A 56,719-nucleotide genomic window follows, 5' to 3' on the forward strand; every position below is an offset into this window, starting at 1 on the left:
GATACGTAATAAAGAGAAAATATAAAAAGCTGACTGTAAGAGTCAGCTTTCATTATAATTCCTGTATCCCATTTTTTGTTCCAATTATCGCCCTACTAGTCATATTAACAAACAATCCGGTTTCAACTACACCAGTAATCATTTTTAATTCAGTGTGTAAATGGGCAGGATTAGATATATGATTAGGGAATATACAATCTATAATTATGTTATTGTTATCGGTTATAAATGTATCGTTATTTTTCAAACGTAACGTCGTTTGGCATCCTAAAGACTGAATTTTACTTTCTGTTTGTTTCCATGAAAAAGGTATAATTTCAACAGGTAATGGGAAAGTACCTAAGCGTGTCACAACTTTTGATTCATCAGCGATAATTATAAGTTCTTTCGAGGAGGAGGCTACAATTTTCTCTCGTAGTAATGCACCACCGCCGCCTTTAATAAGCTGTAAATTAGGATCAATTTCATCAGCTCCATCAATTGTAAGATCAAGACTTTGTACGTCGTTTAACGAAATCAATGGGATATTTAATTGTTGTGCTAATGCCTCTGTTTCCTTTGATGTCGGTACAGCTTGAAATGATAACCCTTCTTTTACACGATCACCTAATTTTTGAATCGTCCAATATACAGTTGAACCTGTGCCAAGCCCAACTGTCATTCCATCTTTTACAAAGTTTGCAGCATATTCACCTGCGAGTTGTTTTAGATTCATCGCTTTATTCCGCCGGACGTGGTCCAGCATCAAGACCTGAATTCTCAACTGTAAGTACCGGACGAACGACTAAATCTTTATGTACACGCATTTGACAAGATAATCGTAAATGATCCTCAATCCCTTTTTCCGTCATCGCATTTTTTTCATACGCACTCGCTTCACAAAAATCACCCGCTATAATTTCTACTCTACAAGTTGTGCAACGTGCTTTTCCGCCGCAACGATGGAGTATGTTTACACCGTTGTCTTCAATCGCTAATACTAATTTTGTGCCTTCTTTTACATCAAAAGTTCCTGCACCTTCAATTGTTAATTTTGGCAAAATTGTTCCTCCTCACGTAAAATTGTACATAACATATTTATGACCGCGAATTCTTGAACATAAACATAATTTTTTTATATGCCCCGTAACTTTTTTATTTGTTGAATCGTTAATTAAGTAAGCGCTGAAAAGGAGTGGTTATTTTGTGCACAAAAGTAACTCATATTTTAAAAAATCATATCGATATGAATCATTCAAATATAAACTTTTTAATTGAGCAATATGGAGAATTGAAAAGGTACTGTACATTTTTAACGAAAAACAAATGGGACGGCGAAGATCTTGCCCAAGAAACAGTTTGTAAAGTTCTTCAAAAATATGGTGATAAAGATATTTGTATGACGCTTGTATATAAAATAGCTAGAAATCGTTGGTTAGATCAAATAAAGTCAAAATCAGTTCATGAAAAAATAAGAGATCAAATTACTTTTGAAGAACCACATGAAAAAATTGCGGATTTGCATGAAATGGTAGGGAAAGTATTATTTTCATTAAATGTACAGCAATCCACAATTTTATTATTAAAGGATGTTTTTCAATATAGTATCGCTGATATTGCCAAAGTATGTTCCGTATCGGAAGGGGCAGTGAAAGCTTCTTTATTTCGGAGTAGAAATAGGCTGAAAACTGTAAGTGAAGAAGGGATTGAGATAGTCGAATTCACAGATGATATTGAAGTTGTAGTAACGTCTATTCGTGAAGAAAGGCCGGAATTATTAACCAAACTTCTTCCGACAATTGATTTTACTAAGTTACCATCTAAACAGCCAGTCTTATTATTTAATGCGAAAAACCCTTCTTCCTACAGTTGTATGCTTTGCGCGGCATAACAATTATTGGAGGGATTTAAAATGAATGCAATTCCATATGTAGTAGAACAAACGAAATTAGGAGAACGTTCCTATGATATATATTCAAGGTTATTAAAAGACCGAATTATTATAATCGGTTCAGAGATTAATGATCAGGTTGCGAGCAGCGTAGTAGCGCAATTATTATTTTTAGAAGCGGAAGACGCAGAGAAAGATATATTCCTGTATATTAATAGTCCTGGCGGCTCAACGACAGCGGGATTTGCAATATTAGATACAATGAATCTTATTAAACCGGATGTGCAAACGCTTTGTATGGGCTTAGCAGCATCATTTGGTGCCCTTTTACTATTAGCTGGCGCAAAAGGAAAAAGATTTGCGCTTCCTAATAGTGAAATCATGATTCATCAGCCACTTGGCGGTGTAAAAGGGCAAGCAACAGAAATCGAAATTACAGCAAAAAGAATATTGAAATTAAAGCATGACATTAATCAAATTATTGCTGACAGAACAGGACAGCCAATCGAAAAAATAGCACATGATACGGAAAGAGATTATTTTATGACAGCAGAGGAAGCTAAAGAATATGGGATTGTTGATGGGGTCGTTGAGAAAAAATAACATAAAACAGGCTAGAGAATATGCTAATTCTCTAGCCTGTTTTTTAATCTTTAATCCATTCATCAACTAACGATTGATTCTTTTTAATCCAATTTCGAGCAGCTTCTTCTGGATCTTTCGTTTTATTTAACATGACCATTAATGTACCAAGCTGTTCATCGTTCATTTTCCATTTATCAAAGTATTTCACGATATCCGGATGATCTTTTTCGAAACCTTTACGAACAGAGTAATAAATGTCATCTTTTTCACCATATACTTTCTTAGGGTCTTTTAAATATTTTAAGTCAAATTCTGAAAAGCCCCAATGCGGATTCCAAAGCGTAACAGCGATTGGTTTCTTCTTCGTAAATGCTTTCTTTAGTTCACTCATCATCGCCGCTTCAGAAGATTGGACAAGTTTTAGTTTAATATCATATTCCTTCATTGCTTTATTCGTTAAATTCATAAGACTACTACCGGGTTCGATACCGACAATTTTGTTATCTAGTTCATCTTTATGAGCATTTAAATCCTCGATACTATTTATGCTTTTCATATAAGAAGGTACGACAAGGCCAAGTCCAGTACCTTCATACCATTTTGATTTTAAGACAATATCATCTTTATAACGATCGTTTAGCGGTTTATCCGTAACGGGTAGCCATACTTCTAAATTAGCATCAACATCACCACGAGCGACACCAGTCCAAATTGCCGCTTTTTCTAAATACATGAGTTCAACTTTGTAGCCTTTTTGTTCTAATAAAACTTTCCACATGTTTGCTGTTGCAATGTTTTCTTTCCAACTTGTTACACCAAGTTTAATTTTTCCTTTCGAATTTGCATTTGTTGCATTACATGAAGTGAAAATCATAGTAATAAATAATGCAAGGCATATAAGCCATATTTTCTTTCTCATTGAAAACCTCCTAAGGAACGTTTGCCTTTTTAAATAAATGTATAAGTAAGCATTCTTATTATGAACGGAAACGAGAATTTTAAAGAAATCTTATGAATGTCATTTTTATGTAATATTTCTTTGTAAAATCGCAACACTATGTGAATAGATGGGTAGAAAAGGAGTAGTGACATGGATAATACAAAGGTGCGTGTTGAAAACGTAACAAAAGTATTTGGGAAACACCCGCAAAGAGCCCTTTCCTTATTAAAAGAGGGAAAAAGTAAATCGGATATTTTAAAAGAGACAGGAATGAACGTTGGTGTGAAAAAGGCAACGTTCGAAGTATATACGGGAGAAATTTTCGTTATTATGGGTTTGTCTGGTAGCGGGAAATCTACGTTAGTTCGTATGTTAAACCAATTAATTAAACCAACCGCGGGTCATATATACATAGATGGTGAAGACATCGCAACGATGGGGAAAGAAGAGTTGCGAAGAGTGAGAAGAACGAAGATGAGCATGGTATTTCAAAAGTTCGCTTTATTTCCTCATCGTACAGTGATACAAAACGTTGCGTACGGGTTAGAAATTCAGGGAGTTTCAGTTGAGGAACGAGAGAAAAAAGCGTTGGAATCTTTGAAGTTAGTTGGATTAGACCATCATAAAGATAATTATCCAAGTCAACTTAGTGGTGGAATGCAGCAACGCGTTGGAATCGCAAGGGCACTAACGAATGACCCAGATGTTTTATTGATGGATGAGTCATTTAGTGCGTTAGATCCACTTATTCGAAAAGAAATGCAAGATGAGCTATTAGAACTTCAAGATAAAATGGAGAAAACAATCATATTTATTACACATGATTTGGATGAAGCTCTTCGAATTGGTGATCGAATTGCATTAATGAAGGATGGAGAGGTTGTCCAAATTGGAACACCGGAGGAGATTATGATGAGCCCTGCCAATGAATTTGTAGAGAAATTCGTGGCGGATGTGAATTTAGGAAAAGTAATTACAGCGGAATCTATATTAAAACGACCGGAGACATTACTAATTGATCGCGGACCACGTGTGGCACTTCAAATTATGAGGAACGCCGGGGTTTCTACTGTTTATGTAGTTAATAAAAAGTATGAGTTTTTAGGTATATTAACTGCGGATGATGCAAGTAAAGCAGTTCAAAAACAGTGGCCGATTGCTGATTTATTACTTAACGATATTCCGCACGTATATTTAGATACTTTATTAGAGGAAACGTATGCAAAAATGGCGGAGATGAAATATCCGTTACCAGTAATCGATGAGAAAAAAAGGCTAAGAGGAATTATTAAACGTGAAAGTGTCATTCAAGCTCTTGCAGGTAATATTGAGGAAGAGGTGAAAGACGATGAATAGTATACCACGTATTCCTTTAGGGGAATGGGTCGACTCATTTGTTGCAAGTTTATATGAGCACTTTGAAGGCTTATTCCGAGGATTCTCTTATATTATCGGCGGATTCGTTGATTTACTCACTAATTTTTTAACAATAATACCAGCCATATTCATGATTATCATCCTTTGTTTCCTCATTTGGTACACAACGAGAAAAGTATCTTTAGTCATTTTTACACTGATCGGGTTATTATTTATTTTAAATATTAACTACTGGGCACAAACGATGCAGACATTAGCTCTCGTACTTACATCTGTTATTATTTCAATCATTGTAGGTATCCCAATCGGTATTTTAGCTTCGCAAAATGAACGGTTTTCAAAATTTTTAAAACCGACATTAGATTTTATGCAAACAATGCCGGCTTTCGTATATCTTATTCCCGCGATTACATTTTTCGGAGTAGGTGTAGTACCGGGGATTATTGCATCAGTAATCTTTGCAATGCCGCCAACAATTCGTTTTACTGATTTAGGAATTAGACAAGTTCCAGAAGATTTAATTGAAGCAGCGGATGCATTTGGCTCAACCGCATCACAAAAATTATTTAAAGTACAATTACCACTCGCAACTGGAACGATCATGGCTGGTGTGAATCAAAGCATTATGCTTTCTTTATCGATGGTAGTAACAGCATCACTTGTAGGAGCACCAGGTCTTGGAGTTGATGTATACCGCTCTGTAACACAAGTTAATATCGGAATGGGATTTGAAGCCGGACTAGCTATTGTTGTCATTGCGATTATATTAGACCGCATTACACAAGGATTTCATCAAAAAAGAAGATAACAAAAAAACACACTTTATTATACAAAGTGTGTTTTTTTGTTTAAATAAGATTACATACGAACAATAACAGAACCGCCAGCTGGCGCACAAACTTGGTTTTGTTGTTATTTCATTGATTTAATTCTTCGATGAATAACGATATGTTTATTTAATAGCGACTTGAAAATCTCTTCTTAAGAAGAGGATTATATGGTGGAAAAGTATAAGTAATAAAGTACATTTTTTGGAAATTATTAAGTGGAATAGCGAATATATTAGAAGACAGCGACGTCATGTAAATGGATATTATTAGGGGAGAAATGATGGGAGGAGATGCAATTTGGCTAAAAATATAAAAAGAAATGATGCCTTGGCAATAGGCGTCGGTATAGGGGTTGTAATCGGTGTATTCCAAGGTTATTTTACAAATAATTTAGTAATCGGAATTGTGATTGGGATTGTAATTGGGATTGCGTTTTTGAAAAAATAATGAGGTCTAAATTCATTTCAAAAATTGGTGCATAAAAAGAATGAATTTTCGGAATATAAATCCTATTTTTCCTTTTTTTATGATATTATATATGGAAAGGATGGTGATGAATATGTCAACAAACGATCAAGAAGAACTAAACTGTTTTATTTGTGAAAAACATAAAGGAAATATTATAGTTCCAGGTCGAGCTATTTACGAAGATGAACTCGTTTACGTTGGACATGTCCACTGGGATAGTGAAGAAACATACTTGGGTTATGTAATGATAGATATAAAAAGGCATGTATCTGGCCTTGCTGAATTAACAGATGAAGAAGCGAAAGCGTTCGGACTTATAACAAGTAGAGTAAGTAAAGCCCTAAAAGAAAGTGAAGGTGCAGAACATATTTACACTTTTGTTTCAGGGAATGGTGTACCACATATGCATATGCATATCATACCGCGTTATGCAAATACACCAAAAGAGTTTTGGTCACCGACTGAAGTAGCGAAATGGACTGGTGCACCATATGGTGACGCAGCGAAAATCAAAAAAATATGCGAAAGAATACGAGAGTATATGGTGAGTGAATATGCATACAAAAAATAGTAGACAACATTCATGGGTTGGAAGTAGAGACATGTGTTTAAACGAAATTTCGGTAAAGCAATATGGTGACATCGTGCTTGGTACATATGGTGGTAATATAAGCGCCGGAGCAAAAAAGAATGAAGACGGTGCTTTAGTTTGGTCAAATAGTGATTGGGAATTTGCGGTTATATTAGACGGACATAATAGTGCAGAAAGTGTTGATTTAGTAGTAAATACAATTGAAAAAGAGTATGAAAATATAAAAACAATTATGAAAGAACCAATTGAAACTGTGTTTCGATCTTTTGAAAATCATATACTTACAATTTTTCAGTCCTCTTCATTTAAGGAAAAGTGTCAAAAAATTAAAGGTGAAACAGCTTGCTTACTATGTGTAAGAAAAGAAAATTATATATGGTGGCTATCTATTGGAGACTGTTTAGTGTATGTATTTCATGAAGAGTTACATAAATTAGGACAATATGCATTAAATCAACGTCATTTTTACGAATGGATTGGTAATATAAATACTTTTGATTTACCTGTTCCTTGTTATTCAACAGGCATTCGTGAGTTACGTACTGGCAACAATCGAATTGTAATGGTGACAGATGGGGTATTAGAATGTGGGGAACGTCATTATGAAACACCATTAAATCTGTATAATGATATGAACGGAAGTAGCGTAGAGCTTAAAGAAAATGTTCAGAATGTGTTAAAACATATTCATCATCAATTAGGACGTGATAGTGCGACCGTTATTTGTTGGGATGTCGGAAATAAAGAATATACTACGTATCCAAGTGATCAACCGGAGAAAATCCAGACGATAAGGTAAAGAAGGCGATCTCTCAGTTGCATGTGAAAGTCATTGTATTAGTTTTATGGATCATATTCTTATTTTTCCTAGAAAACATAGTGAGAAAAAAGCTAAATATACCGAAACAAAAAGGATGGAATAATAAATATGTAAATAAGCTGCATAAATGGGAAAACAGGACTATTATTTTTTCTTATATAGTGGTTATAATTATCTGCTCTTCTCTATCGAATCCCCTATACATGGGATTTCTACCTTTTCTGTTTTTAATTACGTTGTATAGTTTCGAATCATATATGGAATGGAAATATGATCGAGAATCAAGGGAGTTTTTGATGTCCTTAGGCGGAGCTGTATCACTATTGATAACAGGGATAATTCTATATTTCCTTATTTAATATGTATTGATTACAACACTATGGCAACATCATATAATGAGCAATTATAAGGAGAGAAGAAATGAAAAGTCCTTGATTACGCGCTGAAGTAATGATTTTAAATGAAGATCATTCTAAAGTACTTGTACAATGTGAGCTAAGTGAAACATTTTATCGTTTTCCAGGAGGCTCTATTGAATCTAGTGAAACAGCAAAAGAAGCAATAATACGAGAATTAATGGAAGAATACGATTTGAAGATTGATGTCCAAGAGCTAGCCGTTATAAATGAGCATATTTTCGAGTGGAACAACAAAAAAGGACATCATTGTACATTAATACATTGGGCAACGGTTGAAGAGATAATTACAAATGAAATAAGGCATAAAGAACATGAAGATATTATATTAAATTGGAAAAGTCTAGACGAATTAAAGGAGAAACCAACGTATCCTGAAGGAATTGTAAGCTATTTAGAAGAGGATAACCGTAATATAGTTCACTTTATTACTAAAGATAAATAAAGTAATAGGAGGGATAGCAATGGGTATTTCTACAATTTTGCTTATTATTATTGGACTTGGTATCGGTGGTTACTTTATAGAACAGTTTTTAAGAAGAAAATTAAATATGGAGAAAAGAGGCTTTTTTGGATATAAGCATGTGAATAGTTTACATGTAAAATTAGAAATAGGGCTTATTATTATTTATGTAATAAGTAGTTGTTATTATATGTTTAAATTTGAGAACGCTAAAATGACTTATGTCATGTTCACTTATTTAGGGATATCATGGACTTTAAGAGCATGGATGGAATGGAAATATGATAGAAAATCAAAAGAATATATACTTTCAATAATGGGAATGGTTTCTTTTATATTGATGCTCTCGATACTATTTCATTTCGTTCCACTTGCAACGTAAAACTTTAATAATGGAATGTAAGAGATATAAGGGGATGGGTTAGTTTGGATTTAGACTTAATTTTAAAATGGGCTCAAGAAAAATGTACGGAACAATCACTTCTAATAATAGGTATTGATGGCTGTGGCGGTGCAGGTAAAAGTACGTTAGCTAATAAAATAAAAAGTAATTTTTCAACTGTAACGATTGTTCATATGGATGATTTTTATTTACCATCTACAAAGATTGTAAATGAAAATCCTACGAATAAATCGATTGGTGCAGATTTTGACTGGAAACGCCTTTTACAAGAAGTTTTAGATCCGATTAGTAATGGTGTTGAAGGATGCTATAAACGTTACGATTGGGAAACCGATTCTTTAGTGGAATCTCATATTGTCCCTGCAAATGGCATTGTTATTATAGAAGGTGTATATGCAACACGTCAGGAGCTAGCGGGAATGTACGATTTGAAAATATGGGTGAATTGTCCTCGTGAAACACGGATAAAAAGAGGAATTGCTAGAGATGGAGAAGCTGCACGTGATATGTGGGAAAACAATTGGATGGTTGCTGAAGATATGTATGTAGACAGTCATAAGCCACATGAATTTGCAGATTTTATTATTGATGGTACAAATAATGAAATAACTAATAAATAAGAAACCATTACTGCAAAATGGTTTCTTATTCAATTTAAACATTTAATTTCGCTAATACGGATTTAATGAAATTTGTTTTATCCTCTGCATATTGATGTTTATCATTAGGATTAGCTTGTGAAAGTTGAATCTTCAACTGTTCATATTGTATACGAGAAGTTTTATTTTCTAATAAGTAATCTCTGAATTGTAATTGTTCTATTAAATATGTATTCCCTTGTTCATACATATGAATTTGATGAGTTCTTGGCTCACCTTTATTAAAATAATATCTTTCGGGTAATACATCCGTTCTATATTTATAATTTAATAGTTCTAACTTTTGAATACATTTTAAACCGTCTTTATAATCTTCTAGTTCGATTGCAATATCAATAATTGGTTTTGCACTTAAATGTGGAATAGCAGTACTACCAATGTGGTGTATCGCTAAAATATGTTCGCCAATTTGTTTCTCAATGAATTGTTTTTCTTTCATAAACTCCAATTCCCATTCCACAGTCCACGGAACTAAAAATACTTTCCCGTACGGTAAACCTAGCATTTGTTTAGCACCTCTTTCAAAATGGTTTTTAATAAAGGGAATTACATCTTCTTAAAACTTCTCAAAACAAGGTATTCCCACAATCTCCAAGGAAGAATCTTCTTTGCTAAGATCATAAATTTTACACCTTTTCCAATTGGGTATCGTAATGTTGTGCGCTTAGCTTCAGCAATATCAACGATTTTTTTAGCAACATCTATTGGATTACCAAATGTATCACTGCCGCTATTAATATGTTTTTGTATTTTGTCCATATATTCTTTGTAAGGAGAAGTAGTATCAGATTGGTTTGTAGCTAGTTGTTTACCAACTTCCCATATATTCGTGTTATAAGAACCAGGTTCCACTAAAGCAACATCTATTCCAAAAGGTTTTACTTCTAAACGAAGGGATTCACTCCATCCTTCTAATGCATATTTTGAAGAAACGTAAGGAGATAGACCAGGGAATCCAACTTGACCACTGATGCTGCTTATATTAATGATTTTCCCACTTTTTTGTACTCTCATATAAGGTAAAACAAGCTGAGTGATTGAAATAGCGCCAAAAAGGTTCGTTTCAAATTGTTTACGGTATTTCTCTACTGGAATTTCTTCAACAAATCCTCCAGTCGCATATCCTGCATTATTAACAAGAAGGTTTACTCTGTTTATTTCTTTTAAAAATAATTGGAAATTATGTATAGAGTTTTGATCGGTTACATCTAATTGTTGAATTTTTATGTTTTGTTGTAAGTTGAGTTGAGTAGCTTGAGATATTAAATCTTCTTGTTTATTAAGGTTTCGCATTGTAGCAATGACTAAATAGTCTTTTTTTGCAAGCTCAAGTGTTGTTAATAGACCGAAGCCACTTGAAGCCCCGGTTATAACTGCGATTTTTTTATTCATTTTTTGCTCGCTTTCTTTTTCTTTTATCATAACGAGTTATGATAAGAAAATCTATTATTCTTACATTCGTTTTGAGAGCATTACCCGTTAATTCTATATTCTATGAGATTTTTAAAAGAGGACATTATACGGAATCAGCGTATATAGAGAAGTGAGTATGAATACGTTTATGAAATGAGGGAAGAATAATGGCCCATGTGAAGGATGTATTAGCAGATCAGTTATTAGCGAATGCGAACGATCCTAGTTGGTATATTCCGTTTTCAGATGCAGTGAAAGATCTATCTGAGAGAGAAGCTTTCTGGAAACCGAATGAAGAGAGTAATAGTATAGCTGAAATTGTACAACATTTACTGTATTGGAATTCAACGTGGCAAACTAGGTACAAAGAATCGAATGTGAATGCCGTGCCCGCTATTGGTGATAATAACAAAAGTTTTATGCTTTCAAATAATCAAACATTCGATGAGTTAAGAGAAAAACTACTAGAGAAACTGTTACAATGGCAAAAGCTTATCAATGAAGAGAAGGTTGAATGTGATGTAGTTGGATTTCCGGTAAGTGCGAAGTGGTGGGAAGTGCTAGCAAATGTAACGACTCATAATGCTTATCATATTGGGCAAATTATTTACATCCGGAAGTTACAGAAGAGTTTTGATAATGAATAAGATAATAATTCTCAAATTAGGTGAACAAAAGTGGACAAAACGAGACTAATGTCTCATTTTGTTCACTTTTTTATTTTCAACATAAAGAGAAAACCTATTAAATCAAGGATTAGAATGTGGCATAGTACTTGCAATATAAAAGATGAACAAGAAAATAGGAGGGCTGGACATGTTAAAAACAACTGAAAGTAAAGGGAATGAAATTACGAAAGAACAAGCTCGTTGGATGTATAAAAAAATGTTAGAGATTCGTAAGTTTGAAGATAAGGTACATGAATTGTTCGCTCAAGGCGTGCTACCAGGTTTCGTCCATTTATACGCAGGTGAAGAAGCGGTAGCAGTTGGTGTATGTGCCCACTTAACGGATAGTGACAGTATTACAAGTACGCATAGAGGACATGGACACTGTATCGCAAAAGGTTGTGATTTAAACGGTATGATGGCTGAACTTTTTGGGAAAGCGACAGGGTTATGTAAAGGTAAAGGCGGCTCCATGCATATTGCCGATTTAGATAAAGGAATGCTTGGTGCAAATGGCATTGTAGGTGGTGGTTTCCCACTTGCTTGCGGTTCGGCATTAACAGCTAAATATAAAGGAACGAAAGATGTAAGTGTTTGTTTCTTCGGTGACGGAGCAAATAATGAAGGAACATTCCATGAAGGGGTGAATTTAGCGGCGATTTGGAAGTTACCAGTTATTTTTATTGCAGAAAATAACGGTTACGGTGAAGCAACGACATTTGAATATGCTTCAAGTTGTGATTCTATTGCAGATCGTGCGAAAGCTTATAACATTCCGGGTGTTCAAGTAGATGGAAAGGATCTTCTAGCTGTATATAAAGCTGCTGAAGAAGCAGTAGAACGTGCACGTAATGGTGGTGGTCCAACCATAATTGAATGTATGACATATCGTAATTACGGTCATTTCGAAGGTGAAGCACAAACGTATAAAACTTCAGAAGAAAAAGAAGAACATTTAAACGAAAAAGATGCAATTGTAAATTTCCGTAAGCATTTAATTCATGAAGCTTTATTAACTGAGTCTGAACTTGTGGAAATGGAAAAGGCAGTAGATGAGGCAGTACAAAGATCAATTGAATTTAGTGAAAATAGTCCCTATCCAGAGGGTGAAGAATTATTAAAAGATGTATATGTTTCTTATAAATAAGAGGAGGGTGAAAAATAATGACTAGAACAGTAAGTATGTCAACTGCAATTAATGAAGCGATGAAAATCTCAATGCGACGTGATGAAAATGTAATTTTAATCGGAGAAGACGTTGCAGGTGGTGCACAAGTTGATCATTTGCAAGATGATGAAGCATGGGGCGGTGTACTTGGCGTGACGAAAGGGCTAGTACAAGAATTTGGCCGAAATCGTATTTTAGATACGCCAATTTCAGAAGCGGGTTACATGGGAGCTGCAATGGCAGCGGCGGCAACTGGTTTACGTCCGATAGCTGAATTGATGTTTAATGACTTTATCGGTAGTTGTCTTGATCAAGTATTAAACCAAGGTGCAAAGTTCCGCTATATGTTCGGTGGTAAAGCGAAAGTGCCAGTTACGGTACGTACGATGCATGGTGCTGGATTTAGCGCAGCAGCTCAGCATTCACAAAGTTTATACGCATTATTTACGAGCATACCAGGTATTAAAGTAGTCGTTCCTTCTACGCCATATGACGCAAAAGGCTTATTATTAGCGGCAATTGAAGATGATGACCCAGTAATCTTTTTTGAAGATAAAACACTTTACAATATGAAAGGCGAAGTACCAGAAGGGTATTATACAATTCCTTTAGGTAAAGCAGATATTAAACGTGAAGGTTCTGATGTAACAATCGTCGCAATTGGAAAACAAGTTCATACAGCACTTGCAGCCGCTGAGCAATTATCGAAAAAAGGACTTGAAGTAGAAGTAATTGATCCACGTTCTTTATCACCGCTTGATGAAGATACTATTTTAGCATCTGTGGAAAAAACAAATCGCTTGATTGTTATTGATGAAGCGAACCCAAGATGTAGTATCGCAACAGATATTGCGGCAATTGTAGCGGATAAAGGATTCGATTTGTTAGATGCACCTATTAAACGAATTACAGCACCACATACACCAGTTCCGTTCTCACCACCACTTGAAAAGTTGTATTTGCCAACGCCAGAAAAAGTAATTGAAACTGTATCAGAAATGATCGGAGACCAATCGTTATTACATGTGTAATGAAACGATGAGAAGGGAGAGAGAAACATGGCTGTAGAAGTTGTAATGCCGAAATTAGGTATGGCGATGAAAGAAGGTATTATTACGAGCTGGAATATTAAAGCAGGCGATAATGTATCAAAAGGTGAACTAATTGCTAGTATTAACTCGGAAAAAATCGAAACTGAAATAGAAGCACCAGCTGATGGAACTGTTCTTGATATAGCTGTAAGTGAAGATGAGGGAGTTCCACCTGGCACTGTAATTTGCTATATCGGTAAACCGAACGAAAAAGTAGAAGTCAATGAAAGTATAAATGTTGTAGCAGAAAAAACATCTAATCCAGAACCTAAAAAGGTCCAACATCCAGAACCTTATGTGATAGATGTAACGAAGCAAAGGGTTAAAATATCTCCAGTAGCGAACAAAATTGCAAAAACTGAAAATCTGGATATTAAATCATTACTTGGTACCGGTCCAGGTGGAAGAATTACAAAGGTAGATGTATTAAAGGCGCTTGAAGAAAGAGTAGCAATTCCAGAAGTACTTGAACAAGAAGAAAGTAAGGGAATTCCTGTTACTGGTATGCGGAAAGCAATCGCAAACCGTATGCATGCAAGCTTACAAAATAGTGCGCAATTAACATTAACGATGAAAGTAGATGTTACAGATTTAGTTGCTTTACATAAAGAAATAGCGGAAGTTGTACAAAAACGATATGATAACAAACTAACTATTACAGATTTCGTTTCTCGTGCAGTTGTATTAGCGCTTGGAGAGCATAAAGAAATGAATAGCGCTTATATGGATGATACTATTCATCAATTTGAACATGTTCATTTAGGTATGGCAGTTGCATTAGAAAAAGGATTAGTCGTTCCAGCTATTCGCTTTGCTAATAATCTATCTTTAGTAGAGTTATCTAAACAAATTAAAAACGTTGCACAAAAAGCAAGAGAAGGTAGTTTAAGTAGTGATGATATGCAAGGTACAACCTTTACAATTAGTAATTTAGGTAGCTTTGGGATTGAATATTTTACGCCAGTATTAAATACGCCGGAAACTGGTATTTTAGGTGTAGGTGCAATTGAGCATGTTCCAGTATATAAAGGAAAGAAAATAAAAAAAGGCAGTATGTTACCTTTAAGTTTAACATTCGATCATCGTGTATTAGATGGCGCACCAGCAGCTGCATTTTTACGCACAATTAAACGTTATTTAGAAGAACCTGTAACAATTCTTTTATAAAGAGAAGGTGGGAGAATGAGTAAACTAGTCGTTATTGGAGGCGGACCTGCTGGCTATGTAGCGGCAATTACCGCGGCTCAAAATGGAAAAGATGTCATTCTTATTGATGAAGCGGATCTTGGCGGGACTTGTTTAAATGTTGGGTGCATGCCTACGAAATCATTGTTAGAAAGTGCAGAAGTGCATGACATTGTGAGAAAAGCGAATCATTATGGAGTTACACTTAACACTGGAAGTATATCAATCGATTGGAAGCACATGCAGGCGAGGAAATCACAAATCGTATCGCAGCTCGTCCAAGGAATTCAATATTTAATGAAGAAAAACAAAATTAAAGTAATAAAGGGGAAAGCGAAATTCGAAACGGATCACCGTGTGCGAGTTACATACGGTGATAAAGAAGATGTAGTAGATGGAGAACAGTTCATTATAGCGGCAGGTTCAGAACCGACTGCATTACCCTTTGCTCCATTTGACGGAAAGTGGATTTTAAATAGCAGCCATGCAATGTCCATAGACCATATACCAAAATCATTATTAATCGTTGGCGGTGGTGTAATAGGCTGCGAGTTTGCAAGTGTTTATAGTCGTCTTGGAACAAAAGTTACGATTGTTGAAATGGCATCGCAATTATTACCAGGTGAAGATGAAGATATCGCACATATTTTAAGAGGGAAGCTAGAAAATGATGGCGTAGAAATATATACAGGAGCAGCTTTAAAAGGATTAAATAATGATAAGAAGCAGGCCTCATTTGAATATGAAGGAAGTATTCAAGAAGTTAATCCAGAATTTGTTCTCGTTTCTGTCGGCCGAAAACCACGTGTACAACAATTAGATTTAGAAAAAGCAGGCATTAAATATTCAAATAAAGGAATTTCTGCGAATGAACATATGCAAACAAATGTATCACATATTTACGCAGCAGGTGATGTGATTGGTGGAATCCAGCTTGCTCACGTTGCTTTCCATGAAGGAACTACGGCAGCATTACACGCGAGTGGAGAAGATGTAAAAGTAAACTACCATGCTGTACCTCGCTGTATTTATACAGCTCCAGAAATTGCTAGTGTCGGTTTAACAGAAAAAGATGCAAGAGAGCAGTACGGTGATATTTTTATCGGAGAGTTTCCTTTTTCCGCAAACGGAAAAGCGCTTATTATTGGCGAACAAACGGGTAAAGTAAAAGTTATTGTGGAACCAAAATATCAAGAAATTGTAGGGATTTCTATTATTGGTCCACGTGCAACTGAACTGATTGGACAAGGAACTGTAATGATTCATACAGAAGTTACCGCTGATATTATGAGAGATTATATTGCGGCACACCCAACTTTATCTGAAGCAATTCATGAAGCGCTATTGCAAGCGGTAGGACATGCTGTACATGCTTAAATGGAAATATGATAAACCACTATTCTCTTAATGAAAGAGAGAATAGTGGTTTGAATTTTTATAGAAGAAATTAAATATCTTATTACTATTTAATTTCAATAGCTGAAGTTTTATCGTTCCATTCAGCAGATAAATTAGCAGTTTTACCATACCAATCAGCGTGTTTAAATATAACACCTTTTCCTAATCCTTGTGTAGAAGTATGCTCCCAAAGTGTCGTTGAATAACTTGCAGAAGGTGACGCCGTACTTACAGAAGAAATTCTATCGTTCCAGCTAGATGGTAAGTTTTTAAAGCCACTGCTCCAGTAAATGTATTGTCCACCTTTATTTATATGTTCATAAAAATCTGTACTACCAGCGCCGCTACCTAAAGGATTAATTTTATTTTTAAGTGCTTTTTTATCCTTTTCAATATAAGCATCCAATGTTTCTCTACTAGTAAAACCGTAAGCTAACCAATCTCCATTTTCATTTTGCTCTGGTAATACCATAGTAATTTGGATGTCTTTCTTATCCTGATCACTTAATTTTGTAAGTGAATTAACATTCTGTTCATCCACTTTTAAATAATCAAAAGACTTAATTGTGTTACTTTTTTCTTCAGCACTTGCTACTCCTAGTCCTCCAGTTAATGCAAATCCCGCTACTAATGTACCTGCTACTAATTTCTTCAACATATAACCATCCCTTTTTGTTTAGATTTTTGTACAGGTGAATCTTTGTACTAGTAAAATGTATTCTAATTATCAACTATTGTAAATATTCTGAAGTTTTAGAAATAAAAGGCGGAATATTTACATTTTTGCATTTTTTCTTTAGAAAAAATAGTTATTGGAATGATATAATAAATAGATATATCGCTTTTGTTGGATGTTAAAATGTTTTAGGGGGAAAGTCTTTGAAGTATTTTAATAAAGATTGGTATAAAGAAATGCAAGTGTCTGGATTTTTAATTTTCTCAGAAACAGTAGAAGAATGGGAAGAGATGTTGCGTAAGAGCGAAAAGATAGGAATGGATTATAAGCAAAGTTTAAGAGAAGACGTGGAAGAAAAGAAAGAAGATTTATTAAAGTTTTTACCTAATTCATTACATCCATACATTCATAACAATACAATGAATTCAGAATACCCATCGGAAAAATTAAAGAAACTTATGTTTGATTGGACAGAAGATTATGAAAAAAGAATGAATGATTTAGAACAAGCGTATCTAGATAATTATAATACTATAAAAGAAAAGCTCGCGCAGAATGTCGTTCAACTAAATGAATACTCACTACATGACAGTGTAGTCAAATCAGTAGAGAGAAGATCAAAAGATGTGCTAATTATTACTTTAGATTGCAGTGGTACTTTCAGTGAATTTGATAAACTGCAAGTAACTTTTACAGGCGTAACGAAATGTTCTATTCCGGAAAATTTTGAAGGTGCTTGGTGGTTATGTCATGAAATAGATCTTGCAGGAGATGGTTTCGAACTAGGAGTTTTATTTGATTGTCCATTTATAGAAGTAAAGATTTGCGCAGCCGATGTATTACTTGAAGAGAGATAATTTTGCATGGAGTATTACAAATGTTTGACAAGATACAGAAATAAAGTTATTGTAGATATATGAAGTCTACAATAGGAGCTGTACTATGAAATATTCTAAAGCTACAAATTATGCTCTTCATACAATGCTTTTTCTGGCAAAGGCAACACCAAATAAGTTAGTTAGCGTTCACCAATTAGCAGAAATGCAAAATGTTTCATCAACGTACTTGTCTAAAATACTAACTAAGTTAACAAAGGAAGGGATGATACATTCATCATCTGGTCCAAAAGGTGGATATTCGCTTAGTCATAATTGGGAAGATATTTCATTTTTAGATATTATACATGCAATTGAAGGTAAAACATCATTATTTGAATGTTGTTTACATGAAAAACCTGGATGTTTAATTAATGAAGCAATGCTCGCAGCAGAAGAGAAAATGGAAGATGAGTTACGAAATCAAAAAATCGTAGATCTTGCGAAAAAAATAAAAGTGGATTTTTAATCCGCTTTTATTTTTAAATTAATTAAGGATAAAAAGACTCTTTAATATCTTTAATTATAGTTAAATTAATTCATGGAGGATATTTACTTATGGAATGTATAGACTGTGCAGTAATAGGAGCAGGGCCTGCTGGACTTAATGCAAGTTTAGTTTTAGGAAGAGCTCGTAAACAAATAGCGTTATTTGATAACAAAACGAATAGGAATCGTGTTACACAAAATTCTCACGGATTTATTACGCGTGACGGGATTAAACCTGAAGAGTTTAAGGAAATAGGCTTCAATGAATTGATGAAGTATCCATCGGTTCATTATTATGAAAAAACAGTTGTAATGATAACGAAACAATCCACTGGTTTATTTGAGCTTGAAACAAAAGATCACACAAAATATTTAGCGGAAAGGGTTTTATTAGCGACGGGTATACAGGAAGAATTCCCATCTATTCCTAATGTACGGGAATACTATGGAAAAAGCTTATTTAGCTGTCCGTATTGTGATGGCTGGGAATTAAAAAATCAACCGCTCATTATTATTTCTGAAAACGAAGATTATACGATGCATATGACAAAATTAGTTTATAACTGGTCTACCGATTTAGTGATCGCAACAAATGGTAACGAGCTCAGTCAAACTATTATGGATGAACTGTCTAATAAAAATATAACTGTAATTACAGAACCTATACGTGCACTACAAGGGGAAAGAGGTTATTTAAATGAAGTAGAGTTTTATTCCGGTTTACGCATTGAAAGAGCTGGAGGATTTATAGTACCTACTTTCTTTAGACCAAATCAATTTATAGAACAGCTTGGTTGTGAACCACAAAGTAATGGAACTTTTGTAATTGATGATTTTGGACGTACTTCAGAAAAAAATATTTACTTAGCAGGGGAAACAATGACTCAAGGGCCATCCTCATTAATTATTGCTGCATCACATGGGAATAAAGCAGCAATAGCCATTAATAGTGATATTACGGAAGAGCGGTTCTAACTAGAAAATGATATGTAGAAGGGGATAAGAAAATGAATAATTTTTGGAATGATCGATATAAATCAGATGAATATTTTTATGGGAAAGAACCTAATGCATTTATTAAAGAACAAGCATTTCGTTTAACAAATCACAATAAAGTAATAGCTTTCGCAGAGGGAGAAGGTAGAAATGCTGTATTTCTAGCAAGACAAGGACATACAGTGACAGCTATTGATTATTCGGAAGATGGATTAGAAAAGACAAAAAAATTGGCAGAGAAGCATAACGTAGATGTACACACAAAAAAAGTAGATTTATTAGCTGATAGTTTGCCAGTAAATGAATATGATGTGGCAATTATGGTATTTGGACATTTTCATAATGATCATAAAAAAATGGTATTAGATAAAATGATACAAACGATAAAGCCTGGTGGATTAATAATGTTTGAAGTTTACTCAAAAAAACAAATAAATTACGGTACTGGTGGGCCAAAAGATATTGAGATGCTGTATGATCCAATTGATATCCTTACTTGGTGTGAAAAACATAAGGTAATTCATTTCTTTAATGGGGAGCAAGAGCGAGTTGAAGGGAAAGGACACACTGGTTTAGCTAATGTAATTCAAGTTGTTATTAGCAAATAAATGTAAATGTTAACGAAAATTAAATGCATGAATGTAAAAAGACCAATCATTTAAGACTGGTCTTTTTATTTGGATACTAAATTATCAAGCTTCCAATATGTATCGGTTAACGGTGCAGATTTGCTATCTATGAATAAATACATATTATTTAAATCTTTTGGTGAAGTTTTCATATTAAATTGAATGTCGGTAGTTAAAGAAAACTCAGATGGAACCTTTTTAGCATTTTCATTTTGTATAAATTCACCTTCGTATTTTTCACCCGTCTTTTCATCTTTTATGAAATATTTTATTTCAGAAAGATCTATCGTTTGTCCGTCAATACGAGCGTTATTTATTGTAACGCGAGCTGTGAGACGCCACTCTTTGTCTATTTTTTCGAATTTGGCATTTTCAACAGTTGCTCTATAGTATTCGTTTTTAAATATTTCCCCATAGTGCATTGCATTCTTTTCAAGAGCGCTCTTTTCTTGTTTTGGTGCAGTATTCCCATTACATCCTGCCATTAGTCCTGTAAATAATAATGCTGTACAAGTTACTTTCATTATAGATTTCATAGTATTTCCTTTCTGCGTTAAAAAGTAAAACATAGGAATAATTTTACATCAATAGGAAGGTAAATGGAAGTATATTTGTGGAATATGCAAATATACATTTATTTCATTGTCCAGTTAACGGAATAGAAAGAGGGAAAAAGCTGAATAAAACGGAGTGAATAAGAATTGAAAATATTGTAAAACGGAAGAAACATGCATATAATTAAAATAAGGATGAGATTTCAGAATTTTCAATAATGGCGGTGGGCACATGTTTACTGAAGAGCGTAGAGAGAAAATTTTAGAGTTACTTAAGAAAGATGGAAGAGTAATCGCAAAGGATCTTGCGGAAAGTTTCGATATGTCTATCGATTCTATAAGAAGAGATTTGTCTATTATGGAGAAAGATGGCTTGTTAAAAAGAACGCATGGAGGTGCAATTGAACTTGCTAGAGTAAGGAATTTACCTGCCGAACGATTTGAGCGTTATAGTAATGGTTCTATATATGACAACGCAATTGCAAAAATCGCAGCTTCTTATATACAAGAAGGAGATTCTGTTTATATTGGTGGGGCTTCTATTCATTATGCCATGTTAAAATATTTACCTGAAACATCATTTACAGTTATTACGAATGCTTTAGAAATCGCTAGTACGTTACGGGATTATAAGAATGTAGATACGTACTTAATTGGTGGAAAGGTGAAACCATCAGGGAATATGACAGATACACTTGCCTCAGAATTGATAAGTCGATTCTCAATTGATCTGTATTTTTCTACAGGTGGTGGCATTTCATTGAATGGTATAAGTACTGCAACGCCGGAAGTTGCTTATTTTGGAAAAACAGTAAGTAATATTGCTAGAATGAATATTTGTTTAGCTACCCATAATAAACTCGGAATAGACTGCTTTATAAATGGAGGATCACTGAAAGAAATTGACCTTATAATAACAGATGAAGAGGCTAGTAAAGAAACGATTCAAGAATTTGAGAAACAAGGTATAGAAATTGTAATAGCGTCAATAGACAGCAAATAAAAGGAGTTTGAAATGATTATAAAAGGACAAGATTTTTATATAAATGAATTAACTTATACAATTCGTTCTGCAGCTGAAACAGATGCAGAGCAGTTATCGGAAATTAGAGTTCAGATCGATGGAGAAACTGAAAATATGGATAGAGAAGCTGGAGAGGGATTTATAGATAAGATAGGGTTTCAAAAATTAATAAAAACAGATAGTGAAGAGACAAAGAATTTGTTTTTAGTTGCAGAAGTGCACAATCGAATCGTTGGATTTTCAAGATGTGAAGGGTCAAATCTGAAGAAATTATCTCATAAAGTAGAATTTGGCGTTTGTATTTTAAAAGAGTTTTGGGGATATGGAATAGGTAAGAGCCTTTTGCAACAATCTATTCATTGGGCTGATGAGAATGAGATTAAAAAGATATCATTACAAGTATTAGAGACAAACGAAAAAGCCATGCAACTTTATAAAAAATTAGGTTTTGAAGTAGAAGGAATTTTGAAAAATGATAAAAGGCTGTCAGATGAGCAGTATTATAATACGGTTGTAATGGGAAGGTGTATTTGAGTCTGTTCATAAAAGAGGTGGAAATGTATGTTTTATAGAAGAAAGTACTATATAGTAAAAAATGAATTTATTAAAATATTTAATGATCATTTCAATAACACGAACTTACCTAATCAGGTAAAGTATGGATCTAGGCTAATAGGACGCTGGATGAAAGATAATAAGAATGGTACGACTGAAGTGTTTGCCATATGGGAATATGATAGTTATGAACAGTATAAAGAAATAGAATCAAAAATTAGAAGTGACGAGAAACATATTAGAAGAATACATGAATGGTATGAAAAAAATGGCGGGAAAGAGTATGTTTTACAGGAGTACATAGTAGAGATGAAAAATGAAGAGTTAATATGTACTGTAAAGTGGTAGAGAGGTGAGGGATAATGGGAATGAAAACAAAATTATATTTTAGTGTAGCATCTACTAGTTTATTTACAATAGCCGTGATTGTTTTCTTTATAAACGGTAATCCACAAAAGTGGTTTTGGTTATGTATTTTCTTTGCTTCCATTATACAAAATATAGTGCTACTAAAAAAGAATAAAGAAGTGCATTAAGATATTCAAATTATTAACATATTTGTGTCGTCTTTCTAGTTTTATTGAAAACGCTTTTATTCAGTTTTATAATAAAAGTATGTTTTTACAGATCTCCAAAACAATGAATAGGGAGATGATACAATGTTAGCTTCACCGTTTTACTTACATACATGGAAAAAGTTTGTTGATGAAGGAGTCCTTGATTCGAATCGTATAAACGAAAGAATTTTAGAATCATGGCATCGATGTAAACAAGCAAATGTGAATCCTCATATGAATAAAGGTCAGAAAATTTTGTCTTCTAATTTTTTTCAAGATCAAAAGAAAAAGAGTGAAATCTTCCTAGATATAGCAATACCTCAAATACAAAATATGAGAAAAACCATTGATGACCTGCAAATGATGGCATTATTAATTGATCCAGACGGTTACGTTCTATCGTTAAGTGGAAATCAACAAACGTTGAAACGAGCGAAACATATTAATTTCATTGAAGGTGTGAAATGGACGGAAGCAGCTGTTGGTACAAATGCGATAGGAACAGCGTTACAGATTGAAGAGGCTATTATGATAAGTGGTACAGAGCACTATTCTGTCGCATCTCATAGCTGGAGCTGTGCGGCCGCTCCTATTCATAATGATGACGGGAAATTAATTGGTGTTCTAGATTTCTCCTGTCCAATTGAGTTTTCACATCCATATATGCTCGGTATGGTAACTTCGCTTGCACATGCGATTGAACGTGAATGTAGTATTCGGGTACATCAAAATGAGTTACACTTAATCCATCGTTTTTTAGATGTAATTGACAGTGATGAACAAGTTGTAATTTGTAATCATCGTGATGTTATCGTTTCTGCAAGCAAGAGTGTTCGGGAACGAGTATGCAATTGGTCACGAATGAAACTTGAAGATTTAATGCAATATGGATTGAAAACTAAATTAGAAGTTCCAGTATACAGTAATGATAGAATGATTGGGAAATGTATTTATGTAAAGGAAAATAAACAAGAAAAATTATTTTCAACTTCCCCATTTATAAATGGAATCACTTTCCCTGGAGTAATTGGGACAAGTAGTGCATTTCAACATACTTTAGAAGAAATTAAGCTTGTATCACCAACTGACGCAAGTGTATATGTTTGTGGTGAAACAGGTGTAGGGAAAGAATATGTAGCGAGAGCGATTCATGAAAATAGTCCAAGAAAAAATGGTCCTTTTATAGCTGTTAACTGCGGTTCATTACCGAAAGAATTAATGGAAAGTGAATTGTTCGGTTATGCTGAAGGATCGTTTACAGGTGCACGGCGCCAAGGATATAAAGGGAAATTCGAACAAGCAGACGGAGGGACAATATTTTTAGATGAAATTGGTGAAGTGCCTCCAGAGATGCAAGTAGCATTATTGCGAGTTATACAAGAACGAACAGTAACCCCAATTGGCAGTTCAAAAGAGGTGCCGGTAAATATTCGTATTATTACTGCGACACATAAAGATTTACTGCGATTAGTTGAAGAAGGAAAGTTCCGTCAAGATTTATATTATCGTTTACATGTGTATCCGCTATATGTTCCATCGTTAATAGAAAGAAAAGAGGATATTCCGTACTTCATACAACATTTTTGTGAACGGAAGAATTGGAATGTTGCATTTCCAAAGAGCATTTGTAATCAATTTTCACAACATACGTGGCCCGGAAATATTCGAGAATTATTAAATGTATTAGAACGCATTTACATTTTGTCGCAAGGACGGGAAATATGCGAAAAACAAATCTCTTTTTTATTACAAACAATGATGGGAAATCAACATCAACTTGCATTGCAAGCAGAAAATAAAACAGAGAACACATTGAATTTCCGCGAAAAAATACAGCGTGATAGCATGATTGAAGCGCTAGAAAAGACGAATGGAAATGTTTCCTTGGCTGCAAAACTTTTAGATGTACCTCGAAGTACATTTTATAAACGAATGCAAAAATATAAGTTATAAAGTAGATTTTTGTAATCTACTTTTTCTTTGTGGGCTCATGTTCTGTCGGAATGTGCGCTTACCGGGGAAATAATAGAATAGTTAGAAATTAATTTCCGGAAGGAGAGCTTATGTGAAATATATTGAAATTGGTTTCGGAAATAGGTGGTTCGTTCGAACAGAAACTGAAAATAAAGATGGAACTGAATTTGAGGAACGAGGAATTATAAAACCTATTTATTTTGAGTCTTTATATGTACGAATGTGGTTTCGGAAAACGTGTTTAATTTTTGATACGAAAGAAGGGTTTAAAAAGGTTAAGAAGAGGAGGATTGAATATAAATTTATAGTTGGAATTGTAAGTAGACTGGATAAAGAAAAAGTGGGCTAACATGCGTAGTTATATTGACCAGGAAATTCTTTTGACTTATATCAAATTCATGAAAAGCACTTTTTATAAATATAAATTGTTAATAAAAACCGCTAAGGAAACTTAGCGGTTTCTTTTTAAAAAGGAGGGATTTGCGTATGAATAGGATCGTAACTGTTTTACTTGCAATTATTATAATGGGGTATTCCATTTATAGTTGGAATGATACTTCGAAACAGAGTGTACTAATTTTACAAACGCTTTTAGGGTTTCTGTTAGTTAGTTTAGGGGTGCAAAATTTAAAAAATAACGAAAAAGAAAAAAGAAGTATAGGGAGTGCTCTACTACTCGTGGCTTTGTTTTTAATTGTTGTATCTTTAATAAAATATTTTGTATGAATAAGTTTTTAAATTAATAAAAAATGATTATTTATTGAATCCCCCTCACAATAAAAAGTTAAAATTCTACTTGTATTTCACTATATAAAATATGGCATAATGATTGAGTCAAAATAGAAATGGATAGGGTATTTGAGAGGGGCAGTATAATGAGTTTTGCAATTGAAATAGTAATAAAAGCACCAATGGATGTTGTATGTGACTATATAATAGAAGATGAAAAAATAAAAGAATGGAATACGTTTATAATAGAAAATCGCTACCCTTCAAATATGGATAAAGAAAATCTACGTGTAGGAGATAAATATATTACTGTTCAAAAAGTCGGTAAGAAAATATTGGAGGCAGAAGTAGAAATTCTTGAATACGATGCACCCCATATTATTTCACTAGGTAGTGAAATGAAGCAAGGTTATTCAGCAATGACTTATATGTTAGAAGAAGATGAGGAAGGTACAGCACTAACATTAATTTCAGAATATGAACCTAGTAATTTTTATTATAAAATCATGTATAAGTTAACAGGCTGGATTTCACGAGGTTTAGCAATGGAACAAATGGAGCGTCTAGCAGAATGTGTAGAAACTGCTTATCATAAAGAAGTTTAATATTAAAAATATATTAAGGTAAAAGCGTTACTCAATTCTGTGAGTAACGCTTTTACTGTTTGAAGATTTTTCATTGAAAATCTCAATAGCTCTTTCATATATTTCTTTATCAACACAAAATCTTTCTGTTATCCAATAATTAAGTTCAGAAGATGTAATGATTTGTTCTCTTTTCCTACCTTGGAAATATCGTTTTAAAACATTATCATTAATAGAAGTTGGAATGCCGTCGATATAACCGAAAATCTGAATTTTCTTTAATACAGGAGATGTATGCCAATCGTTAGACTTTGTAATGAGTTCTTTCATACTTGATAAATGTATTGGCTCTGTATGTAAGATTTTTGCTGGACCTGGATTTCTAGCAAGTTTAATCCTATTATTTGAGACTTCATAAGTAAAAGTTTCTCTTACATTATTTACTTGAAATGATTCATAAAGTGGGTAAGCTTGGAATAAAGGTGCACAATAACCAACATCAACATATTAAGGTTGGTCTAAGTTAACCAGTAAGCATAAATGTCCGGGATCCATATACATATAATGAACATCAAAACCAAGATTTGATAATAACCAATGGAAGGAAAATAATTGCCTGTTTCATTACCTTTTTCCCAGTCAATTATTTTAGTAAGAGTTTCCCATTTTATTTTTTCTTGATGAGCTTTAATAAGCTCATTTAAAAATTTTAAGCTAGTAGGCTGTTTTGTCGTATCTAAAAATGATAGAAAGCTATTTACTAGTTGTACTTGGTTCATTTTCTTATCCTTTCTATATAGAAATTGTTACTGGTATTATTATACAATAGGTGTCGGAAAATACAGTTATTTATTAATGGAGTGGGAGAGAATTATATGTCGATGTCGCTATATTATAAAAAAATCCGTGAGCAATTAGGCCATGAACTAATTCTAATACCGAGTGTAGCTGCAGTTATTAAAAATGAGCAGGGAGAAATCTTATTTCAATATCCTGGAGGAGAATACTGGAGCTTGCCAGCTGGAGCAATTGAACCTGGAGAAACTCCAGAAAAATCGGTAGTTCGGGAAGTGTGGGAAGAAACGGGTTTGAAAGTGCAAGTAAAAAAACAAAAAGGCGTATTTGGAGGGGAAGAGTTCCGTCATACATATCCGAATGGCGATCAAGTAGAATACATTGTTGTTGTGTTTGAGTGTGAAGTTATCAGTGGTAAGCTGAAGTCAATAGATGGTGAATCCTTAAAACTACAATATTTCTCTTTATCTGAAAAGCCACCATTATCGTTACCGTACCCAGATAAAATATTTTTATAGATGTAAAGTAGCACACCTTATTCATTGAAGGTGTGCTATTTATATAATCCCGTCGTATACATTTCCGTCAATGTATGTACTATCTCTTCTAACACTAATTTCTTATCATTTTGCACAATCGTCCAAAGAAACATCTCATTCATAGCGAACCAAGCACGCGCTACAATTTCTTTATTTAATTCAGTTTGTGCTAATCCACTTTTTTGAGAGTACGTAATATCCTGCGCAATACTGCTTATAAATCGACCTCGAATCTCATCCCATTTTTGACGTATCTCTTTTGATAACCCGATCGCTTCTTCTACAACTTGTAAAATAGCTCGTTCTTTCTCTGCTAGTTGTAGGAATGCTCTTACTTGGTTTTGAATCATATTATGTGCTTCTTCTTTTGTTTGAGGAGAAAAGGAGCGCTCAGCGATATTATAAAATTGATTCATGACATCTTCCATTAAAACGATAAGGAGATCATCTTTGTTTTTAAAGTATACATATGCTGTTCCATAACCAGTTTCTGCATGTTTAATAATTTGGGTGATTGTCGTTTTTTGAAATCCGTTATGTATAAAAGTCGTATAACCAGAGTGTAAAAGTTTTTTCTTTGTTTCTAAGGAGCGGTGTTTTCTTGATGAAAGAGTAGTGTTTTTCAAAGAATCACCTCTTTATACTGAAATATCTGAAAATATAACTGTATTGTAAAAGAAATTCATATATAAAGTCAACTGACATAATATCATTGACGTTATATCAACTGAGGTGATATATTTCAATTAGTTAGAATAAAAAGAAAATTAAAAGAAGGTGACACCATGTATAAAGAACCATTTCAACCAACTTATGAGTATGCGCTTGAATGTGATAAACATGATGAACTGAAAGATTTTCAAACTGAATTTTATAAAAAAGAAGGAACAATATATTTAGATGGTAATTCATTAGGACTGCTTTCAAAAAGAGCAGAAAAATCGTTACTTACTTTACTAGATTCATGGAGAGAATATGGCATTGATGGGTGGACAGAAGGAGAGCATCCGTGGTTTTTCCTTTCGGAGAAATTAGGTGAATTGACAGCACCTCTTATTGGAGCTTTACCAGAAGAAACTATTGTAACCGGTTCCACCACAACGAATATTCATCAAGTAATCGCAACTTTCTATGAGCCGAAAGGAATACGCACAAAAATTCTTGCGGATGAGTTAACATTCCCATCAGATATATATGCACTTCAAAGTCAAATTCGTATAAAAGGGTTAGAGCCAGATAAGCATTTAGTACGAGTGAAGAGCCGAGATGGTAGAACACTTTCTGAAGATGATATTATTCATGCAATGACAGATGATATCGCTTTAATTTTATTACCTTCTGTACTATATAGAAGTGGCCAAATTCTTGATATGAAACGTTTAACAGCGGAAGCACATAAGCGTGGTATTCATATCGGATTCGATTTATGTCACTCAATTGGTTCTATTCCGCATCATTTCAAAGAATGGGATGTTGATTTCGCTATTTGGTGTAATTATAAATACTTAAACGCAGGACCTGGTGGTGTTGCCGGCCTTTATGTAAATAAAAAGCATTTTAATAGACTTCCAGGATTGTCTGGCTGGTTTAGTTCTAGAAAAGATAAGCAGTTTGATATGGAACATACATTAACAGCTGCTGATCATGCAGGTTCGTATCAAATTGGAACACCGCACGTATTAAGTACTGCACCTTTAATCGGTTCTCTTGAAATATTTAAAGATGCTGGTATAGAACGTTTACGTGAAAAATCCTTACATATTACAAGATACATGCTTGATTTAATTCAGCATGAATTAAAAAATTTCGGATTTACAATTGGAAATCCATTAGAGGATGAAAAACGAGGTGGACATATTTATTTAGAGCATGCAGAAGCAGCACGCATATGTAAAGCGTTAAAAGCGAATGGGGTTATTCCTGATTTCAGAGCACCTAATGGAGTAAGACTTGCGCCAGTCGCTTTATATAACACATACGAAGAAGTATGGAAATCTGTACAAATCTTAAAGAAAATTATGAAAGATGAAGAATATAAGCAATTTGAAAATAAGCGAGAGGTTGTGGCATAAGTATGAAAGCATCAGAGTGGATTGATATTTCACAACCGCTAAATAATGATATTGCCACTTGGCCAGGGGATACACCGTTCTCATATGAAGTATCATGGTCAAAAGAAGAGAGTGGTTCAGTAAATGTCGGAAAGTTAACGATGAGTGTTCATACTGGTACTCATATTGATGCACCGTTTCATTTTGATAATGACGGAAAGAAAGTATTAGATTTAGATATTCAAGTTTATGTTGGACCTACGCGAATCATTGACGTTTCTAATCTTGAAAGCATTGGGAAAAAGGAATTAGAAAACTTTCATTTAGAAGGCGTAGAACGCTTGTTGTTACGCACATCTTCACATGGTAAAGCTAATGAATTCCCGGATGTAATCCCGCATTTACGTGCGGATATAGCACCGTTTCTTTCAGAGAAAGGTATACGTTTAATCGGGGTGGATGTACCATCAGTTGATCCATTAGATGATAAAGAATTAGATGCGCATCATCAATTGTTTAAAAATGGAATACACATTTTAGAAAATGTCGTACTAGATCATGTAGTAGACGGTGATTATGAATTGATCGCATTACCACTTGCCTTAACAGATGCAGACGGAAGTCCAGTTCGAGCAGTGATTAGACCAATATAAGTAGAAATATATAAAAGGGGCGTTTGGTTAATATGAAAGAAAACGAAAAGGTAATTATGGAAAAAGGGATTCATACGGACTTTAAGGAGAATATGACGTATGGGGAATATTTACAATTAGATAGTTTACTATCTTCTCAAAAGAGATTATCAGACCACCATGATGAAATGTTGTTCATCGTTATTCACCAAGCAAGTGAACTTTGGATGAAGCTTATTTTACATGAGTTAAACGCAGCAATTGACTCGATTAAACAAGATAAATTACAACCAGCTTTTAAAATGTTAGCACGTGTATCAAAAATTCAGTCTCAAATTATTCAATCCTGGGATATTCTTGCGACATTAACACCATCTGAGTACATTGAGTTTCGTGACTCGCTCGGTCAAGCTTCAGGTTTTCAATCGTATCAATATCGTATGATTGAGTATGCGCTTGGTTATAAAACGCCGCATGCATTAAAAATTTATGAAAAAGATCCAGAATTACACGCTCGACTTCATACAGCGCTACATGCACCAAGTTTGTATGATGTCGCAATTCAAGCACTTGTAAAAGAAGGATTCCCTATTCATAAAGATGTGTTGAATCGTGATATTACGCAGCCTTATGAAGAAGATGCAACTGTGGAAGCAGCTTGGATAGAAGTGTATGCGGACGTGAAGAAATATTGGAATTTATATCAGCTTGCTGAAAAATTAATCGATATTGAAGATTGGTTACAACAATGGCGTTTCCGTCATATGAAAACGGTAGAACGTATTATTGGACATAAAATGGGAACAGGTGGATCTTCTGGTGTATCCTATTTAAAACGAGTACTTGATCAACAGTTCTTCCCAGAGCTTTGGAATGTTCGTACGAAATTATAAAAATAAACCTGTCAGTTCATTATGGCTGACAGGTTTATTTTTATTTGAGCACAATTATGTTTAAAATGAAGGAACAAGATATAATAAATGGAGTAACTATTTAAATGGAGGTAAAGTTTTTGGATTTCAAGCAACTAGAAAATAAATTCGAAAAGAAAAAAGTGAATACATTTCTTGTTTATCAAAAAGGGGAATTAACAACTGAGTATTATAAAACACCTGAATGTGCAAATAACTTATATAAAATAAATTCGATTACAAAAAGTATTGTATCTATATTAATAGGTATTGCCCTTGATAAGGGCTATATAAATGATATACATACACCGATTACAGAGTGGATTGAAAATGTACCTAGGGAAAAACATGATTTAACGCTTTATCACTTATTAACAATGACTACTGGTGAGGGCTGGAAAGAGTTTGGGAATGGGGTAGTATTCCCCAATGACTTTGTAGAATCAGAGAACTGGGTACAGTACATATTAGAAAAGCCAATAATTGAAGAACCTGCTACAAAAATGAATTATAATTCAGGTTCTTCTCATTTACTGAGCCATATTATTCAAGAAGCTACTGGAATGTCGACAGAGCGGTTTGCAAAGAAATATTTATTTAATCCATTAGAAATTAACGAATACGAGTGGCAACAAGACCCGCAGGGGATATATGTCGGCGGCTTTGGTATGAAAATGAAATCTACCGATTTATTAAAGTTAGGGAAATTATGTTTACAAAATGGATATTGGAACGGGAACGAAATTGTGTCAGCGAAATGGTTAGAAGAGTCAAGTAGGGCGCAATTTGAAACATATGAACATGTCGGCGCATATGGATATCACTGGTGGGTATTACATAACGAAAGATTTCACATACCGTATTGTATATATTTCGCTATGGGATACGGCGGACAATACATCGTTATCATTCCTCAGTTAGAAGTAGTAGCTATTATAAGTAGTCATATGCCAAAACGTGGGCTCGTTCCGTTAAAACTATTTATTGAGCATGTACAGGGAAATTCCAATTATATATAAGAAAAGGAAGGAATGTATGAGGGATGAAAAAACTTTATCTTTATTAGACTATGTTTAAGTCTTCTAGCATGTAGCGCCATTATTACGCAATTCATAATTAGGGCACAAGTGAAACCGTTCAATCCAGTTAACTTTTTTAGTTTCTTTACGATTGAAAGTAACATTTTAGTTGCATCTATTCTCCTTTTAAGCAGTATCGAAACAGCTACATTTGGTCGCTCAGAACAGTTTAGTATACTTCGTGGTGCGGCAACGGTATACATACTTACGACAGGACTCGTTTATTTTTTGTTACTAAGAGGGTTAGAAGAGTCACTTCAAACCGCAATACCATGGGTAAATACTGTACTACATTATATCATGCCGATTGCAATGCTTTTAGATTGGATTTTAAATCCACCTATTAAGAAAATCACTTGGAAACAAGCTGCAAGTTGGCTCTTATTCCCGTGTTTTTACGTTGTATATAGCTTAATACGTGGCCCAATCGTGAATTGGTATCCATATCCGTTTTTAGATCCGAGAATAGGTGGGTATGGTAAAGTACTTTTATACAGTATAGGGATAGCTGTTGTAATTGGAGCTATTTGTATATTGGTAAGATTTTTAGGGAATCGAAACTTTAGGAAAGAATTTTAGAAATGCAAGGAACCCCACTGTTTTCATTTTTAACAGTGGGGTTTTCATTTTATCCCGCATTAACGGGCAGCCCGATTGGTGAGGGCTGATTAAAGTTTCACTTTATCTACTCGTCTTCTGAAATGACATCTTTATAAATTTCTCCGTCTTCGTTTCAAATTCTACATCAACAAAAACACCGTATTCTTTTCCGTTCTCACGTAGCCATAATTTGAATTTTTCAACTGTAATTTGAACGGTTTTTGGTTTTCTACCTATATGAAGATAATCAATAATCTCAGCTTTCGGGTATTGTTCTTTCGTTTTTTCTACAGCAAGTTTCCCCCATTTGGCATATGGCGGCTGCGCATGAACAATTGATGAGCCGGTATATATATTTGTACATATTGTTATGAACAAAATGACGAGTGTGACACGCTTAAACAATTTCTTCATGATGAACTCCTTTTATCCTTTTTGTATATTGTTTACATATTTTTTCACCGATATTAGTTTGGATTTTTTTGTCTTCTTTACATAAAAGCGAGGCTTTTACAAAACATAACCAAGAAATCATTTCCGTAATTAAGGAGGGAAAATTATGCGTCAAAAAGCTATTTTTAAAATAGCAGTTTTACTTGCGTTTATAGGACTATCTTTGATGGTTAGTAGTATACAACTAAAAAATGTAGAAGCCTTTTCTAATCAAGTCATTCAAAGAGGAGCATCTGGCGAAGATGTCATTGAACTGCAATCTCGTTTGAAATATAACGGATTTTATACGGGAAAAGTGGATGGTGTTTTCGGATGGGGTACATACTGGGCACTTCGAAATTTTCAAGAGAAATTCGGATTACCTGTTGATGGCTTAGCTGGAGCTAAAACGAAGCAAATGCTCGTGAAAGCAACGAAGTATGACAAGTCAACTGCTAATAAAGGGACGACAACGAATAAAGGAAATAGTGGTGGTACTGCGCAAGAGAATAAACCACCTCAAAATAAAGGGACAAATGTTCCAAATGGTTATTCTCAAAATGACATACAGCTTATGGCTAACGCAGTATATGGAGAATCTCGTGGTGAGCCGTACTTAGGACAAGTTGCAGTAGCTGCGGTTATTTTGAATCGCGTTACAAGTGCCTCGTTCCCTAATACAGTTTCAGGTGTAATCTTTGAGCCAAGAGCATTCACAGCGGTAGCAGACGGACAAATATATTTAACGCCAAATGAAACAGCGAAAAAAGCTGTGCTAGACGCAATTAATGGATGGGATCCAACAGGAAACGCATTGTATTATTTCAATCCAGATACCGCAACAAGTAAATGGATTTGGACTCGTCCACAAATTAAAAAAATCGGTAAACATATTTTTTGTAAATAGAGCGGAGGTGGAACTATGTTACGAGGTATTATCATTGTATTATTAACAGTCGGCGTAGTCGGAACAGGATACTGGGGCTATAAAGAACATCAAGAGAAAAATGCAGTATTAATTCGAGCGGAAAATAGTTATCAACGTGCGTTTCATGATTTAGCATATGAGGTTGATTTATTGCACGATAAAATTGGAACAACGCTCGCGATGAATTCACGTGCATCTTTATCGCCTGCATTAGCAGATGTATGGAGATTAACATCTGAAGCTCGTTCGGATGTAGGGCAACTTCCTTTAACATTAATGCCTTTTAATAAAACGGAAGAATTTTTAGCGAATATTGGTGATTTTAGTTACCGTGCAGCCATTCGTGATTTAGAAAAAGAGCCGTTAAATGATCAAGAATATAAAACGTTGCAAACTTTATACTCAAATGCAGGAAATATACAAGATGAACTAAGAAAAGTACAACATCTTGTTTTGAAAAATAATTTACGCTGGATGGATGTTGAGATGGCACTCGCATCCAATCGTGACCCTGCAGACAATACAATTATCGATGGACTAAAAACAGTAGAAAAAAACGTAACATCGTATTCATCTACAAACTTTGGACCGACCTTTACAAGTGCGCAAAAAAATAAAAAAGGCGGATTTGAAGCAGAAGGAAAAGCGATTTCAAAAGATGAAGCGGCGAAAATCGCAAAATCATTTTTAAATTTAAAAGGAAATGAAAAAGTAGAAGTTGAGAAAAGCGGAAAAGGTGCAAAAGAATCTTTCTATAGTGTGAAAATTAAAGATGAAGCAACGAATAATGAGTTTTATATGGATATTACCGGAAAAGGCGGATACCCAATTTGGGTTATGAATAATCGAGAAATTAAAGAACAGAAAATTAGTTTAAACGATGCAGGAAGTAAAGGTTTGAAATTTTTAAAGGACCATAAGTTTCATAATATGGAGCTTTATGATAGTTCACAATATGATAATGTTGGTGTATTTACGTATGTAGTAAATGAGAATGATGTACGAATTTATCCAGAAGCAATCCAAATGAAAATTGCCTTAGATGACGGTTCTATCGTTGGATTCTCCGCAAAAGAATACTTAGCGTCACATCAAAAACGAACGGTTCCATCTGCAAAGCTAACTGCAGCAGAAGCGAGAAAGAAAATCAATCCAGATGTTAAAGTTATGGAAGAACGCAAAGCTGTCGTAGTAAATGATTTGCATAATGAAGTACTTTGCTATGAATTTGTAGGTACGTTAGGGAAAGATACGTACCAAATTTTCATTAATGCAAATAGCGGGGCAGAAGAAAAAGTGAAGAAAATGCAAGCTGTTGAAAAAATTTATGATTAAACTCTAAAAGTAAAGTGGTGAGAATAATGAAAATTCTAATATATATATTGATGCTTTGCTTGTTTATAACTGGATGCAGTATTGGAAAAAAAGATAATCCAAACGAAAAGCCAGAACAAAAAAATGTTTCGACGAAAAATGTTAATTATACGAACAAATCAAATAAGCCAAATGAAAAAGCAGCGGACCATTTAGCATCTTTAGCCGCGAGTGTGCCAGGAGTGAATGATGCGACAGCTGTAGTAGTCGGCAAATATGCAATTGTAGGTATAGACGTAAAAGCAAAACTTGATCGAACTCGTGTTGAATCAATTAAATACTCTGTTGCAGAAAGTTTAAAAAATGACCCTGACGGTGCTAATGCAGTCGTTGTAGCAGATGTTGATACGTATGAACGCCTCAAACAAATTGGAAAGCAAATTAAAAAAGGTAAAACAGGTGAAGGTATACTAGATGAATTAGCGGCTATTGTGGGCCGAGTAATGCCACAAGTTCCAAATGATATGATAGAAAATAGAGAAACGAATCCAATTAAAGATAATGATAAACAATTACCAAAAGATGAAGAACAAGAGTTAAGAAAAGAACAGGATGATCAATCAAATAATCATTTGAATAAATGAAATTAGCCTCGTACTTAATTGTACGAGGTTTTTGAATATAATATTAAATATTCAGTTTATTTTTAAGGGAATATATGGTTTAATTATGATGGGAGGGACAACTGTTATGATGAAAAAAAGCGCATGTATATTGTTTAGTTTATGCTTAGGTTTCAGTATGACAGCGTGTGAACAGAGAAAAGAAGTGAAAAATCAAACAGCAACTTCTTCTACTGTGATGGAAAGGCAACAGAAAGAGTCTATCAATATAAATCATTTCTCGAACATAAATGAAGGAATGAGTTATACAGAAGTGAAAGATTTAATTGGTTTTGAAGGGGATTTACTTATAGAAGAAGGGGTAGAGCATTCTACACAAATTAAACAAATTTTTGCTTGGAAAGGAAACGATCCAAATTCATTTGTTGAAATTACCTTTTTAGATGGAAAAGTGCATTCAAAAGCACAGCAAGGTATAAGTTAATAAGCTAAAAAATGGGAGAGTTTAGCATGAACATACACACAGGGGAAATTCAATTAGTTCCGTATAAGGAGAAATATAAAGAAGTTATACAAACATTTACTTTACCAAGTGAACAAGTTCAGTTTACATCAGATCCAAGCACATTACTGGAGAAAGCAAAAAGTGATCGTACAAAAAATGTGATTGTTATTTTAGATTACAATGGGGTACCAGTGGGTCTTTTCGCATTGCAAACGGGAGATAGAGTAAAGGAGTTCACAGATAATGAGGATGCTTTACTTTTAACGTCATTTTCTATTAATCACAATAGACAAAGAAAGGGATACGCTAAAAAGTCATTGTTATTATTAAAAGAGTTTGTAAAACGTTATTTTCCAATAAAAAATGAAGTTGTACTTGCTGTGAATGAAAGAAATATTCCTGCACAAAATTTATATGCAAAAGTCGGCTTCCAAGATAAAGGTTTTAGAAGAATGGGACCAATTGGCCAACAAATAATAATGCATTTACCTATAATGAAATAATGAGATAGAAAACTTACTCTTGAATATTCATGTAGTAGGTTTTTTTATTTTAACAATATATAATATATGTATATAAAATGAAACAGAAATGAAGGATATAAAAAATGAAACAAGATAGAAAATGGAATATCGTTGGAGGAAGAGTGATTAAAACTGGGATTGCAGTTTTTCTTACAGTGTTAGTTTGTAATTTTTTTAACCTCCCAACTATTTTTGCTGTAATAACAGCAATTGTTACAATTGAACCAACTGCAACAGACTCAATAAAAAAAGGACTTATACGCTTTCCGGCCTCAACAATTGGATCTGCATATGCCATGACTTTCACATTTTTCCTAGGTCATCAAGCAATTTCTTATGCATTAGCTGCGATGTTTACGATCGTTACATGTCAAAAACTAAGGTTACACGCGGGAACTTTAGTCGCAACTTTAACTGCTGTAGCTATGATTCCAATTACGGCAGATCATTATTTTACTGCATTTTTAATTCGTTTAGCTACTACATCTACTGGTATTATAGTATCTACTTTAGTGAATTTTTTCATTTTTCCTCCCCACTACACGAAAACGATTTTTGGATGTACAGAGGATCTATTTGCTAAAACAGCAAATATTATAGAAGAATGGATTACTGCATTAGTTGCAGGAAGAGGTATGAAAAAGGAGACTGCTCAGGATCTATCTAAATTGACTTTATTATTGCATAAGGCGATACAATTTGTTCAATATGAGCAGAAAGATTGGAAATATCATCAACATACAAAGAAGGAAATGAGAAATTTTTTAACTATGCAGAAGCAACTTCATATATTACAGCAAATCATTTACCATATAGATAATTTAGCTCGAGTGTCAATTGAGACTTGTGACTGGTCACAAAGGGAAAAGGAAATATTACAACAAACAATTCATTCTATAATTGCTATATTGAGAAACCGTTGTAATGAAATTAATGAGGAACATTTTAAACTTATTGCTGAATTAGACAAGCAATTTTGGAGTTATAAAAATGATTTAAAAGATTATAAACCAAATCATTATCATCACCATTTTTCAAGTGAATCTATTATTTTATTTGAGATATTATCTATTCATGATATGTTAGAAGAATTAAAACAAATATCCGAGAAATATGAGTAGGAAAATCGATTCAATTGATAAGTTCATTTTATTGTGGGGGAATAATATGACAATTTATATTGCATTACTAAGAGGAATCAATGTTGGTGGACATAAAGTAATTAAAATGGCTGATTTAAAACGAGTGTTTGAATCAATAGGGTTAAAACAAGTGAAAACATATATTCAAAGCGGTAATATCGTGTTCGAATCTGAAGAAGATATTAATTTTCTAAAGGAACGAATACAATCTCAAATTAAAAATGTTTTTAGTTTTGATGTTCTAGTCATGTTAAGAACAAATGAGGGATTTATAAATATTATAAAAGGATGTCCTTATGAAGCTGATTCATTGCGAGAAGGTGAAAGTATACATGTTGCTTTCTTAGCAAATGAACTTTCTAAAATAGAAAAAGATCAGCTGCTTATGCAAAAAAATGAGACTGAAGATTGTTATATACATGAAAAAGTTGTGTATTTATTTTTCAAAAATAGCATTCGAAATTCCAAATTAATGAACCAGTTTCAGAAGTTACATACACCAGCTACAGTAAGAAATTGGCGGACTGTAAATAAATTAAAAGCGATAGTTGAGGGTATGTAAATATAAAAAGATGAGATTTTCTATATATAGAAAATCTCATCTTTTTATTTATATTGTTTTCCGACTATAAGTTCGACAATGGGATAAATAAAGAATGAAGAACAAAGTGCGATAAAGAGAGGAAGATTCTTTATTTCATCGAGTAATAGGAATGCAAATCCTTCTGAAAATATTAAAATTAGAAACATAAAACAAATAAGTGCAAAATAAGCAATTTTAAAGCTTTTATATTTGATTTGCTGTCCCATTTCATCTTGGCTTTCTTCCGATACTCCATTTGGATCTCCCCAAGTAATTTGATTAATTAAATTACCAAGTATTAACGAAAAAGCGAATATTGTTCCTCCCAAAATCGAACCTTCTGTTACATATTTATATGCGCCATGTATGAGGACTCCGATTAATGAAAAAACGATAATCATGAAAATAAATTTTTTATGCTTCAATTTAGAAATGACACCTCCATAGTTGTAAAAAACTCTTTACACTAATAGTATAAAATTGGAAAAGTTCTATGTCAAATACTTTTTACATAAAGGGCGAGAATATGATATTTTGTTTTTAAGATTAATAAAAAATTACATTACATTTGAATGTAAAAGAATGGGCTCGCATATATTTGGAAGGGATGTCAGATTAATTTAGGGGGTAGTTATGTCTATTCTTTTAAAAGCTGGTGCTGATGCAGGAAATAACGGTTTGAAGTTAATGGTGAAAGGGCAAGACCCTATTTTTATTCCGAGTATATATTCTTTATATATAGGAGAGCCTACAGGACTCTTAGATGAGGGAGATGTTTCTTTATCTGAATTAGAAAATCACATTGACGTGACCATTAGTTCTCCATCGTTAATGTTAAATAACGTACGGTATATCGTTGGAGAAAAAGTAATTCAAGATCAATTAAAAGGTACTGAAGTAGAGAAGAAATCGAATAAGTCAACGGATGAGTTAATGGTTATTACAATTCTATCAGGCTTAGCGGTAAGTGCTATGCGTCAAAGTCCAACTTCTAGTCATATTAACATTCGATATGATTTATCTGTTGCTCTTCCTATGCAACTTATTACGCAAGAAATAGCTGCGGAAAATGCAAAGCGTTATATGGGTAACCATAAAGTTGTGTTCCATTATCCAAACGGACGTGATGTGACAATTAATATTTCTATCGAATATTGTAAATGTCTACCTGAGGGCGCTTCTGGGACGTGGGGCATTGTATACGATGAAGAAGGCAATGTTGTGAAACATAAAATAGAATGTGAACAAAATCAAGTTTCTGAAATTGATTTTGTTGATAAAACATTATTATCTTTTGATATTGGAGCAGGGACTACAGAAGAAGTAGTTTCACTAGGTGTAAACTTTAGACCACAACTAAGTAAAGGCTTATCATACGGCGTGAAAGAAACATTACTACAAATTATTACGAGATGGAACCGGAAGTATCCAACAAAGACGATTGATAGCATTACAGAATTCAATCAAATTTATTTAAATGATAAACACCCTAGAAATGCATTGCTAGTTGAAGAATCACAACCAGCATTATTAGGTTTAGCAGCACGTGTCGCAACGGATATTATAAACAAAATTGATGATATGAAAGACGATCCATACGTGTTTATTTATGGCGGGGGCGCAGTTATCATTAAAAATAGCTTGAAAATGATTTTAAAACAAAAAGGGCGTTTAACAAATGTGATCTTTGTAGATAATCCATTATTTACAAATGCACGTGGTTTATTAGTATACACTTGTTCACCAAAATATAGAGAGCATAAGCAAAAAGAGTTAGGATTTACAAACTTAACGATAAGTTAGTTGGTGGAAACATGCGATCTAGGCGATATAAACGTGGTGATCGAGTGAAAATCAATATTCATAAATCAGTATCACCTGAAATGCTTGCATGGCTGAATAAACAATCAAACCCAACCAATTTCTTTTTCTTTGCAGCGCAGCAACTCTTTAAACAAGTAGGAGATATTGATGTGTCGAAAGCTATACCAAGCAGCCATGTTTTCTCATTATACGTAGAGCCATCATCCTTATTAAAGGTCGAAGTTAATCCTTTTAAAAACGTACCACTAGAAGCAAATAAATCCACCGATAATATAAAAAAAAAATCATGGGAAGCTGTTGATCAATTAGATTGTCCGTTTTTTTAAACATAGAAAAATATAAGTATTGCCCATCACTATACATACGGATACAGTGATGGGCTTTTTAAATGTAACAAATAGAAGGGACACAAATTACGGTGTGCCTCTTCTATTTGTTATTTATCTATACTTTAGATGTATGCTCAGTAACAGTATAAATTATGTCTTCCCAATCATCAGGATGATTTTCATGTCCTGCACCTTCAAGGGTTAATAGAGATGAGTTAGGAATTTCATCAATAATTGCAAGACCATGTTCAAAAGGGAGTGCAGTATCGTCTGTTCCGTGAATGACTAATGTCGGTGCTTGTATGGAGTGAAGCACACCTTCATATGCATCATCTCCTTGAAGTAGAGCGTGATTAAACATACTTAATAAATTGTTAGCTCGTTGTATTTCTTGTTTGACTTGATTATAGACTCTTTTTTCATCAAATTTTCTTTTTGATCCACATAATAGACGAGATCCTGAAACCAAATATTCCGCTACAACATTTTCATTTGTCCAATCTAGATGCACGCCATTTGCGTGATGTGTTAAAATTCTTTCATCCATCGGAGGTAAATCGCGCGTGTTATTGTCAGAACCTATCACACTTGTAGCTAATAATGTTAACGATAAAATTCTTTCGGGATGTTTTACAGCAGCAATTTGAGCAATCATACCACCTAATGACATACCAAATAGATGTGCTTTGTCAATATGATAAGCATCTAGTACCCCAATTGAATCTTCAGCCATATCTGTAACTGTATAATTGGAAGTTCCAGGTTCATATGCAACAGAGCGTCCCACATCACGGTTATCATAACGAATAACAAATTTCCCGCTGTTAGCCAACTGTTCACAAAATTCTTCATCCCAATAAACCATTGAACACGTAGCACCCATAATTAATAAAATAGCTGGATTTCTAGGATCCCCAAAGCTTTCTGTACATATATCAATTCCGTTTATTTTAAATATCTTTTCAGTCATAGAGTTCTCTCCATTTCTTTTGAATTTAATTAAAAATACAATTTTGAATGACTCTAAGGTGTTTGTAAGTTTTGCTTAGTTTCTTACATAATTACCCCCAAAAATAAGTTTATGATAATTCAAGGCAAAAAATTTTGAGAAATATTTGTATGTTATTAAAATAAACAGCAAGGAGGAGAGGAAATGAAAGTGATTGTTATAGATCAATATGGTAGTGTTGAAGAATTAAAAGAAAGACAAGTTTTAAAACCGATTGTTAAGAATAACGAGGTATTAATACGTATTTTCGCAACATCTGTTAATCCTGTTGATTGGAAAATAAGAAAAGGAGACTTACAAGAACAGTTGCACTTTTCATTTCCAATCATTTTAGGATTAGATGTAGCTGGTGTTATTGAAGAAGTTGGGGAAGATGTAGATTGTTTCAAAATAGGAGATAAGGTGTTTACGAAACCTGAAAATATAGGGAAAGGCTCTTATGCTGAATTCATATCAGTAAAATCAGATTTAGTATCCTATATGCCTACTAACCTAAGTTTCGAACAGGCAGCTTCGATTCCTCTTGCAGGACTTACAGCGTGGCAAAGTCTTGTAGATTATGCAAAAATAAAAGAACATGACCGAGTGCTCATTCATGCTGGAGCTGGTGGAGTTGGAAGTTTAGCAATCCAAATCGCCAAATCATTTGGAGCTTTTGTTGCTACAACTGCGAGTAGTAAGAATGAAGAGTTTTTAAAATCTTTAGGGGCAGATTTTGTTATTGATTATAAAAAAGATAAATTTGAAGAGTTACTATCAGATTTCGATATTGTATTAGATACAATAGGTGGTGAAGTACAAGAAAAAAGCTTTCAAATTATTAATCCTGGTGGTACATTAGTTTCGATTGTTCATGAGCCAATTCAAAAAGTAAAAGGGATAAAATCAGGTTTTTTATGGCTGAAACCAAACGGAAAACAATTGGAAGAATTATCAGATTTAATTGTAGAGGGAAAAATTAAACCTATTGTAAGTAAGATTTTGCCGTTTAATGAAGAAGGAATTAGAGAAGCTCATATTTTGAGTGAAGGTAAACATGTTAGAGGTAAGATTGTAATGAAAATCATTTAGTATTCTTTAAAATTTCATAATACCCCAAAACAAAAATGTTTTGGGGTATTTACTTTTTAACTAAAAGGGATTGTGCATGTGTTTCTAAAGTTAATAGTTTAGTATTGTATCATGTAATTTCTCTAATCCAATCAACATCTCTTTTTCATTTAACATAGAATAGCTAATTCTTAATTGATTATTATTTCTTTCGTTATGCAATAGACAAGCTGTTCCTGGTAAAAAAGAAACATCTACTTCATTTGCTTTTTGTAATAAAGTAAAAGGATCTATCGAATTAGGAAGTGCAATCCATAAATTAAAGCCACCATTTGGAATTTTAAAGTTTATTTCCTTAAGTGGTGATAACATATCAATAGTTATATCACGTCTAATTTGTAAAGCTGTACGTAATTTTTCTAAATGATTTTTCATACGTTCTGCACGTAAAAACGGTAGAAGTGCTTTTTGTGTTAATAAAGGGCTACCGATATCCATTGAACCTTTTACAGCATATAACCATTCAAAAATAGGACCATCGGCAATAAGTGCTGCGATACGCAGTCCTGGTGCTAACGTTTTACTAAATCCTTTTATATATATTACATGGCCGTTTGTATCAAAATTTTTGATAGGAGGGGGAACAGTCGCACCCTCAAAATATATTTCTCCGAAAGAATCATCCTCAATTATAAAAAACTCATATAGCTCTGCTAGTTCTATAAGTTCCATTCTCCGTTCTTTACTCATTACTGTTCCTGTTGGGTTTTGAAAAGTTGGATTCGTATACAATAAAACGGGATTTTTACTTTGACAAATATCATCGATTAAGTCGGAGCGAACTCCATGATTATCAAGAGAAACAGGTATAATTTGAGCACCTTTATTGATGAAAATATCAAGTGCAGCACTATAACATGGACTTTCCACTAATACAATATCACCAGGTTTTAATAATGTTTGAGCAATTAAATCAATTCCTTGTTGTGCTCCGCTTGTAATTAATAATTGAGATGGGTCTGTCACTAATTTCTGGTGTTCATTTAAGTAATTTACTATTTCAACCCGCAGTTCATAATCGCCTTGAACTGGACCATAAGTTGCTAGAATCATCTGGTCTTTATTAAGTATTTTATGCATTTCGTCTGCCAAGAATGGATTTGGCAATAAACGAGGATATAAAATCGCTTGTGAAAAATCGTAATATTTCCGGTGCTGAGTCATTGCATATTGAGATCGCATAACATTAATCGTTTTTGTTTGTTGCCATTTATACGGAATTGGTTTGAAATCTTTCTTTACATGTTTATTTATATAAGCACCTTTCCCTTGCTCAATGCGTATATATTCTTTCTTTTCTAATTGCTTATACGCCTTACGAACAGTTAATAAGCTAATCTGTAAATCTTCAGCTAAAGAACGTAAAGATGGAAGTGAGTCACCATGTGAAAGCATGCCACTTTGTACTCTTTCAGTGATTTGCATATATATTTGTTTGTAATACGGTATGTTAGATTCTTTACGAAGGACAATCTTCATGGTTTCACCTTTTTCGTTTTTATTTAATTAAAGCGAAAAATATATATAGAATCAACTACGATTTTAGATAACTGTTATATACATAGATACACTGTTATACACCATACCTTCTATACTCATGTTAAGAGTAAAAAGGAGGAAGAAAAATGGTCATTTTCAATTATATTTTAGTATGTATTATTTTTGGAACAACATTTTTAACAATAAAAATCGGAATTGAAGCAGGAGCACCCCCATTATTTTCAGCAGGAATTCGTTTCTTTTTAGCAGGAGTAATTCTGATGATTATATTTAAGTTGAAGCGAAAAAAAATTATGCCACATGTATTTTCGAAACGTATTATGTATGCTGGTTTTTGTTTAACGTTCATGACATTCGCATCATTGTACTGGGCGGAACAATATATTTCTTCAGGGTTAGCTGCTGTGCTATCTGCTACGGGACCGATGATAATTTTGTTGTTACAGGCAAAAAGAAATAAGACAAAATTACAAAAGGAACAACTGTTAGCTTTAATTATTGCACTAATAGGTGTTGTTTTTGTTTCTTTACCTGGAATGCACCAAGAAATAAGCTTCATATGGAGTATCGCTTGTTTTGTTTTAATAATAGGAGAGTTATTTTACGGAATAGGTTCTATTCGTTCAAAAGAAATACTTTCGGATTTACAAAGTGTATCACCATTTCTCATTAATGGTATTCAAATGTTTTATGGAGGAATTTTACTACTAATCGTATCCTTCATAGTAGAACAGCCGAATGTAACTGTATTAGCTTCATGGAGTGTACAGTGGCCTATTTTATATCTCATCTTTATCGGATCAATTGGTGGGCACGGATTATATTATTGGCTTTTATCAAAAACAAATCCTGTATTCCCGTCCACGTGGTTATATGTATCACCACTAATTGCTATTATAGTTGGATACGTCATATTAGGAGAACCTTTAAACTCTACAATGGGAATAGGTGCTTGTTTTATTTTGGTTGGTGTATTTTTAGCTAATCGATCCACACTCCGGACTTATTTTAAACAAGGGAGATTATTTGAGAAGGAAATGTAGTTGCATAAAGAAGCCGCCCTGTATATAAGGGCGGCTTTCATTTTATTAACGATACGGATTGACTTTATTTATTGGAAAGGCGTAATATTATTAAGCTATATGAAAGAGAACTGTAAAAGAGGGGAGTTATTATGAAAATAAATTGGACTGAAGTAAAGGGGAAAATTCGACCACAAATTTCAAAACCATCATATGAAACTTGGTTTACTAATACTACTGTTTATTTAGAGGAGGATATATTAACAATTTATTGTCCGAATGAATTTGCGCGTGACTGGTTAGAATCTCATTACAAAGAATTAGTATTTAATACTCTAAGAGAAATGTATAATACAACGTTTGAAATTCAGTTTGATCTATGTAATGGCGAACCATCTAAGTTGAAAGATGTTCAAAAAGAAAGGCTAAATAGCTGGGATGAAGTAAAGAAAGCATTAAGACCAAAAGTAGCGGAGAAAACATTTATGACATGGATTAGAAATACAAATGCTACAATAGAAGATAATAAATTAATAATCTGTTGTGAAGATGCGTTTCATCGTGATTTGCTTGAAGGGGAGTATAAAAATATAATTTCAAGTACCGTACAGAAAATTACAAATGAAGAATATCAAATTTGGTTCGAAATAGAATCAAAAGCTACTTCTATAGCACAGGCTCATCACGTGCAACATAATCATCGCACTTCCGGACAAGAGGAATCCAGTACAATTTGGAATAAAATAAAAGCTAAAATGCAATTAACAATTTCGAGACCATCATATGAAACATGGGTCAAAGAAACGACAGCCAGAATAAATGAAAATTCATTGATCATTTATTTTAAAAATGAATTTCAACAAGAGTGGGTTAAAAAGTCTTATAAAGATTTAATTTCGCAAATAGCTACAGAAGTAACTGGAAATACATATGAACTTCAATTTGAATTAAAATCAAATACAAATACAACTAGTAATGATGAAAAATCAAGATCAACTATTAAAGATATCATTTCCGAATTAGGGGCGCAGTACAACGTCTCAAATGATAATTTAAAATATAATGATGTAGACGAGAGCAATAAGCGCATTCAAGCCTTAGAAGAAAAAATAATGAACTTGGAGAAAGTCATTAGTACATTAGTGGCAAATTTACAGGTAGTAAAATCAAAAACACAGTTGGAAAAATAACCAACTGTGTTTTTTTACTTAGTTTGCTTTTTTTATAAATCCTTTATAATGACGTTTTACAAGCTGACTTTCTAATGTTTTCATTGTTTCAAGTGCTACACCGACGATAATCAGTAAGCTTGTACCACCAATTTGTGCAGAGGGTGGTAATGTAGCAATCTTTGTGAATACGAGCGGTAAAATTGAAATTGCACCTAAGAAAATTGCACCGATAAATGTTAAACGGTATAAAATTTTAGTTACATATTGTTCTGTTGATTTACCAGGACGAATACCAGGTACATATCCATTTTGCTTCTTCAAATTCTCTGCCATTTGCTCAGGATTTACTTGAATAAATGCGTAGAAGTATGTGAAAGCAACGATAAGACCGACATAAAGTGTCATTCCAATTGGATGTGCAAAATCAAGATTTGCAACTAACCATTTTGATACATTTGAATCAGGGAAGAGCTGCGCAATTGTACGCGGCGTCATTAAAAATGCGGAAGCAAAGATTACTGGAATTACACCAGCACTATTTACTTTAAGAGGTAAATGAGTGTTTTTTGCTCCTTGATATTGATTGTTTCCTGAAACAGCTTTTGCATATTGAATCGGTATTTTACGCACGGCTTGTTGAATGTAAATAACGCCAACAACTATCGCTAAAATTACGAGACCAATTAAAACTATCTTTATGATGTGCATGAATAATTGATCGCCTGCATTTTGAAATTGTTGTAAATAAATTTGGTTCGCAACATTTGGAATCGCTGCTACAAGTCCTGCGAAGATAAGCATCGAAATACCATTACCTACTCCATTAGCAGTAATTTGTTCACCTAACCAAAGTAAAAATGCAGTACCTGCAGTTAAAACTGTTGCAATAAATAAGTATGTAGTCCAGCTTTGATCTGTTATTAATTGTCCACCTGCTATATTATTAAAGCCATAAGACATCCCAATGGCTTGTATGAATGCGAGAATGATTGTAAAGTATCGAGTGAATTGAGCTGATTTCTTACGGCCCATTTCTCCTTGCTTTGCCCATTCCGAAAATTTAGGTATAACGTCCATTTGTAGTAATTGTACTATGATGGAAGCTGTAATATATGGTGTAATACCTACAGCAAAGATTGAGAAGTGCTGCAGTGCTCCTCCGCCAAAGACGTTTAGCATACCTAAAACGTTAGCTTGATCTTGTACTTTTAATACCTCTGCGTTAGTATGAGGAACTGGAATAAACGTGCCAATTCGAAAAACGATTAACATCGCTAATGTAAAAAGGATTTTCTTTCTTATCTCAGCTACTCTCATGAAATTTGAAATCATACGAAACATTATGTCGCCTCCTATATTTTTATCAGTTTAAAACTGATTATTATATCCCGATGAAGTAACCACAAACCTCCTTCCGCATTAAATTCATTTGACAAATGGATTTACATACATTTTGTAGTTTTCACGGATATACAAATATAAGGTGTTTTTAGCGACCTATAAGCTTTTCGTAATCATTCAATACACATAATATATCGAATAAATTAACAAATGTACATACATACGCATGAAAAATGAGTGAATGGAGGCATTTTTTACATTTATTTAATGATAAATTGATAAGACATGTTATGAATGGAGTAGATAGTTATAAAGGGGCTGATATATATGAAAGTGACTATAAAAAAATTACCACCATTAGAAGTGGCATATATAAGATGAACTGGTAGTTATTTTGAACCACAAGATCACTGGGGAAAGTTGTTGAACTGGTCAATTGAAAATAAACTTTATCCACCAGAGCAATCATTTATCGGAATTTCATTAGATAATCCTGATATTGTTGCAAGTCATATGTGCCGACATGATGCTTGCGTTACCATACCTGAAGACTTTAAAAAAGAACAACATCAGGATGTGCAATTTAAAAGTGTAGATGGAGGTCTATACGCTTTATACCAGTTCTATGATGAACCTCATAAATTAAGTGCAGCGTATCAATACATGTATGCAGAGTGGCTACTAAATAGTGAATATGCTGCAGATTATGATAGAGATAATTTAGAGTTTTGCTTAAATAATGTAGCGGAAGATCTAGAAGGAAAGTTAAAGGTTGATTTATTTGTGCCAATTAAAAAAGTACCAATAAATATTAATTCAAATAAGTAGTATGTTTCTTTCTAGCATTATCTTAACTATACTTTTTATTTGCTAATCAAATAGTAACGGAGGATACCAGTGTATTAGATGGTGCATTCTTAAAAGGTTATTGGGTAGAGAAATCATTAAATAAACAATTAAATGAGACGAGCATATACTAATAAATGACACAATGCATAATTTATAATCGTATTTGAAGAGCACCTTAAAGTGCTCTTTTTTTATTGAAATTAATACAACTTATATAAGTTGTTCTTTATTTGTATCATCATCCTTACATTATGTAATTTTGCATAATGTTACATAAATTGTGTATTTTCCCTTTTTTTCGACAGAAACAGGCAGTATACTTTGTACAAGCTTTCTATTTCAAAATTATACGAGGTGAAAAAAATGAAAAACAAGAAGACATTAACTAAGGTAGCATTAACAACAGGTTTAGCTTTAACAGCTGTAGCACCATATGGGGTAGGGCATGCAGAGGAAACAGATCAACTACAAGTTCAAATTCAGGAGGAATCGTTCCGTTCGGGTGAACTTACACAACCGTCACAAAAGGCACCAGAGAATGTAGTAAAAGATGCTCTTAAAGAGAAAACAGAACAAGTTCTTTCACCAAAGCAAGTCAATGGAGAAACAGGAGTAGATTATAAAGTTATTCAAAAACGTGGTTCATATGATGGGACTACACTTGTACGTATACAGCAAACTTACGAAGGAAAAGAAGTATATGGTCATCAATTAACTGCACACGTAGATAATAACGGTGTGATTAAAAGTGTTTCAGGCGATAGCGCGCAAAATTTAAAACAAGACGAATTGAAAAAACCTATCAATCTATCAAAAGATGAAGCGAAACAATATATTTATACGAAGTACGGGAACGATATCAATTTTATTTCTGGGCCAGAAGTTAAGGAAGTTATTTTTGTTGATGAAAATAATGGACAAGCTACCAATGCATACCAGGTTACATTTGAAGCTGCAACACCAAACTATGTTTCCGGAACTTATTTAGTAAATGCACAAAATGGTGATATGTTAAAAAATATGGTGCAAGAATCTAACTTGAAAGCTAGTGAAAAATTAGTTGGAGCTTTAAAGAAAAGTAAAAAAAGCAGTCTTACATCATTAACCGGAACTGGGAAAGATGATTTAGGTATATCACGTACATTTGGTATCTCAAAACAAAGTAATGGCAAGTATGCTCTTGCTGATTATACAAGAGGGCAAGGAATTGAAACATATGATGTGAATTACAGAGATATTACTAAAGAAGAAAGCTATTATCCTGGTACATTAGCAACTAGTACTTCGACAGCATTTAACGATCCAAAAGCAGTAAGTGCTCATTACTTAGCAACAAAAGTATTTGATTTTTATAAAGAGAAATATAAGCGTAATAGTTTTGATAACAAGGGGCAAAAGGTAGTTTCAGTTGTACATGCTTGGGATTCTGGAGATACGAATGATCCGAAAAATTGGCAGAATGCGTTAAGTGCTAATAATGGTAGTATGCTTGTATATGGAGATCCAATCGTCAAAGCATATGATGTAGCTGGCCATGAATTTACACATGCTGTTACTTCTAGTGAATCTAATCTTGAATATTACGGTGAATCTGGTGCGATTAATGAGGCGCTATCTGATATTATGGGAACATCTATTGAGAAATACGTAAATAATGGAAGCTTTAACTGGACGATGGGAGAACAAACTGGATCTGTCTTCCGTGATATGGAAAACCCGGCTTCTGTTCCATCTTCACTTGGAGTACCTTATCCAGATGATTACAGTGAATTTAACGATTTTAATGGATGGGATCAAGGTGGCGTTCATTTTAATTCAAGCATTATTAATAAAGTTGCGTATCTCATTGCAAAAGGCGGAACTCATAACGGTGTAACTGTTAAAGGAATTGGTGAAGATAAAATGTTTGATATCTTCTATTACGCAAATACAGATGAGTTAAACATGACTTCTAATTTCAAAGAATTGAGATCAGCATGTATTCGAGTGGCAACTAATAAATATGGTGCGAATACAGCTGAAGTTCAAGCAGTTCAAAAAGCATTTGATGCAGCAAAAATTAAGTAAGTTAGAAATATGGTTATCATTCATATATTAATACATTATAAAAAACAGCTAACGTCCTTTTAAGGATATTAGCTGTTTTTTTACGTAACCATGCATTAGTAAAAATAAACTTACTAAGCAATAATTAGGCTAGGTATCTTCAATAAGTTGCGACAAATATAAAAGGTTTAAAATCTACAAAAACAGAAAATTAATAATATATTGACCTCTTCATAGAAAGTACTATAGAATGAAAGCGATAACAAACGATTGCTTTAAAATAATTTCCCTGATCTTTTAGTATTTATAAATATATGAAGACATAAACTAATTATTTTTTTAAATATTAATGCAAACGTTTTCGTATTAAAAGATCATTGAAATACATATGTGAAGATAGCCAACATGGGGGTGAAATAATAAAGATTTCTAGATTAATTTAAGCAGTATAATTTAGTACAAGCATAATAAATTGCTCGTACTATTTAAAGAAGGGGTGTATGTGGTGCAAATGATAAAAAGATTAATAAACAAATCAGTTTTATTACTTACTATAATCGTTATGTTATCATCTGTTTTCTCGTTTCAAAGTGTAAAGGCAGTTTCAAATTCGAAAATAACTGAAGTTATCGTTCATTACAAAGAGCAGTCTGGAAATACAAAAGACTGGAACCTTTGGATCTGGGGAGAAAATGCAAATGGTAAATCATATGAATTTACTGGTGAAGATGAATTTGGAAAGTACGCTAAGATTAATATAGATGGTGACTATAATCGTGTAGGATTTATCATTCGTACGAATGAGTGGGAAAAAGATGGTGGCGATCGTTGGATTGAAAATATAAAGGGCGGTCGTGCTGAAGTATGGATTCTTTCTGGTGATGAAAAAGTATATAACTCTAAGCCTTCTTCGGATCAATCAATTCAAAAAGCAACTATTGATAGTTTCAATGAAATTACTGTAACGACTAATGTCCCGTTTCATATTAAGGAACGGAAAATTGAAATTGAAGGCATTAAAATTAAGAATATTAGTCCTTATGATATAAACAGTGGCAATATTACGAATAAGGTTAAAATAATTACAGAGCAGAAAATCGATTTAAAACAGACATACAAAGTTAAAATTGAAAACTTAGCAACTACGAATACTGAAATCGGTAAAGTCATTCGTAGTGAGGAGTTTGATAATTTATTTTATTATGAGGGTAACGATTTAGGGAATGTATATACTCCGCAACATACAAAGTTCCGTGTATGGGCTCCTACTGCAAGTGAAGCAAAGTTAGTTACATATAAAAAATGGAACGATAAAATAGGTACTGAAATAAACATGCAACAAGGTGACAAGGGAACTTGGACAGCAGAACTTAAAGGGAACCAAAAAGGTCTCTATTATACATATAAAGTGAAAATTGGTGATAAGTGGACGGAAGCAGTTGATCCGTATGCACGTGCTGCTTCTGTAAATGGAGATAAAGGTGCGGTTGTTGATTTAGAAGAAACAAATCCGAAAAAATGGAACACTAACAAAAAGCCTAAATTAAAAAATCCGGAAGATGCTATTATTTATGAATTGCATGTACGCGATCTTTCCATCCAATCTGAAAGTGGGATTAAGCAGAAAGGGAAATATTTAGGAGTAACAGAAAAAGGAACAAGAGGGCCTGAAGGTGTAAAAACAGGACTTGATCATATAAAGGATCTTGGTGTTACTCACGTTCAGTTTTTACCGATATTTGATTATGCTTCAGTAAATGAAGAGACTTTAAATGAACCGCAATATAACTGGGGATATGATCCTAAAAATTTCAACGTTCCAGAAGGCTCCTATTCTACAAATCCTTATGAGCCAACTGTTCGAATAACTGAATTAAAGCAAATGATTCAAACACTGCATGATAATAATCTTCGTGTTGTTATGGATGTAGTTTATAACCATATGTATAATGCTGCTGAATCTAATTTTCATAAGTTAGTTCCAGGTTATTATTATCGTTACAATGAAGACGGAACATTTGCAAATGGCACTGGTGTAGGAAATGATACTGCTTCAGAACGAAAAATGATGAGGAAATTTATGATGGATTCAATAACATACTGGGCAAAAGAATACAATTTAGACGGATTCCGTTTTGATTTAATGGGTATTCATGATTATGAAACAATGAATGAAATACGTAAAGCTGTTAATCAAATTGACCCTTCTATTATACTGCATGGAGAAGGTTGGGATTTAAATACACCCCTTGCAGCAGAGTTGAAAGCAAATCAAAAAAATGCAGAGAAAATGAAAGGGATTGCTCATTTTAACGATAATATACGTGATGGATTAAAAGGTAGTGTATTTGAAGAGAAAGAAAATGGATTTGTAAATGGAAAGGAAAACATGGAAGACCGTATTAAAAAAGGCATTACGGCAGGCATTGACTACGATACAAATTCGTCGACTTATCAAGATCCAGAGCAGGTGCTAACTTATGTGGAAGCGCATGATAATCATACATTATGGGATAAACTTGAGTTGACTAATCCAAGTGACAGTGAAGAAGTGCGAAAACAAATGCATAAATTATCTTCTTCGATTTTATTAACATCACAAGGTATTCCGTTCTTACATGCGGGACAAGAGTTTATGCGCACGAAATATGGTGATCATAACAGTTACAAATCTCCAGATTCAATTAACCAGATGGACTGGTTGCGCCGTGCAACGTTTAATAATGAAGTAGATTATATGAAGGGCTTAATAGAATTACGCAAAAAGTACTCAGCTTTTCGAATGACATCTGCAGAGCAAATAAAAACACATGTATCATTTATTGATGCTCCGAAAAATGTTGTGGCTTATTCAATAGATGGAAAGGGCAATGGGAATAAAAACGAATACTTTATAGTGGCTCATAATGCAAATAGGGAATCCGTTGAAATCGCGCTTCCATCGAAAGGTCCATGGAAAGTACTAGTAGACGGTAAACAGGCAGGTAGTAAAACACTTTACGTTGTCCATGATAATAAAATTAAAGTCCCTGCATTAAGTTCGCTAGTTTTAAAAACAGAGAAAACAATTAAATAAATGCCGAAAGTGGAGGAAAGGTTGTTTTCACTTCGCTTTTAAAATTAAAATAATATAATTTCACATACTGTAATTATATTACAATTTAATAAACAAAAAAGAGAAGAACTTACCAAGGTTCTTCTCTTTTTTATGTGTAATTAGGATTTCCATAATTGTAGATATAAGAGTTTTTGAAAATAGCAAAGGGCAAGATGATGAATCTATTTACAAAATGACAAGAAAATGACAAAACTGTAAGAATGCATGAATGTTTGTAAGGAAGTTCGATGTTTTCCTTTTTCTTTTTTTATTAAAGTGAAAAAGAAGAAAGCGGTGTCATAAAAGGTTGGTATTTTTACATGGGTACTATAACAAACACTATTCATGTAATGAAAGTATATGGCAATCAGTAAAACACCTTACTAAAAAGGAGGGATTTGAAATGTCTTTTTCTCAATTCAATATTGATATTTTTCGAGCAATTAATGATTTAGGTAAACAATATTCATTCCTAAACTCAACTATGGTATTTTTGGCAGAATATATGGTATATATGTTTGCTTTAATTATTTTAGCTTATTGGTTTACTGGGGCCAGAAAAAGTAGAATGATGATTATTCAAGCAATGGTTGCTTTTGTAATTGCTGAGGTGATTGGAAAAATAGCAGGGAAATTTCATCTAAATTATCAACCGTTTGCAGTATTGCCTGATGTTAATAAACTTGTCGACCATACTGTAGATAATTCATTTCCTAGTGACCATACAATTCTCTTTTTTTCGATTTGTTTTTCGTTTTGGCTTGTTCGTAAAAAAACTGGATGGTTATGGCTAATACTAGCATTTTGTTTAGCGATTTCTCGTATTTGGGTAGGAGTTCATTATCCTTTTGATGTTGCAATAGGGGCTTTAATAGGATGTGTTTCAGCGGTATTTTCGTATTGGTTAGTACCGAAATTATCTTTTATTAGGCAATTACTTACTCAATATGAAAGAGTAGAGAAACATGTTTTACCATCCAAAAACAAATCAAAGGGATTTTGAGTATACAAGTATGTGAGTCTTTTGAATTAACAAATGGCATTACATTAAATCGTCTTGGAGGTCATTTTAAAGGAAGAACTGTTTTACACTGGAAAGTTGGAAATTATATTAAGGCATTTTGCTAACAGGTGATATTTTTCAAGTGATTGCCAACTGTCAGTGAGTGAGTTTCATGTACAGTTATCTACATCCACTGCTAGTAAAGCAAAATAGCTGACGGATATAGTAAAAGGGCTACCATTCAACCGTATTTATAATGCTTTTCATCGAGTCGTGTCAAAGCATGTGGACCTTGCTGTTCAGAAGTCAGCAGATCGATACATAAAAGCACTGCAGGGAACACTTTTTAATACATGAGATGTTTCAATATTATCTATAGATATCTGTAAGAAATAAAAATAAATAGATAAGTTTAGAGCATGTTATTATCATTTTTTAAAACATGCTCTTTGTATTTAAAGTAACACCAGCATTACTGACACGTACAAGTTATCAACAATCTTTATGTTGAAAGAATCTTAGTGTACGAATGTTGGTACTACCCCCTACTTAGTAATCTCACAATTTAAGACCTGTCATTGGATAAGTGCGGGGCGTTCAATCGATTTTGAATAAAATTGATAGTATCAGTTGCAATTTTTTTACGTTTAAGAACTATCCCGGCATGCCCACATGTATAAATATATCGTGTAGGCCTTTCCCAAGATTCCCACAAGTAGTCTGTATCCTCAGAATGCACATATAGATCGTGCTTACCTGAAATTAATAAAATATTTTCTTTTTGTACTTTTGGTAATGCTTGACTCGGTTCAGTGATTTTCCAATAATCTATTAAGTCATCATACGTAATACCATGATATTTTAAGTCTTCTCTAATAAATTTACCCGGAATTGTATTCCAAATAGAATAAGAAAGTCGATTTGCATAGAAAATGGATGCTAACACATCAATTTCTTCTTCAACAAGAGAGGTTAAGTTAGAAATAAATCCACCTAAACTAATTCCTATTAGAATCAGGGGAACATTTTTATTTGCTTTAATCCATTTAATCAAAGCCCGTAAATCAGTTACCGCTTGTCTAGTTGCTTGTACTGTTCGTTCAATATTTGCACTTACCATATACTCTCCACTGAATAAGGATTGATCGGGTTTTCTTTCAAAATGATAGGGTAGAGTGAAATAATACATATTCCACTTTAGAGTGGTCATATGATCGTGGAATATTTTTTTTACACGTTCGTTAGAATCCATTCTCCAACCGTGAACAAAGATAACATGAGGTGCATTTTCATTTTTATGTAAGAATAATTCCCCAGTTACAGAGTCGTTGCGTGAATCACCGGATTGAACCGAGCTTTTATATTTGAATTGCCCAACCATGTATTCATTTTTTTGCTTTAAATGCTTAATGTCAAAATGAATATAGGATGGTTTTACTTTATAAAAAGATTCTATGTCCTTTATATTTAATGAAGTGTTAGAAAGGGAAGTATACTGAAACGCTACACTTCTTTTTTTGTGTAAATCATATAAGGCGTACCAATCAATGAGTTTTGAAAAAATCAAATTAACCTCCTCCAAAATACATATTGTTTAAAATATAGACAAAATTTATGTTTTAAATTAATTAAGAAATATTCTCTTTTCCTAATAGTAGGTGCTTGAATTATAAGAACAGGTGATAAATTTGTATATTATATTATAAAGCTTACAATAAAATAAAACTATAAATATATACTAAAATTTAAGAAGTAAGTTAATATTCATATC

The 56,719-nt window shown here is 33.5% G+C and carries 61 protein-coding genes and 4 pseudogenes; 50 read left to right on the plus strand and 15 right to left on the minus strand.

Going from position 1 to position 56,719, the window contains the following annotated elements; all coding sequences use genetic code 11:
* Positions 1-52: 52 nt before the first annotated feature.
* Both rpiA and DN390_RS17870 read right to left on the minus strand, forming a co-directional pair.
* Positions 53-715: a ribose 5-phosphate isomerase A gene (gene rpiA / locus DN390_RS17865; protein WP_147807996.1), complete on the minus strand. Its 663-nt coding sequence runs from the start codon at positions 713-715 to the stop codon at positions 53-55.
* Positions 716-719: 4 nt separating this feature from the next.
* On the minus strand, positions 720-1,040 hold the full coding sequence (locus tag DN390_RS17870; protein WP_147807997.1) for a 2Fe-2S iron-sulfur cluster-binding protein: 321 nt from the start codon (positions 1,038-1,040) through the stop codon (positions 720-722).
* Positions 1,041-1,183: 143 nt separating this feature from the next.
* Here DN390_RS17870 and DN390_RS17875 point away from each other — a divergent pair, with 143 nt between their 5' ends.
* On the plus strand, positions 1,184-1,870 hold the full coding sequence (locus DN390_RS17875) for an RNA polymerase subunit sigma-70 (RefSeq protein ID WP_147807998.1): 687 nt from the start codon (positions 1,184-1,186) through the stop codon (positions 1,868-1,870).
* 21 nt (positions 1,871-1,891) lie between these two features.
* Complete coding sequence (gene clpP / locus DN390_RS17880) at positions 1,892-2,473, plus strand: ATP-dependent Clp endopeptidase proteolytic subunit ClpP (protein ID WP_097952343.1); 582 nt, start codon at positions 1,892-1,894, stop codon at positions 2,471-2,473.
* Positions 2,474-2,516: 43 nt separating this feature from the next.
* On the opposite strand, the gene DN390_RS17885 is transcribed toward clpP, so the two are convergent.
* Positions 2,517-3,374, minus strand: coding sequence for a glycine betaine ABC transporter substrate-binding protein (locus DN390_RS17885; RefSeq protein ID WP_147807999.1), 858 nt, complete (start codon positions 3,372-3,374; stop codon positions 2,517-2,519).
* Positions 3,375-3,545: 171 nt separating this feature from the next.
* Between DN390_RS17885 and DN390_RS17890 the strand changes: the two genes are divergently transcribed.
* The 9 genes and pseudogenes from DN390_RS17890 to DN390_RS17930 all read left to right on the plus strand — a co-directional run bounded on the left by DN390_RS17890 (position 3,546) and on the right by DN390_RS17930 (position 9,384).
* Positions 3,546-4,751: a quaternary amine ABC transporter ATP-binding protein gene (locus DN390_RS17890; protein ID WP_097952339.1), complete on the plus strand. Its 1,206-nt coding sequence runs from the start codon at positions 3,546-3,548 to the stop codon at positions 4,749-4,751.
* Positions 4,744-5,580: an ABC transporter permease gene (locus DN390_RS17895; RefSeq protein WP_147808000.1), complete on the plus strand. Its 837-nt coding sequence runs from the start codon at positions 4,744-4,746 to the stop codon at positions 5,578-5,580. The genes DN390_RS17890 and DN390_RS17895 overlap by 8 nt, the downstream gene beginning before the upstream one ends.
* Before the next feature lie 302 nt (positions 5,581-5,882).
* Positions 5,883-6,049 (plus strand): annotated as a pseudogene (locus DN390_RS17900) (glycine zipper domain-containing protein).
* Between the two features lie 100 nt (positions 6,050-6,149).
* Positions 6,150-6,641: an HIT family protein gene (locus DN390_RS17905; protein ID WP_147808039.1), complete on the plus strand. Its 492-nt coding sequence runs from the start codon at positions 6,150-6,152 to the stop codon at positions 6,639-6,641.
* Positions 6,625-7,461: a PP2C family serine/threonine-protein phosphatase gene (locus DN390_RS17910; RefSeq protein ID WP_147808002.1), complete on the plus strand. Its 837-nt coding sequence runs from the start codon at positions 6,625-6,627 to the stop codon at positions 7,459-7,461. The genes DN390_RS17905 and DN390_RS17910 overlap by 17 nt, the downstream gene beginning before the upstream one ends.
* Before the next feature lie 17 nt (positions 7,462-7,478).
* Positions 7,479-7,841 (plus strand): DUF4181 domain-containing protein, encoded by a 363-nt coding sequence (locus DN390_RS17915; RefSeq protein ID WP_147808003.1) that lies wholly within the window; start codon positions 7,479-7,481, stop codon positions 7,839-7,841.
* A 91-nt stretch (positions 7,842-7,932) separates the two neighbouring features.
* Positions 7,933-8,343, plus strand: coding sequence for an NUDIX domain-containing protein (locus DN390_RS17920; RefSeq protein ID WP_147808004.1), 411 nt, complete (start codon positions 7,933-7,935; stop codon positions 8,341-8,343).
* Positions 8,344-8,362: 19 nt separating this feature from the next.
* On the plus strand, positions 8,363-8,743 hold the full coding sequence (locus DN390_RS17925; RefSeq protein WP_029438595.1) for a DUF4181 domain-containing protein: 381 nt from the start codon (positions 8,363-8,365) through the stop codon (positions 8,741-8,743).
* A gap of 44 nt (positions 8,744-8,787) precedes the next feature.
* Positions 8,788-9,384, plus strand: coding sequence for a uridine kinase family protein (locus tag DN390_RS17930; protein ID WP_147808005.1), 597 nt, complete (start codon positions 8,788-8,790; stop codon positions 9,382-9,384).
* 34 nt (positions 9,385-9,418) lie between these two features.
* Here DN390_RS17930 and DN390_RS17935 read toward each other — a convergent pair whose 3' ends face one another.
* Positions 9,419-9,928, minus strand: a complete 510-nt coding sequence (locus DN390_RS17935; protein ID WP_147808006.1) for a GrpB family protein — start codon at positions 9,926-9,928, stop codon at positions 9,419-9,421.
* A 41-nt stretch (positions 9,929-9,969) separates the two neighbouring features.
* A complete protein-coding gene (locus tag DN390_RS17940; RefSeq protein WP_218944378.1) occupies positions 9,970-10,815 on the minus strand; it encodes an oxidoreductase in 846 nt (281 codons plus the stop codon).
* Positions 10,816-11,003: 188 nt separating this feature from the next.
* Here DN390_RS17940 and DN390_RS17945 point away from each other — a divergent pair, with 188 nt between their 5' ends.
* The 5 genes from DN390_RS17945 (at position 11,004) to lpdA (ending at position 16,325) form a co-directional block, all read left to right on the plus strand.
* Complete coding sequence (locus DN390_RS17945) at positions 11,004-11,483, plus strand: DinB family protein (protein WP_029438591.1); 480 nt, start codon at positions 11,004-11,006, stop codon at positions 11,481-11,483.
* Between the two features lie 169 nt (positions 11,484-11,652).
* The gene (acoA, locus tag DN390_RS17950; RefSeq protein WP_147808008.1) at positions 11,653-12,651 is read left to right on the plus strand and encodes an acetoin:2,6-dichlorophenolindophenol oxidoreductase subunit alpha; all 999 of its coding nucleotides are present in this window, start codon (positions 11,653-11,655) and stop codon (positions 12,649-12,651) included.
* A gap of 17 nt (positions 12,652-12,668) precedes the next feature.
* Entirely contained in the window at positions 12,669-13,703 is a 1,035-nt protein-coding gene (gene acoB / locus DN390_RS17955; RefSeq protein ID WP_000198893.1) for an acetoin:2,6-dichlorophenolindophenol oxidoreductase subunit beta, read from the plus strand.
* A gap of 27 nt (positions 13,704-13,730) precedes the next feature.
* Positions 13,731-14,930, plus strand: coding sequence for a dihydrolipoamide acetyltransferase family protein (locus DN390_RS17960; RefSeq protein ID WP_147808009.1), 1,200 nt, complete (start codon positions 13,731-13,733; stop codon positions 14,928-14,930).
* A gap of 15 nt (positions 14,931-14,945) precedes the next feature.
* Positions 14,946-16,325, plus strand: coding sequence for a dihydrolipoyl dehydrogenase (gene lpdA, locus DN390_RS17965; RefSeq protein WP_147808010.1), 1,380 nt, complete (start codon positions 14,946-14,948; stop codon positions 16,323-16,325).
* Positions 16,326-16,410: 85 nt separating this feature from the next.
* Here lpdA and DN390_RS17970 read toward each other — a convergent pair whose 3' ends face one another.
* Entirely contained in the window at positions 16,411-17,004 is a 594-nt protein-coding gene (locus tag DN390_RS17970) for a hypothetical protein (protein WP_074564245.1), read from the minus strand.
* A 221-nt stretch (positions 17,005-17,225) separates the two neighbouring features.
* Here DN390_RS17970 and DN390_RS17975 point away from each other — a divergent pair, with 221 nt between their 5' ends.
* From DN390_RS17975 to DN390_RS17990, 4 genes are all read left to right on the plus strand, one after another.
* Entirely contained in the window at positions 17,226-17,879 is a 654-nt protein-coding gene (locus tag DN390_RS17975; protein WP_147808011.1) for a DUF4085 family protein, read from the plus strand.
* Between the two features lie 85 nt (positions 17,880-17,964).
* A complete protein-coding gene (locus tag DN390_RS17980; RefSeq protein ID WP_060631123.1) occupies positions 17,965-18,366 on the plus strand; it encodes an Rrf2 family transcriptional regulator in 402 nt (133 codons plus the stop codon).
* 89 nt (positions 18,367-18,455) lie between these two features.
* Positions 18,456-19,361 (plus strand): NAD(P)/FAD-dependent oxidoreductase, encoded by a 906-nt coding sequence (locus tag DN390_RS17985; RefSeq protein WP_147808012.1) that lies wholly within the window; start codon positions 18,456-18,458, stop codon positions 19,359-19,361.
* Between the two features lie 32 nt (positions 19,362-19,393).
* Positions 19,394-19,990, plus strand: coding sequence for a class I SAM-dependent methyltransferase (locus tag DN390_RS17990; RefSeq protein WP_147808013.1), 597 nt, complete (start codon positions 19,394-19,396; stop codon positions 19,988-19,990).
* 65 nt (positions 19,991-20,055) lie between these two features.
* Here DN390_RS17990 and DN390_RS17995 read toward each other — a convergent pair whose 3' ends face one another.
* A complete protein-coding gene (locus DN390_RS17995) occupies positions 20,056-20,547 on the minus strand; it encodes a hypothetical protein (protein ID WP_147808014.1) in 492 nt (163 codons plus the stop codon).
* A gap of 250 nt (positions 20,548-20,797) precedes the next feature.
* Between DN390_RS17995 and DN390_RS18000 the strand changes: the two genes are divergently transcribed.
* From DN390_RS18000 to DN390_RS18030, 8 genes are all read left to right on the plus strand, one after another.
* Positions 20,798-21,568: a DeoR/GlpR family DNA-binding transcription regulator gene (locus DN390_RS18000; protein ID WP_147808015.1), complete on the plus strand. Its 771-nt coding sequence runs from the start codon at positions 20,798-20,800 to the stop codon at positions 21,566-21,568.
* Between the two features lie 12 nt (positions 21,569-21,580).
* Entirely contained in the window at positions 21,581-22,123 is a 543-nt protein-coding gene (locus DN390_RS18005; RefSeq protein WP_147808016.1) for a GNAT family N-acetyltransferase, read from the plus strand.
* 27 nt (positions 22,124-22,150) lie between these two features.
* Positions 22,151-22,492, plus strand: coding sequence for an NIPSNAP family protein (locus DN390_RS18010; protein ID WP_147808017.1), 342 nt, complete (start codon positions 22,151-22,153; stop codon positions 22,490-22,492).
* Positions 22,493-22,512: 20 nt separating this feature from the next.
* On the plus strand, positions 22,513-22,680 hold the full coding sequence (locus tag DN390_RS30695; RefSeq protein ID WP_179955763.1) for a hypothetical protein: 168 nt from the start codon (positions 22,513-22,515) through the stop codon (positions 22,678-22,680).
* A gap of 123 nt (positions 22,681-22,803) precedes the next feature.
* The gene (locus DN390_RS18015) at positions 22,804-24,654 is read left to right on the plus strand and encodes a sigma-54-dependent Fis family transcriptional regulator (protein ID WP_147808018.1); all 1,851 of its coding nucleotides are present in this window, start codon (positions 22,804-22,806) and stop codon (positions 24,652-24,654) included.
* Between the two features lie 112 nt (positions 24,655-24,766).
* A complete protein-coding gene (locus tag DN390_RS18020) occupies positions 24,767-25,024 on the plus strand; it encodes a DUF3977 family protein (protein WP_147808019.1) in 258 nt (85 codons plus the stop codon).
* 137 nt (positions 25,025-25,161) lie between these two features.
* Positions 25,162-25,401, plus strand: a complete 240-nt coding sequence (locus DN390_RS18025) for a DUF3953 domain-containing protein (protein ID WP_147808020.1) — start codon at positions 25,162-25,164, stop codon at positions 25,399-25,401.
* Positions 25,402-25,550: 149 nt separating this feature from the next.
* On the plus strand, positions 25,551-26,009 hold the full coding sequence (locus tag DN390_RS18030) for an SRPBCC family protein (protein ID WP_147808021.1): 459 nt from the start codon (positions 25,551-25,553) through the stop codon (positions 26,007-26,009).
* Positions 26,010-26,036: 27 nt separating this feature from the next.
* Here DN390_RS18030 and DN390_RS18035 read toward each other — a convergent pair.
* Positions 26,037-26,767: pseudogene (locus DN390_RS18035) on the minus strand (hypothetical protein).
* Positions 26,768-26,863: 96 nt separating this feature from the next.
* Between DN390_RS18035 and DN390_RS18045 the strand changes: the two are divergent.
* Entirely contained in the window at positions 26,864-27,301 is a 438-nt protein-coding gene (locus tag DN390_RS18045) for an NUDIX hydrolase (protein ID WP_147808022.1), read from the plus strand.
* 35 nt (positions 27,302-27,336) lie between these two features.
* On the opposite strand, the gene DN390_RS18050 is transcribed toward DN390_RS18045, so the two are convergent.
* Positions 27,337-27,948 carry a TetR/AcrR family transcriptional regulator gene (locus DN390_RS18050; RefSeq protein ID WP_098609226.1) on the minus strand — a complete coding sequence of 204 codons (612 nt, stop codon included), beginning with the start codon at positions 27,946-27,948 and terminating at the stop codon, positions 27,337-27,339.
* Positions 27,949-28,107: 159 nt separating this feature from the next.
* Here DN390_RS18050 and kynU point away from each other — a divergent pair, with 159 nt between their 5' ends.
* The 5 genes and pseudogenes from kynU (at position 28,108) to DN390_RS18075 (ending at position 32,574) form a co-directional block, all read left to right on the plus strand.
* Positions 28,108-29,394, plus strand: coding sequence for a kynureninase (kynU, locus tag DN390_RS18055; protein WP_147808023.1), 1,287 nt, complete (start codon positions 28,108-28,110; stop codon positions 29,392-29,394).
* Between the two features lie 2 nt (positions 29,395-29,396).
* On the plus strand, positions 29,397-30,026 hold the full coding sequence (kynB, locus tag DN390_RS18060) for an arylformamidase (protein ID WP_147808024.1): 630 nt from the start codon (positions 29,397-29,399) through the stop codon (positions 30,024-30,026).
* A 32-nt stretch (positions 30,027-30,058) separates the two neighbouring features.
* The gene (gene kynA, locus DN390_RS18065) at positions 30,059-30,898 is read left to right on the plus strand and encodes a tryptophan 2,3-dioxygenase (protein ID WP_098264803.1); all 840 of its coding nucleotides are present in this window, start codon (positions 30,059-30,061) and stop codon (positions 30,896-30,898) included.
* A 119-nt stretch (positions 30,899-31,017) separates the two neighbouring features.
* Positions 31,018-31,935, plus strand: a complete 918-nt coding sequence (locus DN390_RS18070) for a serine hydrolase domain-containing protein (protein WP_147808025.1) — start codon at positions 31,018-31,020, stop codon at positions 31,933-31,935.
* A 16-nt stretch (positions 31,936-31,951) separates the two neighbouring features.
* A pseudogene (locus DN390_RS18075) lies at positions 31,952-32,574 on the plus strand (Pr6Pr family membrane protein).
* Positions 32,575-32,676: 102 nt separating this feature from the next.
* On the opposite strand, the gene DN390_RS18080 reads toward DN390_RS18075, so the two are convergent.
* Positions 32,677-33,009 carry a DUF3889 domain-containing protein gene (locus tag DN390_RS18080; RefSeq protein ID WP_097952279.1) on the minus strand — a complete coding sequence of 111 codons (333 nt, stop codon included), beginning with the start codon at positions 33,007-33,009 and terminating at the stop codon, positions 32,677-32,679.
* A 145-nt stretch (positions 33,010-33,154) separates the two neighbouring features.
* On the opposite strand from DN390_RS18080, the gene sleB reads away from it, so the two are divergent.
* The 7 genes from sleB to DN390_RS18115 all read left to right on the plus strand — a co-directional run bounded on the left by sleB (position 33,155) and on the right by DN390_RS18115 (position 38,625).
* A complete protein-coding gene (gene sleB, locus DN390_RS18085) occupies positions 33,155-33,934 on the plus strand; it encodes a spore cortex-lytic enzyme (protein ID WP_001249053.1) in 780 nt (259 codons plus the stop codon).
* 15 nt (positions 33,935-33,949) lie between these two features.
* Positions 33,950-35,290: a germination protein YpeB gene (gene ypeB / locus DN390_RS18090; RefSeq protein WP_097952277.1), complete on the plus strand. Its 1,341-nt coding sequence runs from the start codon at positions 33,950-33,952 to the stop codon at positions 35,288-35,290.
* A 26-nt stretch (positions 35,291-35,316) separates the two neighbouring features.
* A complete protein-coding gene (locus tag DN390_RS18095) occupies positions 35,317-35,913 on the plus strand; it encodes a YhcN/YlaJ family sporulation lipoprotein (protein WP_097952275.1) in 597 nt (198 codons plus the stop codon).
* Between the two features lie 106 nt (positions 35,914-36,019).
* On the plus strand, positions 36,020-36,376 hold the full coding sequence (locus DN390_RS18100) for a hypothetical protein (RefSeq protein ID WP_147808027.1): 357 nt from the start codon (positions 36,020-36,022) through the stop codon (positions 36,374-36,376).
* A gap of 11 nt (positions 36,377-36,387) precedes the next feature.
* The gene (locus DN390_RS18105) at positions 36,388-36,900 is read left to right on the plus strand and encodes a GNAT family N-acetyltransferase (protein ID WP_147808028.1); all 513 of its coding nucleotides are present in this window, start codon (positions 36,388-36,390) and stop codon (positions 36,898-36,900) included.
* A 104-nt stretch (positions 36,901-37,004) separates the two neighbouring features.
* Complete coding sequence (locus tag DN390_RS18110) at positions 37,005-38,042, plus strand: aromatic acid exporter family protein (RefSeq protein ID WP_147808029.1); 1,038 nt, start codon at positions 37,005-37,007, stop codon at positions 38,040-38,042.
* 46 nt (positions 38,043-38,088) lie between these two features.
* Positions 38,089-38,625 (plus strand): DUF1697 domain-containing protein, encoded by a 537-nt coding sequence (locus DN390_RS18115; RefSeq protein ID WP_098952568.1) that lies wholly within the window; start codon positions 38,089-38,091, stop codon positions 38,623-38,625.
* A gap of 44 nt (positions 38,626-38,669) precedes the next feature.
* Here DN390_RS18115 and DN390_RS18120 read toward each other — a convergent pair whose 3' ends face one another.
* Positions 38,670-39,071, minus strand: coding sequence for a hypothetical protein (locus DN390_RS18120; protein ID WP_098560179.1), 402 nt, complete (start codon positions 39,069-39,071; stop codon positions 38,670-38,672).
* Between the two features lie 208 nt (positions 39,072-39,279).
* Here DN390_RS18120 and DN390_RS18125 point away from each other — a divergent pair, with 208 nt between their 5' ends.
* Positions 39,280-40,449 (plus strand): ParM/StbA family protein, encoded by a 1,170-nt coding sequence (locus DN390_RS18125; protein ID WP_060631099.1) that lies wholly within the window; start codon positions 39,280-39,282, stop codon positions 40,447-40,449.
* 11 nt (positions 40,450-40,460) lie between these two features.
* A complete protein-coding gene (locus DN390_RS18130; protein WP_001257753.1) occupies positions 40,461-40,796 on the plus strand; it encodes a hypothetical protein in 336 nt (111 codons plus the stop codon).
* A 118-nt stretch (positions 40,797-40,914) separates the two neighbouring features.
* Here DN390_RS18130 and mle read toward each other — a convergent pair whose 3' ends face one another.
* Positions 40,915-41,769: a BCA family alpha/beta fold macrolide esterase gene (gene mle, locus DN390_RS18135; protein WP_147808030.1), complete on the minus strand. Its 855-nt coding sequence runs from the start codon at positions 41,767-41,769 to the stop codon at positions 40,915-40,917.
* Positions 41,770-41,952: 183 nt separating this feature from the next.
* Here mle and DN390_RS18140 point away from each other — a divergent pair, with 183 nt between their 5' ends.
* Positions 41,953-42,879, plus strand: a complete 927-nt coding sequence (locus DN390_RS18140; RefSeq protein WP_147808031.1) for an NADP-dependent oxidoreductase — start codon at positions 41,953-41,955, stop codon at positions 42,877-42,879.
* A gap of 90 nt (positions 42,880-42,969) precedes the next feature.
* Here the strand turns inward: DN390_RS18140 and pdxR are convergent, their stop codons facing one another.
* Complete coding sequence (gene pdxR / locus DN390_RS18145) at positions 42,970-44,397, minus strand: MocR-like pyridoxine biosynthesis transcription factor PdxR (RefSeq protein ID WP_147808032.1); 1,428 nt, start codon at positions 44,395-44,397, stop codon at positions 42,970-42,972.
* A gap of 146 nt (positions 44,398-44,543) precedes the next feature.
* Between pdxR and DN390_RS18150 the strand changes: the two genes are divergently transcribed.
* Entirely contained in the window at positions 44,544-45,461 is a 918-nt protein-coding gene (locus DN390_RS18150; RefSeq protein ID WP_147808033.1) for a DMT family transporter, read from the plus strand.
* Positions 45,462-45,592: 131 nt separating this feature from the next.
* On the plus strand, positions 45,593-46,630 hold the full coding sequence (locus tag DN390_RS18155; RefSeq protein WP_147808034.1) for a DnaA N-terminal domain-containing protein: 1,038 nt from the start codon (positions 45,593-45,595) through the stop codon (positions 46,628-46,630).
* Between the two features lie 18 nt (positions 46,631-46,648).
* Here DN390_RS18155 and secY read toward each other — a convergent pair whose 3' ends face one another.
* Entirely contained in the window at positions 46,649-47,953 is a 1,305-nt protein-coding gene (secY, locus tag DN390_RS18160; RefSeq protein ID WP_147808035.1) for a preprotein translocase subunit SecY, read from the minus strand.
* A 327-nt stretch (positions 47,954-48,280) separates the two neighbouring features.
* Here secY and DN390_RS18165 point away from each other — a divergent pair.
* The 4 genes and pseudogenes from DN390_RS18165 to DN390_RS18180 all read left to right on the plus strand — a co-directional run bounded on the left by DN390_RS18165 (position 48,281) and on the right by DN390_RS18180 (position 54,948).
* Positions 48,281-48,781: pseudogene (locus tag DN390_RS18165) on the plus strand (AraC family transcriptional regulator).
* A 384-nt stretch (positions 48,782-49,165) separates the two neighbouring features.
* Positions 49,166-50,869 carry a M4 family metallopeptidase gene (locus DN390_RS18170; RefSeq protein ID WP_147808036.1) on the plus strand — a complete coding sequence of 568 codons (1,704 nt, stop codon included), beginning with the start codon at positions 49,166-49,168 and terminating at the stop codon, positions 50,867-50,869.
* A gap of 484 nt (positions 50,870-51,353) precedes the next feature.
* A complete protein-coding gene (pulA, locus tag DN390_RS18175; RefSeq protein ID WP_304521083.1) occupies positions 51,354-53,924 on the plus strand; it encodes a type I pullulanase in 2,571 nt (856 codons plus the stop codon).
* A gap of 424 nt (positions 53,925-54,348) precedes the next feature.
* Entirely contained in the window at positions 54,349-54,948 is a 600-nt protein-coding gene (locus tag DN390_RS18180) for an undecaprenyl-diphosphatase (RefSeq protein WP_147808037.1), read from the plus strand.
* Positions 54,949-55,513: 565 nt separating this feature from the next.
* On the opposite strand, the gene DN390_RS18185 is transcribed toward DN390_RS18180, so the two are convergent.
* On the minus strand, positions 55,514-56,515 hold the full coding sequence (locus DN390_RS18185; protein WP_147808038.1) for an alpha/beta hydrolase: 1,002 nt from the start codon (positions 56,513-56,515) through the stop codon (positions 55,514-55,516).
* Positions 56,516-56,719: the final 204 nt, after the last annotated feature.

It is taken from the genome of Bacillus sp. SH7-1, assembly GCF_008042405.1.
GTDB classification, from domain to species: domain Bacteria; phylum Bacillota; class Bacilli; order Bacillales; family Bacillaceae_G; genus Bacillus_A; species Bacillus_A thuringiensis_N.

Excerpts from the sequence above, each read along its gene's own strand:
- rpiA (WP_147807996.1), bottom strand. The coding sequence starts at position 715 with ATGAATCTAAAACAACTCGCAGGTGAATATGCTGCAAACTTTGTAAAA.
- clpP (WP_097952343.1), top strand. The coding sequence starts at position 1,892 with ATGAATGCAATTCCATATGTAGTAGAACAAACGAAATTAGGAGAACGT.
- DN390_RS17885 (WP_147807999.1), bottom strand. The coding sequence starts at position 3,374 with ATGAGAAAGAAAATATGGCTTATATGCCTTGCATTATTTATTACTATG.
- DN390_RS17890 (WP_097952339.1), top strand. The coding sequence starts at position 3,546 with ATGGATAATACAAAGGTGCGTGTTGAAAACGTAACAAAAGTATTTGGG.
- DN390_RS17895 (WP_147808000.1), top strand. The coding sequence starts at position 4,744 with ATGAATAGTATACCACGTATTCCTTTAGGGGAATGGGTCGACTCATTT.
- DN390_RS17905 (WP_147808039.1), top strand. The coding sequence starts at position 6,150 with ATGGTGATGAATATGTCAACAAACGATCAAGAAGAACTAAACTGTTTT.
- DN390_RS17910 (WP_147808002.1), top strand. The coding sequence starts at position 6,625 with ATGCATACAAAAAATAGTAGACAACATTCATGGGTTGGAAGTAGAGAC.
- DN390_RS17920 (WP_147808004.1), top strand. The coding sequence starts at position 7,933 with ATGATTTTAAATGAAGATCATTCTAAAGTACTTGTACAATGTGAGCTA.
- DN390_RS17925 (WP_029438595.1), top strand. The coding sequence starts at position 8,363 with ATGGGTATTTCTACAATTTTGCTTATTATTATTGGACTTGGTATCGGT.
- DN390_RS17935 (WP_147808006.1), bottom strand. The coding sequence starts at position 9,928 with ATGCTAGGTTTACCGTACGGGAAAGTATTTTTAGTTCCGTGGACTGTG.
- DN390_RS17940 (WP_218944378.1), bottom strand. The coding sequence starts at position 10,815 with ATGAATAAAAAAATCGCAGTTATAACCGGGGCTTCAAGTGGCTTCGGT.
- DN390_RS17945 (WP_029438591.1), top strand. The coding sequence starts at position 11,004 with ATGGCCCATGTGAAGGATGTATTAGCAGATCAGTTATTAGCGAATGCG.
- acoA (WP_147808008.1), top strand. The coding sequence starts at position 11,653 with ATGTTAAAAACAACTGAAAGTAAAGGGAATGAAATTACGAAAGAACAA.
- acoB (WP_000198893.1), top strand. The coding sequence starts at position 12,669 with ATGACTAGAACAGTAAGTATGTCAACTGCAATTAATGAAGCGATGAAA.
- DN390_RS17960 (WP_147808009.1), top strand. The coding sequence starts at position 13,731 with ATGGCTGTAGAAGTTGTAATGCCGAAATTAGGTATGGCGATGAAAGAA.
- lpdA (WP_147808010.1), top strand. The coding sequence starts at position 14,946 with ATGAGTAAACTAGTCGTTATTGGAGGCGGACCTGCTGGCTATGTAGCG.
- DN390_RS17970 (WP_074564245.1), bottom strand. The coding sequence starts at position 17,004 with ATGTTGAAGAAATTAGTAGCAGGTACATTAGTAGCGGGATTTGCATTA.
- DN390_RS17980 (WP_060631123.1), top strand. The coding sequence starts at position 17,965 with ATGAAATATTCTAAAGCTACAAATTATGCTCTTCATACAATGCTTTTT.
- DN390_RS17985 (WP_147808012.1), top strand. The coding sequence starts at position 18,456 with ATGGAATGTATAGACTGTGCAGTAATAGGAGCAGGGCCTGCTGGACTT.
- DN390_RS17990 (WP_147808013.1), top strand. The coding sequence starts at position 19,394 with ATGAATAATTTTTGGAATGATCGATATAAATCAGATGAATATTTTTAT.
- DN390_RS17995 (WP_147808014.1), bottom strand. The coding sequence starts at position 20,547 with ATGAAATCTATAATGAAAGTAACTTGTACAGCATTATTATTTACAGGA.
- DN390_RS18000 (WP_147808015.1), top strand. The coding sequence starts at position 20,798 with ATGTTTACTGAAGAGCGTAGAGAGAAAATTTTAGAGTTACTTAAGAAA.
- DN390_RS18005 (WP_147808016.1), top strand. The coding sequence starts at position 21,581 with ATGATTATAAAAGGACAAGATTTTTATATAAATGAATTAACTTATACA.
- DN390_RS18010 (WP_147808017.1), top strand. The coding sequence starts at position 22,151 with ATGTTTTATAGAAGAAAGTACTATATAGTAAAAAATGAATTTATTAAA.
- DN390_RS30695 (WP_179955763.1), top strand. The coding sequence starts at position 22,513 with ATGAAAACAAAATTATATTTTAGTGTAGCATCTACTAGTTTATTTACA.
- DN390_RS18015 (WP_147808018.1), top strand. The coding sequence starts at position 22,804 with ATGTTAGCTTCACCGTTTTACTTACATACATGGAAAAAGTTTGTTGAT.
- DN390_RS18025 (WP_147808020.1), top strand. The coding sequence starts at position 25,162 with ATGAATAGGATCGTAACTGTTTTACTTGCAATTATTATAATGGGGTAT.
- DN390_RS18030 (WP_147808021.1), top strand. The coding sequence starts at position 25,551 with ATGAGTTTTGCAATTGAAATAGTAATAAAAGCACCAATGGATGTTGTA.
- DN390_RS18045 (WP_147808022.1), top strand. The coding sequence starts at position 26,864 with ATGTCGATGTCGCTATATTATAAAAAAATCCGTGAGCAATTAGGCCAT.
- kynU (WP_147808023.1), top strand. The coding sequence starts at position 28,108 with ATGTATAAAGAACCATTTCAACCAACTTATGAGTATGCGCTTGAATGT.
- kynB (WP_147808024.1), top strand. The coding sequence starts at position 29,397 with ATGAAAGCATCAGAGTGGATTGATATTTCACAACCGCTAAATAATGAT.
- kynA (WP_098264803.1), top strand. The coding sequence starts at position 30,059 with ATGAAAGAAAACGAAAAGGTAATTATGGAAAAAGGGATTCATACGGAC.
- DN390_RS18080 (WP_097952279.1), bottom strand. The coding sequence starts at position 33,009 with ATGAAGAAATTGTTTAAGCGTGTCACACTCGTCATTTTGTTCATAACA.
- sleB (WP_001249053.1), top strand. The coding sequence starts at position 33,155 with ATGCGTCAAAAAGCTATTTTTAAAATAGCAGTTTTACTTGCGTTTATA.
- ypeB (WP_097952277.1), top strand. The coding sequence starts at position 33,950 with ATGTTACGAGGTATTATCATTGTATTATTAACAGTCGGCGTAGTCGGA.
- DN390_RS18095 (WP_097952275.1), top strand. The coding sequence starts at position 35,317 with ATGAAAATTCTAATATATATATTGATGCTTTGCTTGTTTATAACTGGA.
- DN390_RS18100 (WP_147808027.1), top strand. The coding sequence starts at position 36,020 with ATGATGAAAAAAAGCGCATGTATATTGTTTAGTTTATGCTTAGGTTTC.
- DN390_RS18105 (WP_147808028.1), top strand. The coding sequence starts at position 36,388 with ATGGGAGAGTTTAGCATGAACATACACACAGGGGAAATTCAATTAGTT.
- DN390_RS18110 (WP_147808029.1), top strand. The coding sequence starts at position 37,005 with ATGAAACAAGATAGAAAATGGAATATCGTTGGAGGAAGAGTGATTAAA.
- DN390_RS18115 (WP_098952568.1), top strand. The coding sequence starts at position 38,089 with ATGACAATTTATATTGCATTACTAAGAGGAATCAATGTTGGTGGACAT.
- DN390_RS18125 (WP_060631099.1), top strand. The coding sequence starts at position 39,280 with ATGTCTATTCTTTTAAAAGCTGGTGCTGATGCAGGAAATAACGGTTTG.
- DN390_RS18130 (WP_001257753.1), top strand. The coding sequence starts at position 40,461 with ATGCGATCTAGGCGATATAAACGTGGTGATCGAGTGAAAATCAATATT.
- mle (WP_147808030.1), bottom strand. The coding sequence starts at position 41,769 with ATGACTGAAAAGATATTTAAAATAAACGGAATTGATATATGTACAGAA.
- DN390_RS18140 (WP_147808031.1), top strand. The coding sequence starts at position 41,953 with ATGAAAGTGATTGTTATAGATCAATATGGTAGTGTTGAAGAATTAAAA.
- pdxR (WP_147808032.1), bottom strand. The coding sequence starts at position 44,397 with ATGAAGATTGTCCTTCGTAAAGAATCTAACATACCGTATTACAAACAA.
- DN390_RS18150 (WP_147808033.1), top strand. The coding sequence starts at position 44,544 with ATGGTCATTTTCAATTATATTTTAGTATGTATTATTTTTGGAACAACA.
- DN390_RS18155 (WP_147808034.1), top strand. The coding sequence starts at position 45,593 with ATGAAAATAAATTGGACTGAAGTAAAGGGGAAAATTCGACCACAAATT.
- secY (WP_147808035.1), bottom strand. The coding sequence starts at position 47,953 with ATGTTTCGTATGATTTCAAATTTCATGAGAGTAGCTGAGATAAGAAAG.
- DN390_RS18170 (WP_147808036.1), top strand. The coding sequence starts at position 49,166 with ATGAAAAACAAGAAGACATTAACTAAGGTAGCATTAACAACAGGTTTA.
- DN390_RS18180 (WP_147808037.1), top strand. The coding sequence starts at position 54,349 with ATGTCTTTTTCTCAATTCAATATTGATATTTTTCGAGCAATTAATGAT.